This is a genomic window from Bradyrhizobium sp., from assembly GCF_049519115.1.
Classification (GTDB): Bacteria; Pseudomonadota; Alphaproteobacteria; order Rhizobiales; family Xanthobacteraceae; genus Bradyrhizobium.
Genome location: NZ_JBEKRB010000018.1, coordinates 56,477 through 99,972, shown reverse-complemented (window position 1 = coordinate 99,972; position 43,496 = coordinate 56,477). Strand labels below are relative to the sequence as shown.

Genomic DNA, 43,496 nt, shown 5'->3' with positions numbered 1-43,496 from the left:
ATTTACGGCGCGTCCGGCTATTCAAATCCGGAGCGATGGGTTCCCGAGGAGGCTTACCGCTATTGAGCTGATAAAGCCGCTTCTCAAGTTGTCGTTTTTCCGAGAGAATTCGCGAGGAAAGTATCTTGCTAATCTGCTCGCGGAGCGCCCAAAGATCGTCGATGGGCAAGCTCTGCATGTCTGTCTTCTTCATGAAGTGCCCGACTAAGAAGTCATGATTCGCGATCTTGACCGTAACATGTCTTTTTATGGTTAACGCCAATTGTGAACATAATCAAAACTACAATCTAAAATTGATATTGATTCCGTTACACCTATTAGGTTGAACGATTCAATCCACAATCATTTGACCAAGGGGTGCTTTCCTCGGCGCAGCTTGTAACGGCTTCCCACGAACGGTAACTAATGCTCACTTTTCCGCGCAACTGTCGTACGGTTACAGCATGCAAATTCAACGGTTTGCGATCCGCGATCTCCTGTTGATAAGTCCGGTCAAGCACAGTGATGCAAGGGGTTTCTTTTCGGAGGTCTACCGTAGTGACGCGCTACTGGCGGCGGGGGTGAATGAACAATTTGTCCAGGACAACCACGTTTATTCGCAAAAGAGTGGCGTACTTCGCGGACTCCATTTTCAGGCGCCCCCGCATGCGCAAGGCAAGTTGGTGCGCTGCGTTAGGGGAGCCATTCTGGACGTAGCGGTGGATATTCGTGCGGGCTCACCTACCTTCGGCCATCACCTGGCGGCCGAACTATCTGCAGAGAATTGGCAGCAACTTTGGGTACCCCCAGGCTTCGCTCATGGCTACCTCACCTTAGAAGCAGACTGCGAGGTGGTGTACAAGGTCACGCAATATTGGAATCCAAGCGCTGAACGTGCCATTGCATGGAACGACCCTGCCCTAGCGATTGATTGGGGTACTTCTCTCCCGGAACTCACGATAGCGAACAAGGATCGAGATAATCCGCTCCTTGCCGACCTGGAGCCGGTTTTCCGTTACCAGCATGGGAATGTCTGATCATGCGGATTATGGTCACGGGGGGAGCAGGTTTTATAGGATCAGCCGTTTGCCGCCATTTCATTTTGGATTTGGGCCATCAGGTGGTTGTCGTTGACAAGCTAACCTACGCGGGAAATCTAGCTTCGCTAAAAACTATCGCTTCGAGCGAAAATTACGCCTTCGAGCGGACAGACATCTGCGACATCGAAGCGATAAGGGGGATTTTTTTAAAATACAAGCCAGATGCTGTTGTCCATCTTGCTGCAGAAAGTCACGTCGATCGATCGATTTTTGCGCCAAACGTTTTTGTACAAACCAATGTGGTTGGCACGTATGTCCTCCTCGAAGCCGCACGGGAGTATCTAGCCACAAGCAAGCGGCAAAATGACGGCGACTTCCGATTTATCCACGTGTCAACCGACGAGGTGTACGGATCCCTTGGCGATACCGGATTGTTTAGCGAAACGACACCCTATGATCCGAGCTCTCCCTATTCGGCGACAAAGGCCGCATCCGATCATATTGCGAGGGCTTGGTGTCGAACCTATGGTCTCCCGGTCATCGTCACGAATTGCTCAAACAACTACGGCCCCTATCAATTCCCAGAAAAACTCATTCCACTGACAGTTCTAAATGCTTTGCATGGCCAGCCTTTGCCGGTCTACGGCGATGGATCTAATGTTCGCGATTGGCTCTTTGTGGACGACCATGCTCGGGCTTTAGGGGCGATACTCGGACATGGCACCGTTGGTGCGAGTTATAACATTGGCGGACGAAACGAACTGCGAAACATCGATGTCGTTGGCATGATCTGCGAACATCTCGATCGATTGCGCCCGGCTCGAGCACCCCATAGACGACTTATCACGCATGTTACCGATAGGCCGGGTCACGATCAGCGATATGCGATTGACGCATCAAGATTAGAAACCGAGCTGGGTTGGCGAGCCCTGGAGACGATGGCAACAGGCATTCAAAAAACCATTCAATGGTACATCGATCGCACCGATTGGTGGACGCCACTCCGAACGGGAAATGCTATATCATCTGAACCCATTCGCTAGCTTCGGATAACATCGTGCGCTTGTTTGTTGTTGGCCGCGACGGCCAGGTTGCTAGCTCGCTTCGCGAGCTCGCGACCAGCGAGCCAAATTTCGTTATCGATTGCCGCGGTCGCCCTGATGTGGATCTTTTGCGCCCAGATTCGATAGAACGGGCCCTGTCCGCCTTTTCGCCAGATCTTGTTATAAATCCCGCGGCCTATACTGCGGTAGACCGCGCGGAATCGGAAGCTGAGCTTGCATTTGCGACCAACAGCGACGGAGCTGGCAACGTGGCCGCTGCAGCGGCTCAGATAGGTGTTCCCGTCATTCATTTGTCGACGGACTATGTCTTCGATGGGAAGAAAAACGCGCCCTACATCGAAACCGATCCAGTTGGCCCTCTCGGGGTCTACGGAGAGTCAAAGCTGGCGGGTGAGCGGGCTGTAGCCACGGCCAACGAGCGCCATATTATTCTACGCACGTCCTGGGTGTATGCTCCGTTCGGAAATAACTTTGTTCGAACGATGCTAAGGCTGTCGAGGGAACGCGACAAACTGAGCGTAGTTGATGATCAAGTAGGCTGCCCAACTTCTGCCCCCGACCTCGCATTCGCCATTCTTGAAATCGCCCGCAAGGCGCTCTCAAACGGCTGGAATGAGAAAATGGCTGGCACTACTCATATTTGCGGTCCCGACGAAGTTTCTTGGTGTGCCTTTGCGCGCAAGATCATGGACGTTTCACGATTGAAATGTGGTCACTCGGTCGAGGTTGAAGCGATTCGCTCAGCCGATCACCCCACACGCGCGGCTCGCCCGGCAAACTCGCGATTGTGTTGTGATCGATTAGCTACTACTTTTGATATTCGTATGCCACCTTTGAAGTCATCGCTTGAGAGATGCGTGGACTCCATTTTGAATCAAAACCAAAGCCAGTGATTGGAGCTCGGATTGAAAGGGATCGTTTTGGCAGGTGGAAGCGGCACACGTCTGCAGCCAATGACGAGGGCAATCTCCAAGCAGCTTTTGCCCGTTTACGACAAGCCCATGGTCTTTTATTCGCTCAGCACATTGATGCTGGCGGGTGTCCGCGACATTCTCGTCATCTCGACACCTCACGACCTTCCGCTATTCCAGACCTTGTTGGGGAGTGGCGAACAATGGGGAATATCGCTGTCTTATGCCGCTCAAGCGCGGCCGGAGGGATTGGCACAAGCGTTCATCATCGGCGCAAAATTCGTTGATGGAAGTCCTTCGGCACTCATCTTGGGTGACAATATCTTCTACGGTCATGGGCTCCCTCGCCTTTTGGCGGATGCGGCTTCCCGTACCGTTGGTGCGACTGTCTTTGCTTATCGAGTTGCTGATCCGCAGCGATATGGTGTCGTTGGATTTGACGGCAGCGGCCGCGCCATTTCCATAGAAGAAAAACCCAAAATACCGAAGTCAAGCTTTGCCGTCACAGGACTCTATTTTTATGACCGACAGGTCGTGGACATTGCCGCAAACCTGCGCCCCTCCTCGCGTGGAGAGCTTGAGATTACGGACGTCAATAGGTTTTATCTCGAGCGCGGACAGTTGTCAGTCGAACTTATGGGAAGAGGGTTTGCTTGGCTGGACACGGGCACACCAGACAGTTTGCTAGCCGCGGCTAATTTCGTTGCAACGCTCGAAAAGCGGCAAGGATTTCGAATCGCTTGCCCTGAAGAGATTGCGTTCAATCAAGGATTCATCGATCGTAACCAACTCGAAAAACTGGGTACGACGCTGGGAACAAGTGATTACGCCGAATACGTAAGGTCGTTGGCACGCCAAGAACCACATGGAGGACCTTCGGCAACGGCCTCGTCGTCAACTGTTAGCTGAGGCAACTTGCTACAATGTTCTTGTCGACGCCAAGCGACTGAGTGATATTTTAAGCTCACGCGCTTGCAGGAAGAGTGGATGCCGATAACGTATTCCTAAGTCGTCTCTTCAAACTTTTCGTTACAGGCCGGCCGCTTTCAACCGTTCAAGTGAGCAGGCGGATCGGCCCTGTCGTCGACGAACCGCTGCTCAGCGTTCGCGCATGGCGTCATGCTTGTGTTCGCGCAGGGGTGCCAGTAAGAAGTCGATGATCCGCCGCTTGCCGGTTAGAATCTCGGCTTTGACCGACATGCCCGGCAGGAGTGTAGCTGATCGACCATCGACATTGAAGCTACCCGGCTCGATAGCAATATGGACTGTGTAGCGCAGGTGCTCGCTGCCCTCGACGTGATCGGTCTCATCCGCCAACCGTTCCGTTCCGTGAGCACCCGATTGATTGACCGGCGTCGCCTCGGCATCGCGGTCGATTGAAACCACCTCGCCGCCCAGCAAACCGTATCGCGTAAATGGAAAGGCATCGACCTTGAGCTCAACGTGCTGGCCGACCTCCACAAAGCCGATATCACGATTTTCGAGCACGGCCTCGACCTCAACCCGATCGTTGTCGGGCACAATCGAGAGCAACTGCTGAGCCGGCGTGACCACAGCGCCGACGCTCGCCACCTGCAGCTGCTGGACCGTGCCTGCGATCGGTGCCCGCAAAGTTTGTAGCTCAGCTCGGCGCGCCGCTTTGGCGAGAGCTTCCTCGGCCGCCCTCGCCCGTTCGCGCGCCTTCGAGAGGTCCCCCATCGCGTTGGTACGAATTTCGGCGGTGGTCGCCACGATCTTGTCATCGAGGCCGGCGATCGCAGCATCCAGCGAAGCGGTTTTCGCGCGCGTGATTTCGAGCTCGGAGCGGGTTTCGACCAAAAGCTGCTGGCTCTCAAGCCGGGCGATGACGGAGGCATTGCCAAGCTCGCTTGCTTTGGTGCGGATGTCCGCCCGTTCGGCCACCATTGGCAAGATCTGCTCAATCTTGATTGCCGTCTGCTTCAGCGCCTCGCGGTCGGCGACGTGTTGCGCGCGCTCCTGAGAAAGTCCCGCGAGCTGGCTCGCTCGCATGGCAATTTGGGAGGTGAGTTGCGCCTGAGCCCGCGCGCGGTCGAGCGTCGTTGCGGCGCCAATGGTTTCAAATGGCGCCTTATTGGAGCCATCGAGGAATCCAGTAAGCCGCATCTCGTCGAGTTTGGCGGCTACCAGGTCGTTCTGCGCACGATCGCGTTCGGCGAGTGCCGCGGTCTTGTCGAGCTCGATTAGGGGATCACCGGCATGGACCTGCTGGCCCGCTCTGACCAGCACCGCCGTAACGCTGGATGTTTCAAACGGCTGCACCACCTGGGTACGCATATGCGAAATCAGCTTACCGCTGGCGATTGCAACGATGTCGACCTTTCCGAATACGGTCCATCCCAGCCCGGCTAGGGTCAGCAGGCAAAGCACAATAGCACCTAAACGGCCGAGCGGATTCGGCGGCGTGTCGGTAATTTCAAGTGCCGCGGGGAGGAATTCGCGCTCACGCGGAGCGACACAATCAAAGGCCACAAAACGCAGCACAGCAGAACGGGCGCGCATCTTTTCTCCTAGCGTCCTACGGCCTGAATCCGGTGTAGCACGGCGTAGCGGCCGTTGCCTTCCACCAGTTGCTCGTGTGTGCCGTCTTCCACGATCATTCCGTTCTCGATGGTGAGAATTCGGTCGGCGCTGCGGACGGTCGAAAGCCGGTGTGCGATGATCAGCACAGTGCGGCCCTTGACAATGTCGCGCATGTTGCTCTGGATGATGCTTTCCGACTCGTAATCTAGTGCCGAGGTCGCCTCGTCAAAGATCAAGATGCGGGGATCGCCGATAAGGGCACGCGCAATTGCGATCCGCTGGCGCTGTCCGCCGGAAAGAGATACACCCCGCTCGCCGATCGAGGTATCGTAGCCTTGCGGCATCTTGCAGATGAAGTCGTGCGCTCCCGCAAGCTTCGCCGCCGAGATGACCTTCTCCATCGGGACTGCTAGATCGGCTAGCGCAATGTTCTCGCGCACTGACCGATTGAACAAGATATTTTCCTGCAGCACGACGCCAATCTGCCGACGCAACCAGGATGGCTCGAGCACGGTAGTATCAACGCCGTCGACCAGCACCCGTCCGCCCTCGGGTTGATATAGCCGCTGAGCGAGTTTTGCGATGGTGCTCTTGCCGGATCCGGAGGGGCCGACGATGCCGACAACTTGGCCAGCGGGAATCTTGAGGCTGACATCGCGCAACACGGGTTGGCTATTGATGCCATAGCGGAAAGTGACCCGCTCAAATTCAACAGCTCCTTCAAGACGCGACTGGCTTGCCTGGGCGCTCGTGCTGTGCGCCTCGACCGGTGTGTTAAGAATGTCGCCGAGCCGTTCGACAGACAGGCGAACCTGATGAAAATCCTGCCAAACCTGCACTAAGCGCAACACGGGACCTGAGACCTGGGAAGCGAGCATGTTGAAGGCGACAAGCTCGCCGACCGTCATCTTGTTGGCGATCACCAACCCTGCACCGATGAACAGCGTCAGCGCACCGACTCCCTTATTGAGGAGATTAGAAGCTTGGGTCGCCCAATTACCGACCTGTGAGACAGCGAAGGAAGCGCCGACATAGCCCGCCAGTTGCTCCTCCCAGCGTCGCTGCATTTGCGGTTCGACCGCCATCGCCTTGATTGTTTCGACGCCGGTGACACTCTCGACTAAAAAGGCTTGATTTTCCGCGCCACGCCGAAATTTCTCATCAAGCCGACGGCGGAATGCTGGTGTCGTACCGAGCGAAAGCATTGCGTAGACCGGAAGCGCCCCGCACACCACAAAAGCAAGCGTAGAGCTGTACACAAACATTACCCCGATGAAGACCGCGCCAAAGCCAAGATCGAGCACCAGCGTAATTGATGAGCTAGTGATGAATTGGCGAATGGTCTCGAGCTCGCGCACCCGCGCCACGCTGTCGCCGACCCGGCGGCTTTGGAAATAGGCCAGCGGCAAGCGCATCAGATGCCCGAACACCCGAGCACCGAGCTCGACATCGATTCGATTGCTAGTATGCGAGAACAGATAGGTGCGCAGACCCGACAGCGTCGCCTCGAATATGGCGATCAGCGCAAGTCCAGCGACCATCACTTCGAGCGTCGAGAGGCCGCGATGCACCAGCACCTTGTCTATCACCGTCTGAAAGATCATAGGTGTCGCAAGGCCAAACAACTGGATCACGAAGGATGCGATCAGCACTTCCGCGAGGATGCGGCGGTACTTGTACAACGCTCCACAAAACCAGCTCAGATCAAAGCGCCGAGCCGAGTCCGAGAGCTCCGCGCGCTTAGCTAAGAGGATGAGGCAGCCGTTCCATTCCCGATCGAATTCAGCCAAGCTCAACAATCGAGGTGAGGCGTCGTCCATACCCTGGACGAGAACTTGATCGTCGTCGGTGACCTTTCCAACGACTACAAAGCCGCCCGAGTGCAGCACCGCCAGCGCCGGCAGCGGCGTCTTGCCGAGCCGATGTATCGATGATTTGAGGGCTTTGGCCTTGACTGGAAATCGGGTCGCCGCGCGCAACACGTCGTCGATGTCGAGCTGGCTCGACTTGCCTGCATCATGCTGTATCTTGGCGGGATCGGCGACAATGCCGAGGAGATGCAAGGCGAGCGCCAGCGACCAGGCACCGTGATCCGTACACGCGCGCATAAAAACCCCGCCCTACAGCGTCCCCAAAAGCGACAAACAAGTCGTTAGGCAGCTAAAGCGCATTGGGTTATAACGCCGTTAAGCGGCATGCTTAAAGATTTGTTCCCGCCGGACAACGGCTGCTCCCAATCGCGGGGCAACCGTCTCCGACTTCCCGTTAGCTCAATGGTGAGGCCAACGTTTGCGGATTGGAGCTTTGCGGCTGCGAGGACGACGACGTCGTGCTGCTGCTCGTCAGCGAGGCGATGGCCTGTAGAAAGCTCGAAGCCTTCGTCGCGACGGTTACACCAAATGCCTCGGAGGTTGACACGCTCCCGGCGTTGGTCGCGGTAACCTCCAAAGTCAGTGAAGTCGCCGCGGTTGGCGCGGTGCCGGTGAAGGTATCGGTCGTGGCGTTGAACTTCAGCCAGGCCGGCAGGGCTGTGCCGTTTGACTGGCTCGCCGAATAGGTCAACGGTTCACCTTGTGGGTCGGCGAAGGTGTTCGCGGCCACCGCAAAGTTGACAGTTTGCCCAACCGTCCATGTCTGTGCGGCGGTCTGAGCCGTCACAACCGGGGCTGACGGCGCTGGCGTAGCAACCGCAAAAGTCTCTGAGGTCGACAGGCCGTAGGTGTCGGTCGCGCTGACCTTGATGGAAAGACCGGCCGTGCCAACGGGAACGGTCCCGGTGAACGTTTCAGTTGATGCATTGAAGCTCAGCCAGGACGGTAGTGCTCCACCATTCGACAGCGTTGCCGAATAAGTCAATTTGCTGCCCTGCGGATCTGTGAAGGTGTTCGCAGCCAGGGCAAAATTGACGACCTGCCCCAGCTTCCAGGTTTGAGCTGCCGTCTGCGCCGAAACCACCGGAGCCGACAGCGCCGGTGCCTTGCCTTGACCCGCATTGTCGGTGGTGATGACGTCGCCGTCAGCCAGTAGCGCTGAGAGGCTGACCTCGAAGGTTGTGTCCCAAGTTTGGCCTGCCGCTGTCCCCCAGGGATTGCGGATCTCAAGCATTCCGGTGGAGCTGTCGTAGCCATAGATCGACATGGCATGATCTGCAACAAGCGTCGTCTTACCGCCAGAGCTCGCATTCGTGTAAGACGACAAAATAAGGTCATCACCCTGGGCGAAGTCCGACTCAAGAATGGACAGCACGCTCGAAGTTGTGTTTCCGGTAGAATAGCCCGTGACCCCGAAAGAGGAATTGTAGACCACTTTCATCCAGGAGCCGCCACTGGCGTCGAAATCGGTGATCGCCGAAGCGCCGGTGATCTCCTCGAGTGCCATTTCCGGCGCGCCGCCGTTGCCGATGGTCGAAAAGGAGTTACCATCGTTGAGGTAGTTGCCGGTCACTACACCACCGGCTTGGAGCTGCGCGTAGGCCTTTTCGGCTAGGCTTGCCCAGATATCGCTTCCGGAGTTGAAAATCGTGCCGCCGTTCGCCAGGGAAGCATTAACGGTGACGTATTCGGCGGTGCCATCAACATAAAAGCGAACGCCGTAGGTGTTGTTACCGTTCGCGGCGAACATCGACGAAATGATCCCGGAGTCCTGGTTGGCCACCTCGGCAAGACTCGATAGCAAATAGCAATCACCGAGATCTCCCTGGTTGATGTCGCTCATGCTTGGGCCGGTCGACGCGAACAGCGGCTTGGTCGATGTTGAATACGAGACAGAGAAATTGCTGCCGTCCACTAGAACCTTCGACGACGGAAGATCGGTCCCCAAAAACCACTTGCCGACCAGCTCGCCGAGTTGGGTAGCAGTGGCACCGGCCGCAAGATTGCCAAGCGTCACGGAGCTCGCGCCGCCTCCAGTCCAACTCGCGTTGGCCGCGTTGCCGTTCACCAGCGCCTGCGTCATATCGGTCAAGTAGGTCGAAGTCGACATCCCGTTATTGAGATTGGCAGCAATGGTCTTGAGGTCGCTAAACTCGGCGGCGGTCAGTTTGCTAGCGGTCGATGTGAGTGTCGCATCGAGATCGGTGAACAGCTTGTCGAGACCGGCATAAGTAACAGTGCCATTGACGTCGGCGGCAGCCATGTCGGTGGTAATTGAAGCCGTCTGCAACGTGCTCATCCAGGAGGGAGCCGAAGAGGAACCGGTGGTTTTCACGGTAACTGTTGAGGTCGCAGGCACCGTAGCGGAGCTCGAGACCGTGCTAGACGATCCGGCGGCCGCCTAGACAATCCCATTGGGGGGAGCCACATGGGGGGGCGCGGCGGGCATCGACGAGGATGGCGCCGAAGCCATGACCGGTGCGGCTGCCGGGGCAAAGGACGCCTGCTGGCCCATCGCATTAATAAACGAGCCGTCTCCTCCAATCGAGCTATCGTCGAAAGATCCAGCATTAGTCTGATGGGAAGTATCATTATGCGACTTAATCGACATTTGGATGCACTCGCGCTCAACGGGTGAAGTTTGATGGATTGGCGGACGTCCGAGGGCAACCTACTCGCAATCTCTTTCCACCCGCCTAGATCGTTCGATCGAATTTTAAGAATCGAGATAAATTGCTGATGCCACGCAACATTCGACCGGCCAGTACGGACGCGGTAAGGTGGATCATCGGCACCGTTTGGGGTATTCGCCGATTGTTAACCCCATCAGCCAGATAGATTCAGACATGATCGAAAGAAACCGCCGAGCCTGAACTCACACCCTTTGAACGGGTGAGATTCGGAACGACATGAAAGATGCACGATGCGCTTTGCTGCCGGTCTCGAACAAATTGCGGACCGAGAAAAACCCTACGTGGCGCTATTTCTCATTGGATCTGCGTGGTTCGAAAGATTAGATTCTCAAACTTCTGGCAGGTGGGAGGGTCTCGATGCGCAAGATCGCTGGGATTGTAGCGATGTTTGGAACGGCGTTTGTCCCGATCGGCCAAGGGAGCGTTGTCATCAAAGGCAAGACCCTGGACGAAGCACTCGCTAGAGTGCCTTGCAGGTTTATTTCCAAGGACGGAACGGATCTCAAAGTTTCGAACGTCCCAATTGTCATTGACGAGAGCGCTGAGCCGAATTCACTCATTCTCACAAACGAAAGCGAGATCGGTCCGATCAAAAAGAGATGCTTTTCGAAACGTTAGCGTCCCTTGCGAGCCTCATCAGCTTGGCATGACGTACTCCGGGTAGAGCAAAGCCGCCCGGACGCGCGCCTCCAATAGCGCCGTATCGGGCGGGCGGCTTTGCGGTGGTCACCGGCAGTTCTCCGGTAGGATCGGGTTGTGACACGCCAACGCAACCGAGGAACCACCGATGACCGACGATATGATGAACCTGCGCACGCTCGGTGGAGAAGACCCCTGATGCCGATCTGTTGCGCGAGATGATCGGCTTTGCGGCCCGGCGTCTGATGGAGCTGGAAGTTGAAGGCCAGACCGGGGCGGCCTACGGCGAGAAGAACCCCAAGCGTCTGGCCCAGCGCAACGGCTACCGCGACCGGATCTGGGAGACCCGCGCCGGCACGGTCGAACTTCGCATCCCCAAGCTGCGCAAGGGTTCTTACTTCCCGGGCTTTTTGGAGCCGCGCCGCCTGGCCGAGAAGGCGCTCACCGCCGTGGTGCAAGAGGCCTACGTGCAGGGCGTCTCGACCCGTTCGGTAGACGATCTGGTGCAGGCCATGGGCTGACCGGCATCTCCAAGAGCCAGGTGAGCCGGCTGTGTGGCGAGATCGACGACAAGGTGAAGACCTTCCTCGCCCGTCCGATCGAGGGCGACTGGCCGTATCTGTGGATCGACGCCACCTACGTGAAGGTGCGCCAGAATGGCCGCATCGTATCTGTCGCAGTGATTGTCGCAGTCGGCGTCAACAGTGACGGCCGACGCGAGGTTCTCGGCATGGATATTGGACCGTCCGAAGCTGAGACGTTCTGCACCGTGTTCCTGCGCAAGCTCGCCCGTCGTGGCCTGCGCGGCGTCAAGCTGGTCGTCTCCGACGCCCATGAGGGCATCAAAGCCGCCGTCGGCAAAGTGCTCAACGCCACCTGGCAGCGCTGCCGCGTGCACTTCATGCGCAATGCATTGGCGTATGCCGGCAAGAGCGGCCGGCGCGTCGTCTCCGCCTTCATTGCCACAGCGTTTGCCCAAGGACGATGCTGAGGCCGCGAGAGCACAGTGGCGGAAGGTCGCCGACCAGCTTCGCCCCAAGCTGCCCAAGCTCGCGGCCTTCGTGGATGAGGCTGAAACCGATGTGCTCGCCTATATGACGTTCCCGCTCCAGCATCGAACCAAGCTGCACTCGACCAACCCGATCGAGCGCCTCAACGGCGAGATCAAGCGGCGGACCGAGGTGGTCGGCATCTTCCCAATGAGGACGCCATCGTTCGCCTCATCGGCGCAATCCTGCTCGAACAGAACGATGAATGGGCTGTCCAGCGTGCCCGCTACATGACGCTGGAAACCATCGCGCCATTGAGCGATGATCCAACCGTCAGCCTCCCGGCGATCGCCAGCTGACCGGCCCGGCCCTTGCCGGCGAACGCGGTGCCCCGCCGCCAGCTACACCAAGGGACACGATCACCCGGGTGGAATTGCTTCAGCTTGCTGATGCAGCATTCGACGAGGTGACGCTGCGCATACAGATGTTCGTCGAGCGGGCATTTCAATGATCGCGAGGGGTTGTTCGGAATGACGGCTTCGGCGCCCTGCTCAGCAGCAGCATTGCGAATGTGGTCGGCATCGTAAGCGGTGGCGGCCATGACGAACTCAGCGGGCGCGTCTTCCAAAAGTGTGGCAGCTTGTGGGGCGTCACCCTTCTGACCGGCCGTGAGGACGAAACGGACAGGGCATCCCAGTCCGCGCACGGCCAAGTGGATCTTGGTGCACAGGCCGCCTCGCGAGCGTCCGATAGCCTGATCTTGAGCCCCCTTTTGCGCCGCTGGCGTGCTGGTGGGCGCGGACAATTGTGGAGTCGATGATCAGGTACTCGAAATCGGGGTCATTCGACATGGCCTCAAAGACCCGCTGCCAAACGCCTTTCTCGCTCCAGCGGCCGAACCGCCGAAAGACACTGTACCACTCGCCGAAGACTTCCGGCAGGTCACGCCAGGGCGCCCCGGTGCGGACAAATCCGGTTATCGAGCCCCGTCGAACCGCGCTGATCCGGCCGACCGATGATCAGGCCTGCGATTCGCGCCCATTGTTCATCACTCAGAACAAGCCGATCCATGACACCCAAGACTGTTCCCAAAAAGCAGCCTTGAATCGTGCTTCTGTTGATTTGAGAATCCCAAGAGTCCACGACCACGCCCTCTTCGCGGACGACTACCGTCGCATCTGGTAAAGGGGGGCAGCGCGGGACCGATGCAGCGTTGAGCTCTCACACGACGATGATGGCGGTTAGCGCGGTTACCGCAACGACCAAAGCCAGCATTGAAACGACGAATATTAAGTCTTTCATCTCATGGAGCCACGTTCTGTTAGCAGTTTCTACTTAGACCAATTTCGATCCTTGGATGTCACTTCGCATATTGTCGCGGTTGCGACTAAGCAAAGTTGGGAAATAGCGCCGGGCAGAGAAACCATAAATGATTCAGAGGTCCGTGGCCCTTTCTTTCCGCATGTTGTTCGTAATTGTCAGCCACGGACCGAATTAAGGATTAATCTTTAGCACGAAGCGCGGGCGCAAGACCCCAATCTCTGCCACAGACCGTTCTGTCAGCTCCGACGCATACCGTCAGCAGGCTCCTGCTCTCCGCAGTGGTTTCCCTTTAAGCTCGTTCGCGGCGCCGGCTAGAGCGGTTGCGTGGCGCGAGCCGAGTCATTAACCAGTATCGATGCACACGCTTTCCGGTGACCTAGACAGCGCCCCACCGCTCCCTAAACCAAACGGCACCATGCTGTGGGTCAACCGCAGCCGAGCGTCCATCACAGACTGCGCAAACGACAGAGAAGCCGGATTACGCCCACTGGCGGTTCTTGGCGCCATTGCCTTCGCCAATCCGAAACTCTTCCATTTTGTGGCCCGACTTCATCGCCGCCACAAGCCAACGCGGCAACTTGCGGCGACCCGACCACGTCTCGGACGTCTGGGGGTTGCGATATTTTCGGGAGAACACGGGGGTATTCGCGGCGGTGCTTCTCGGCGATGATCGGTGCCCCATCCGACCGGAGAACCGCGCCCATGCCCCGGTTAAGAACAGCAAGACGCTTCTCTGGCTCATTCTTTTCGGCCTTAATTCGCGCAGACAAGATCGCACTGAGCTTCTCATGTAGCGACCAGAGGTCGTCCAATGACATGGCTTCCAGTTCGAGTTTCTTCAGCGACATTCTGGGATCCACTTCCTACCCGGGCGGCTGTCATATTGCCGCGCTAGAAGTTAGGGGGCAGCAAAATGTTTCCAACAAAAAATGCATTTTTAACACGCCCGCCAGCAAATCAGCCTGCAACTTCGCGGAGTCGATAATCAAGCGCAAAACCCTAAGATTGGGCCACCAATCAACGATTCCTTTGGCTTGTGAGGTATCCGGTGCGCGATCGGAACACAATCCGCCCGCTCGTCGGGTATCGCCGCTTTACTCTTGCCTGGATAATGGCAACAAGAACAACTTTTTGTATATTTCTCAATATGTTGTTCCAATTCGACCTGCGCCACCACGGGCGCGTCACGAAGCGCGACGGGAACAACGAAGGGACCTCACGTCCTCGTGAAATTCACTACCTCAATGAAAATCCCGCGCGCCCCCGCAGTGAGCGAACTTACTGCTGTTGGTTTCCCATTGATTTATCGAGGTTTTTTAAATATCGGTCGCCTTATCAAAAAATTCTGAAAATAGCTCGAATAAAATAATGTATAAGATAACGATCACACGATTTTTAATTGAGCTTGCGATTTTGATCATTTGCCCGAGCGCGCATCATTGGAGCCGCCCGACGCCAATATCTCAACGCCGACGGGCACACGATGCGCAAACTAGATTTCGACGCGATGGATCTCGACGAGCTTTGGCTTCTGCATGAACGGCTCACGCAAATCCTCTCCGAAAAAATCAGCGCGGAAAAACTTGAACTGGAAAAGCGCCTTGCTCAGCTCAGCAGAGCTGAGCCTTTCGGCGAGGCCGACAAGACCAGCCGCCCTCCACGGCGCAAATATCCGAAGGTTCTGCCAAAATACTGCAATCCGTTTGCACCGGAGGAGACCTGGTCCGGACGTGGCAAACAGCCTCGTTGGCTCGTCGCGGCCCTTCAATCCGGACGTGGCCTTGAGGAGTTCCGCATCCCGAAACCAGCAGAGCCGCAGAGCGATGAAACCGATCACGGACCGTCGTAACAAGCGCGCCCTTGCGTCCTATGTTGAAAACCTAGTTCAAAACCTTCGGCCTGGGCCGCAGCGCGGGCCTATCGCCGAGGTCCTTGGCAAGACTGTCGCGGATGCCTGACATCTCAACCAACAGAATGTCGCAGAGCTCAATTTGCGATGCGAGCACATTCTGTGTGCTGGCCATGCCCGTCAGGACATGGCGCTGGGCTTGAGTTTGCCTAATGATGCTGAGGGAATCTCGTAAAGCACAGTCAAACGGCGCCCCGATAACGTTTATCTTTGTCATGGCAGCCCCACTACTCAACAGGAAGGCGGTCTAAGAGCAAAACAAGCAATTGCCGTACCATTCAATATGTGCGGCGCCCTCCAAAAAGGTTCAAGCAAGCTTGCAGGCGAACGGCCCCCAATACCCGTAAACTAGGCCTCGCTTCCAGAGGACGGTACGACGCAATCGAATCCCTTCGCGACGGGCGTGAGAGCTTGGGTGGGATGGACTCGACAATCACCCGGCATTAATACGTTGGCGCGGTTTTATATTTTTTAAATACGGGAACGTGTACCCTTCGGCTTGATTTGGATCTGTTTATATGAACGAAATCGTCGAGCGCGTGATGCAATCGGCTAGGAATGCACCGATATCCAAAATCTCCCGAACAGAATTGCGCAGCAAGGTCGGCAACTATGTTGAATTGCTTTCGTCCGCAGGCAAGCGGGATCCTGAAGAATTAACTGATCTCGGCATCGCCTATCTTCGTGGCATCATCGAGGGACCGGACCCGCGTTACACCGGCTGCTAAAGTTTCCGCTGCGGCATGTCCATGGGCGCCGTCGCGGCCGAAGGCATGAGTCAAGTCGCTCGACGTGAAATCGGCGCGAATTCAGCCTAGCTGGGCCCCGAGCAACCGAGAGGCACCCCCAAGCTTTCTGCACGGAAGGTTTTGATTCGAAAGAGAGCGTCAACTTAACTTATCGTATCGAAGATCGATGACATTCGATTGCCCGGTTGGGGCGTCATTACAGCCGGGCCCATGCTGGTAACTAGTTTTTGCGATCGGTACCAACTTCGGATCTGGTCTTACGTCATGATAATCCAGCCTTTCAGTTTGGGGCGGTCCTGTTCGATGGCCCCGCTTTGGGCAGACATGCCGCAATTCCGATTGCTGAAGCGGTCTTTAGTACCCGATGTCATTAAGAGCTATTTATGATATTTAATTATTATTTAAAAAACAACCTTGAAGCCGCCGGATTTTTAATCGATCACCGACGACACAGTTTCGCTGGAGCGCGAACCCGCAGGCGATGATGTCATACGGAAACTCCGACTACCAACCCATTCACGCTGGCCTGGCAACAATCTTGCCGAGCAATCGTCGCTGGTCTCCGCTGCGCGCACGTCATCAGCGCGACAGCCCCCGCAGTCTTGTCCGCTCTGCCATTTCAGCCGCTCGGTCGCGCTCCAGATCAGAGTGCGTCTGATGATCTCTCGCCTCCCGATCTCGAATCGATGGTCTGGAAGCGTCCAGCCCTTCCACAATCCGATACGGCAAAAAGGCAAGCCGCTCCTCATCGTCCGTGACGCCCCCTTAGAACGCCAAAGATAGCTGGTTCCGGAAAGCTCGCTGCCAACGCCACAAGGTTATTGTTATCCGGCGGGCCTTACCGCAGCACGTCAGTTGCTGTCGTTACCCGTCTGGCAAAGGTTCCAGTGACTAGCTTCGCCGTTTCTGAAATATCTGCAAAATCGGGTGTAGTGATTTCTTCCGAAAACGTCCGCATAATATATTACGCCCCAAATGACATACGTTTTGTTCCCTGCCCGAAACTCTTCAAGTTCTGCTTCCTTGAACGTTTTGTTGACCGCATCTGATGCGGCAATGCCCCCGCCAAGGGGGCTCATCGGTTCATTGTCACCGCCATAGGAAGTTGGATATGTACGCGGTGGCTTAACGTCCGACCCTGAAGACGAAATGATCACAGCATCGGTCAGGGTTCTGAGACCCAAAGCGGGAGTCTGTCCGACATTTTTATAATTGAGGCTTGATGCCATGTTTTTTTCGAACGCGTTTTGCGTCGAGATCCCGAGGACGCTAACGTAGGCGCGAAGTTGGCTTCGAGAGGTTTCCGCGGCCAGATCAATCGTTTTTTCTGTCGCTTCGGCCCGCCTGTTCGCAGCAAGTATTGCATAGCGGGAGACCTCAATGCTGTCGCTAACAGACTTGGCTTGTCGAAGAGCAAAATCGCGCATTTCGTAGATCGACCAGGCAATCCAGGCGATAGAGAAAATTGAAACTAAAGTGGCGGCCATCAACCATTTAGCAAATCGCTCCAATCGAATGGTGGATCCCAAAAGTGGGTCCGCCTTGGGCGAGAAAGATTCGATTTCCGGCTGCTCCTCCTCTTCTTCCTCTACGTGTCCTTCCTCGAAAGATGAATGAGAAGCTACAACCTCCAGAAAAGACGGACGGGAACCTACGAGAAAAGCCGGTGGGTTGGCTGCCGGTTTCGGACCATTGTTGTCGGCTGTGGTCATTGAAACAGTGTCTCAATCTGCGTCCTCGATGATATTCTACAATACCCTACGATGTTTAACGAGTATTTGGATACCATTTCAAGCCCTTTCGCGATTGGGCTCAGCCGTCAGCAACCATCCCATTGAGCGCACTGAAGCTTGTGCACCAATCGTCGGGATCATTGGGGTCGGCCGACAAGGTAAGCCCACGCCGAAATCGTAATAGCGGCGGGTCCGGTTTGCTCATCTATTGCAAGTGACTACAATCGGCCTGACCACCACCTGCGGGAAGCGCGTTGCTAATGCGCAGGGACTAAGACACCGGTCACGATCGCAAGCTATGCATGACCTTCTGGCGCTGCGATGGTTTTCGATGGATTTCCGGGGCTAATCCCTAGGGCCATGCGAATGCGGATTCCCGCGCGATTACTTCGACACCTTGGAGTCGGCATCGCCTACTGTTCCCCCATTCTTGACGCACTTACTAAAGTAAGTCTGTGCATCCTTGCCGGATCCCTTTGCGCTCCCTGCGGCGGGATTGCCGATCAAGCGGGGAGGAAACGCCTCGGCAGTCAGCGCTTGGCACTTTTTAGCGAGTTCGACCGTGATGGCCGAGGTGCCACTAATTAGCGGTACAGACGCCAGAAGGAGCAGCGTTCCAGTTGTGAGCGTCCGGCTTATCATGGTGAAGCGCCTTGACTGAGGGGCACAATTTTGCCGCTCCTGCGACGGTTGTATGCCGTCGAGTTTTGACACTTTTATCTGGCGATCAGAAAATGCTCGAGTCTTTTGCCAGCCTTAAGCTGCGCCTGCACCCAGTGGGGTCGTTTTCCGCGGCCAGACCATTTTTCGGCGGGATTTTTTGGGTTCTGATATTTCGGGTGCACTTTGGGATAGGCACGACGGGGCCGATCGGGGCTAATCGTGTTATCGGAGTTTTGAAGCCTACGTAGACGCTCTTCGAGCTTTGCCTTCTCCTGGCCTATCTTGCGAGCCAGGGTTGATGTCACCTGTTCGTGCAAACTCCATAGCTCATCGATGTTCATGGAGTCGAAATCTTTGTTTTTCATTAAAGCGCCTCTCGTTGTCCTCAGGCTACCGTACACTCTGCGACGGGACACTCACATGAGTCGGAGTTAGAACCAGGGGTTTGATTCGAAACAACGAAAAATGTCATAATCAGGCCCCCCCGAAAATTCTAGTTGACTCCCGATGACCGCAAAAGTGGAGTGGGAAGCCGGCGGAGGCCCCTTGAAGCGCGTCGGACCATTGGCGCAAGTGGCTAGCGCGGTCGTTTTTCGCCCGCCGAAATAAACTTGAAAGCGAGTTGCATAAATCGCTTCACTTCAACTCTCGACAGCCTCTCTCGAACCCTCTTAAGCAGTTCAGATCGTTGATCCAATAGCTGGATTTGGACAGCAGCGCCGGCGAACACCCACAAGTTGACGTTAATCGTTATTCACCCTCAAATTATTAAATCAGTGCACCCCAACAAAATAGGGTCTTTGTTGTGACTGTGTGCGCTGGATCGCGTGATTGTTATCGATTTATAGAATTGTCTTCCCAATAATATTTTTCGAAAACGGGCGGTTTCAAGCTAACATCTGCGAGGGTCCTTCCAAACCAAAATGCACGAACGAGTTCCCACAAGCGGGCGGGCGTCGGCCGAACGGAGAATGGCTTTGAGCGCGAAAAAGGTTGCAACGTTGCTCATCCTATCCGCCCTCGCTTCAGCCGTTGCAACTTTGGCTTCGGCCGAAGACGGAGGTCTCAGGAGCGGCGGTTTCCACGGACGAAACCTTCACAAGCGAGGCTCGATCAGAAACGGATTAGTCGTGGGTGGGATCATCGTGGACGGCTATGGATACGGCGGCGAAGCCAATGGACCTGCCGGCACGAATGGACCTAGCAACGGCGCCGGTAACGCCAATGAATATGGTGACTGGTACGGAATCTCTTCCAATCACCGTGAATGCCCTCTTTTCCGGCAGCGTGTGCTGACTCCCGATGGGTGGCAAGTTCAGATGGTTCCGGTCTGTTAGAGGATGCGGACTTTAGCCTGAACTAAGGAATGGACGCTTGATGATGTAAATTATCACGTCAATTCGAACCGCTTTCGGAGCTCAGCCACGAGAAGCGGTAGTACTTTTCTGTAAACGGACGCCCTCGCCGAGGTCGTAGCTCCTGGCGCGAAGGTCATCATCGCATTCCAGTGCGCTCCAAACCCGTACACCGTCAGATCGACACCGGTCTCGGGGAAACCTTCAATCTGGCGAAGCCCCCTGACAACATGCTCGGAAATCTCTTCCGCGTTCTTCGACAGTTTTGGTCCCGCGTTTTCGGTAAGGGCATAGGCGGCTGCGAAGAGGCCGATCTCGGCAACCGAAAGAACGTCTTCTTCGGTAGAAACCGGTTCACTTTGACTGGCGATCCTTTCATCGGGTGGCGTCGTTGCCTTGCGCGGAGCGGGGGCATCGTCGGTTTCAAGCTGGTCGACCGAAGGTCTCGCCGCAACAGAACGATTTTCGATTTGCTGGGCTTCAGCCTGTGTCTCGATGCGTAGCAGTTTCTCGATTTCATCCGCGATTTCAGCAGCGGTGGCATCTGTCATGGCAGTGGCAGTGGGGAGTTGGTCAATACCTTCCTTGCGCGACATTCCGAGGTGGAATGTTACGTGCCTTGGTCTTTTCTGAGGGACGCAGATTTCAGCCAAACTAGCTGCCCAATCTTCCACAATACGTCGGACTTGGCCGACTTGGACAGGCACCGGCTTATCCTCTTTTTTATTGGCGTTGACCCCTTCCCTCCTGACAAAGCCTAGCAGTGACTTTTCATCTTCGTCGTTCACTTTTCTCAGGATCCTAAAACAACAATTTTAGCACCGACCAGAGGTAAAAGATAGCCAAACAGCCCCCAACCTGCCTGGATTGGGCTAGCTAGCTTTTTCCGAGAACATGGTGAAACGGTGCGCCGTAGCCGAGCCGGGCTAAGAAGCAAATCGCGCGGTATTGGCGTGACCTCTGCAAAAGAACGGAGAGAACGCACCGGGCAAAACGAGACGTTTAAGGCCATGCGAGAACATTCAGCTGGAGCGCCATGCCGATATCCGAATATCTGAAAACCCTTCGTGCGAAGATCGGCCGCGATCTCGTAATGCTTCCGGCGGCTTGTGTCGCGGTCATTGATGATCAAGGGCGGCTGCTTTTGGGGAAGGAAGCGGAGACTGGCCTTTGGGTGCTTCCGGGCGGCGCGCTCGATCCGAACGAACGTCCGGCTGATGCGGCTATCCGGGAATGTTTCGAAGAAACCGGGCTGCTCATTGAAATCACGGGATTGATCGGTGTCTTCGGCGGCCCAGAATTTCTAGTTCGATATCCGAACGGGGATGAATGCTATTACATTTCGACGGCATTCCGAGGCACCGTCATCAAAGAATCGGGCGTATCAAGCGACGGTGAGCTAACTGAAATTGGCTATTACAGCCAGGCAGAGTTTGAAAGGCTGGCAACATCGCCGCAAACCAAACTCATCGCGCGGACGACCTTCGCCAACTCCAACAACCCCTTCTTTCAACCTCCGATGTATTCAGCCATAAACCTAGAAAATATACTGCACCAGACGAAGAAAGATCTCGGCTAGGCCAGCCTGCGATCAGGTTACGTTCGTTACTGCTTGCGCCGTCGCAGATCAGGTTTGAACTGTCGATCTCAAGCCCCATACCATCCAAGGCGGCATCCCAGCCTCCGTCGATCATCTCCGGCGAGCGGTATTTTGCGGGTCACTACTCATAGAACCACGACGAATTAACAATATTTTCAGGTGACGATTTTCCCCACGTTAAAACGGATAGAGCAGGTGCCATGGCTTGTCCGATTAGCCGACAGCACTGATATCAAGCTTAACGAGTAGGTTTCATTGAGACGACATCTGGCTGCGGTATTAGAATTGCCAGATCTATTTTCGAGGAGATCGCGCGACCACGTTGGGCGGGCATTCTCAGGCCAGTGACAATAGCCGCTGACCGTTTTGCTCAACATCTAACCGATTGCGAGCCCAGTTTTTCTGCCGAAAGCAACGACAAACAGCAGTTCGATGGGACAGCTTTGGTTTACCTTCTTTTGGAGCCAGACGAATATTTCAAACCGTGCCCAACAATGACGGATTGCAGCAACAAACTAAGCATTTTTGACTGCGAGAGATTTTGTTATGAACAATAATGTCAATTTTCAAATGGTCTGCGACACCTGCGGCTGCCTCGGAATCAAGATTGAAAATCCCGAACAGGCCTCTCGAGAAACCCTCGTTTATTGTGGTGATTGCGGCAACTCACGAGGAACGGTCGGCGCATTAAGAGACCTGTCCGTTCGATCAGAGGCCCCCGCGATTCCACACACGAGGCGAGAAATCAAGATGAAATCTTGCAGCCAGCTTGTCGCCCTTCATCAAGAGTTGCAAAGCCTTCGTCGAAAAGTCGCGATGGCCGAGTCTAGTCGAAAGTCATAGGTCTGGAAGCGGAGGCGAGCACATCTTCGGGAATCATTTCGATGAAAGCCGCGCGATTGCTAACACATCAACGCAAAATCGATCGCTATCAGAGGCTTCTCAACGAACTGCGCTTCATCGAACAACAATTGTCTGAGGAGCGGTCTAAGTTGGCGATGCTACAGTTCATGAACCAGTTGCATTCAGCGTCGAACATTTGGCTCCCCGACGGGCCGCAATAGCACGGTCAATAAATTCGCCGCTGGGATCGAGCGCGAAGTCGAGCGCAGCTGGATCACCTTGCACGAGAGCGGCACCAACCTGAAATTCGCCCAAGCCGGTTTATACCTTTTCGCTTGATGTCGATTACAGGATGTCGCCGCCTGCGGGTTTCTCTGATCTTCCGTAGAGTCCCCTGATCAGAACCAGCACGTCACGTAGCGCTGCCTGATAGCCCGAGTGCCAATACTCTTGCTCGGGCGCTTTCGAATCGGGATTGTCGTGGTCGCTGATCACATAGGGCGCCTCTACCGCAATCCAATCGCGGATACCATCCAGACGGTCTTGAATTGCCAAGAGGACCGCGGGGTCGATCTCTTCCATGGGAACTCGCTAGCGGCCAACTCCGCCAATAGGACCACGATTTTGGTTAAAAAAAACAAAATAGCGGGCCCCAATATCTGTCTTATCCTCAATCGTCTCGGAAATACGGACGCCGGTAGAGCATTTTGCGCGGCGGGTAAGCACCGCGGCCAACTTAATGGAGCCGCTGGAGCCAGTAATCGATCGATGCTTTCGCCTCCGCGACTGCTCGATGTTCGTCTACATGGCGGCCGCTCACGTTGAGCTTTGGGATCGTCGACTCCCATCCGCCTTCTTCAAGCCGCCGCACTTCGTATTTTTTTATATTCCGTCGTCATGCAAAAACTCAAAACCAAAATTATCGATAATTGAATCAGTCCACTTAAACCACCTGACGGCGAGCAAACAGTAACGTCAGTATGGTCAGAGCCAAGAAGAGAAATCCGAGGTTACCTCCAGCGCACTCTCAATGCTGATTGTTGAGATCCAAATGGCTCACGGCTCCATTTGGAGTCAAAAGCGGCGTCGCCGCAAAGCCCAAGCACGGCTGACTAACCGCCGAATTTCGTTCTCTCGCGATCTTGTTGTGTTGTAGCAGCGCTGCAAAATGCAAGCGCTCCAATTCGCCCGGCAACCTTAACTGCTAAGCCTGACGTAAATTTCAGTAACTCGGTGAGATGGTCGCTGGCATCAGGTTTGCTGTTTGAATAGATGCATCAACATGCGTTCCAAAACGGACCAACGCGAGGCTCATCGATGACGAATTCGTACCGATCCGAGACGCTCCGGAGTATCGCAACGAACCAGCTGCGAATTGCAACACTTATTAACACTCTGACGCGGTCGGCGAGCATTCTTGCGGCTGATATTGAACATGAAGAAGCACAGACCAGGGTCCGTGATCTGCGAGACCCCGGGTACCCCGAATTGGCGCGAAACCTGCGGACGCGCAGGGATAACCTGCTGGCGACGGTCACTTCACTCGAGGCGATAAGGAGACCCGATAATGCTACCGCCGACTAAACTCTCAAGCAAACATGCGAAGCTCGCTTGGCGACTGTGGCGGCGCGAAGTCAACATCGTTGCTCGTTCGAATTATTCGCAAGTTTCCCGGGCCGCCTTGTGAGCCCCCAAAAGGTAGCCTCGAGCACTCCTCTTCGCTTTGAGATTGGATTCAATCGAATCACCACGAAGCGCCACTGTCCCTTTATGCGTTGCGTGGAAAATGAATTTATGTCCTTCGGATATGACGAACGACAATCGCTCGAGCTCACCGGGCAGCATACACGCTCACCGGCGTTGCCCGCTGGCAAGAAACAAAAAGACCGCCCTCGCGGGGCGGTCTTTCGTTAGCTCTCATCGTCGACAGATCAGGGTCTAGGTTTAGCCCCGCCGATTTGGTTACCAGACGCGATCCTAGCCGAAAGTGAATTCGTTTACGGAAAGAACTTTCGCAAACTCTGACTTGCCGAGCACAGGCGCTGCTTCGGTTGCACGAGAGCAGGACCTACGTGCCAAAACCGTCTGCATAGGCCGCCTCGGTGGCGCGATGCGTATCGCGTTACAGGTCAATCTTGCCTTGTGGATCATGGTAGGCTGCGCGATCGTCGACATTGCGCAGATAGCTGTTCTAGGTCAACAACCATGTCGTTGCTTTGACCGTTAGCCAACCAAGCGCTGACCACCAGCCAAACGTCGCGACCGCGGTTGTGGCCAAGAAGCAAGCGCAGAAAAGCCGCTCCGATGAACTGGAACTTCCAAGCACAGAGCTTGCAAGGCTCTCTTCGGTCAGGTGGCTCTCCACTCCCTGCCAGGCGCTAGCCGTATCCAGTACCGAACCATGTCCGCCAGATTGCAACTTGACCAACATAAGTTGATCCTCACACAGTCGCCGTTCTAAAAAGCGCAATTCGGCAGAGCTAAGATTTGAACTAAGGAGCTTTTGAAAGCGATCAATATTTCGTTGGAGTGCCCGTAAACGCGCTGTTTTTTCGTCCATCAGAATTACTCCTACAAAATGAACTTCGAAAATTCAGCCCGCTTGGCGATTTTTTGTTAGGATGAGGCCATCCTCTGACTTCTTACAACCAAAAATTGAAGTCCGATCAGGTTCCATCTAGCAAGTCTTTCCACTGAAATTCAGCAAATTTTGTGCCAGTGGCTCTAGGCGGAGCGGCACTTTCTCAACCCAACGTTGACGCCTTCGCTCCGTTTGCAAAATAGTGACTGATGAAATCAACGCGCCTCCGCGAAATGACCTTGTCATGACTGATCGTCGTTGGTCCTCGTCAAAAAATGCTAGCCCCCTTCGTGTTTCAGGAATGTGTCGCGGATCGGGAAAATGGTTTCAAGCGTTTCCATTCTGTCAACGTCGAGCTTCGCCTTTAGCCCGAAGCGCAGCAGGTGTGCAGTAGTAATGCATTCCGGTTTTGCAGCTCAGAAATTCCCGACTCTTCCCGGATCACGGCTTCCATGATCAAAAATCGCGCGAGTCTAAGTTCTAAGTCAGGCTCCGGTAGATGGCCTGTTGACGGTTGTTGAACGATGGCGCCAGCTACCGGACGGGCTGATAGAGCTTTACGATGAGACGAATGCAAACCGACGACTAAGCGTGGAGCTAATGACGGGTGGCCAGCGCCTCTGCACTTGCGAAAGCGGCCATAAGGGAAGATAGAGCTTTAAGCCTTTCTTCGGCCTGACTGACCTCTTTTCGGAGACGGATCAATTCTGCGTACTTGTCGAACAGACCTTCCGCAGCTTCGTTGTTCAGAATCTTGGTTTCCGTTCGGCGCAGACGTTCGTTGGCAGATGTTGTCTTACTCTTACGCATCATCCACCATTTGAGTCTCCTAAAAGTCTATTTTTCACCACGCGAACGCCGAAGAAGATTGATCGCGTCAGCCAATTCTTGGTATCAAGCAGCTTCACCAGCTGAGCGATGGCTTCGTCGGCATCACTCATTCCGGCCTCAATGTCTTCGGGCAATGATCAACCCGACCTGATGTAGCTCTAGGACTAGCTCCTGATCGTTCATCGCTTTCACGCACGTTGAATTTCGGTCGGGGCCGCTAAGGCATGGGATAAGCTCAGCGGCCCCTACGCGTGATTTGAAAATTGGCCGGTGACGCGGGGGAGTCAGTCGGTCAATATCGACGCGATAGATGACGATAACGGGCAACCACGCCGGCGCAATCAAACTCGCGCCTTAACCTAAAATGTCAGGGTTACTAGTGGCTGCTTTATTGTCGCCTACAAGCAGCAGTGACTCGTTGATTCAGAGTACGGCCCTCACCGGAAACTGGCGGGTTAGCGGAACCCTTCACTCCGACAGTTCCCTTAACTAACCAAGTGAAAAGGTCCGGGTAGCTGTTGACCAAACGTGCCGTCCCTTCGGCGACGGTCTGGGTCCAGCGCGGTCTTAAGGCCGTCCGCAGCTCAAGCTTCTCTATTACGATCTTGTCAGGCTCCGAGAGCGACGACGCATCGATGCTGCTTATCGGGTCAATCAAGACCGTCCCGCGTTAGATCGGGAATCCATTTACGGTTCCAGGCGCCTTATGTGGCGGCGGCCTGATTGTCGCACCCAGGATGGAACCGACCCGAGCCAGTCGGCATTGCTCCGGCAGAAACGAACCGGAGAAATCCCATGAAATTGATTATCCCTACGGCTTGCGTGGCCGCCATGTCGCTGGCTTCGTGCCGACGCAAAAGGGGGCATTAAGGGACCTATTGTTGGTGGCGTTGCCGGCATGGCGGGCCACGGTAAGCTCGGACCCGCCGCTAGTTGCGCGGTCGGTCATCATGAAGCCAATAAGAGGGACCCTAACAACGCGACCGCTCAAGCGCCGGACAAGAAGTAAGTCTCCCCACGTCCGCATCGAAAAGCCTCGCCCGCGGCGACAGGCGAGGCGTGGTTGGGACAGCTGTGTTAGGGGCCGAACGCGAAAAGCATCATAGCGTGATTCTAGAACCGCCAGCGAGCTTCTAATTCGCGTCTAATTCGCGTCGCCGCGAAGCTCGACAGACTGACACGCCGTTCATCGTCCCAGATCTTCAGCGTATGGCCGTCCGCGATGTCGCCCTTCGCCAAGAACTCCTTGAGGGCTACTGATGTGGCCGTCTTGATCGACGGGAAATGCCCGATAGATCGCCATAGCGACCGCCTAACCGAAGCTGACCAAAAACGCGGCGAGCATGCCGATCACCCCATAGCCAAGGTCAGCGTTTCGCATGCTTGGATAGTTGTCGGCCGATTCCTGCCCGACGACGCAGCAAACAGCGTGCCGACAGGTGCGCATTGCCCGCATGACAGCATAGCGCGCAAAGGATGGCAGGACTCCCGCCTCAAAACGTTTGGCTCTAGGGAGGAGCCGATATGGATCGCGATACGAAGCAGGAGATTACTGTTCTGGCCCTGGGGACGCTTGCTGCCCTGCCCGTCGTCACAGGCATTGGCCTTGTCATAGCGGCCTGTCCTTTGGCTTGGCAGCGAGGCTTGGGCTCATGACGGTCGTTGTGAAAATTATAACGGTTTGGTTTGGCCTGAACTTATTTATCCCGGCCTTCATCTATTACCAGCGTACGCCGAGCTTTCGGCATCGGGTGTTTCGGACGACCTTCGGCCTCTTCGCCTTTCCAAGCGAGCGTCGCTTAGCACACGCGCTGGTCTATGCAGCTCATCAGCATCGTTGATTGAGAGCGCGCATCACGTCATGAGGACAGTGACTAATGTCGCTGACATCCTCTCCGAGGTCACCTCGGTTGTCGCAGGCTCCGAGGCGCGCGCCAAGGGACACGCCGTCAAAATCCAGTAGGGCGTGCGCTAGGATACGTTCTTTGCTAGAACCTCTTCCGCGGGCCACGAATTTGGGCCCGGCTGACTTATTTTTTTGAGGTTAGTTTATGAGTACCCCAAGGACACGCTCGCTGGAACAGCTTCGAAACCTTATGTCCGAGCTTACGGTTCTGCGAGCGCAGGTGGAGGAAGCCGAACGCAATCGGTCACAGTCGATGGTCCAGTTCAATCGGCTGTTGAAGTTGCGCAAGCTCGAAGCCGCTCGCATCAGGCCCAACTGTACGCCACTTGCATCGCGCACAATATCATGCCCCAAAGGCCAAGATTAACTTCGATCGCCACCAGCATTGATTGTGCTCCCCGACGAGCGACGAAATCACCCGACTCGCGTCGCGGTAACAGCTGACTGTTACAATATGCGCAAAGTATGGTTCGCAATTGCGAGATCTCCTCGGCTTTCCGACATCAAGCAAATCAAAACCGAGGGACGACGCTCGCACGGCTGTCGCTAACGCGACACGGCACACACAGTACGTTTTTTTCGTTTGTCCGACTCGGGTTGAACGTGGCATTTTGCTTGGGGAGTAGGCCAGCGCGAGGAATTGCGATGATCCACAAGAATGCTTTTGGAATTGCCGTTGCAAGACGGCTGTAGCTGTGCCCGGGATCGTTCTCCTGCGGCAGGGAGGCGCTTCGTGTCCAAATCAAGCCGGCCTGAATCACGCGAGCGGCGCAACCCAAATTGCCGTGCCAAATCCTGCACTGTCCCGCATTCGCTTACTGGTCTCCAAATCCAACGAGCCAAGAACGGCAGTCACCGATTTAGAGTGAACATTTTTCTCGGCGCGCGCGACATATCCACCGACTGGGGATTTCAGTGCTCCAGTGACTAGCCAGCACCGATAAGCGATCATACTGCGCTTCGGCGGCGTTGCGTATGCGTGAACCTGAGACCGTGTCGAGATCAGACTTAAGGGACCTGAAAGTGAGCGGCTGGTCATTCCGATATCTCGATGTCCGCCAGATGGTGAGTCAATCTCGGCAGTTCGAAACGAAAGAACTCGCGCTCAAGGAAGCATGCTCCTATGACCGCGCGGGAAATGCCGTGTTATCGCTCGAAGGACCTGGTGATAAGCTTACAGCCGCAGATATCTCCGCATGGTGTGCGAAAAACGTTTCCTAAAGTTCTGAAATCCCGATCCGCGCCTTACCGACCGAATTGAGCTTGTCGAACGCATACGCATCCCGTTCGAAGCGCTCTTGCAAAAAAGCTAAAATTGAAATCTCGGCACAGTAGGTCCGTTCACGCTGGATCGAAGTCTGGCACGGGCTACCGGTCGATGGAGAAGGAGCGATTGTAAAACTCCTGCGCCCGTCGCAACCGGTTGGCCCACTCGCGTCGGGCTCGCAGAGCCATGTGTTTACGGTTTAGAAGCTGGGATCCGGAGGTTTCTCGAGCTTGTGCCCGGATCGAAGCGCCGCGACAAGAAGTAACGACCGCCCGCGCGCCGCCAAATCTGGTCAGTTGCAAAACTGCTCACATGTTTTGATGGGGGGCCAGCTCATCAGTCCGCAATCAACGTCACACAACCGGCTGCCTGTAGTCCGGAAACCGGCTCAAGACCGCGGCCCTCAAAAACTTGAAGTGGGAGATCGAGTCGGCGAGCGACCTCAGACGCTTCTGGCCATTTGAAATTTCTTCGCTGAACAGGTTTTGGTGGTGGCGATCGAGCGGTTCGCGATCCAGGTACTCGTCACTGGCATTTCCAACCGTTACCGCGGCGCGCGCCAGAACTTCCTCGACCCGCTCGCTCAAGCCCTTTTGCTCGCGCTCGGCTGCATGCAATGCGGCTTCGATCGCGTTCATAACGCCTTCGACGCGCTGGTTGTCGGTTTCCTCATCCCGTTGAGGAGAGCGGACCTTGAATCCGTCACGTCCCAGATGATCCCGGGCAAAATTGCGCGCGCGCGTTCGTAAAAATAGCTGGAACATAATCCTGTTAGAACCCCGAGACGGTCCCGAGAAGCGGGTGAAATCACTCGAAGATGGCTGAAGAATACTTACCGGCCCGAACTCACCTGGCCTGGCGCACCGTCGATATGACGTTTCAGCCCGCGTTCTTCTGGCTCGGTATTTAATTGGTGCACGATACCATGATTCACATCTTGAGCAAGCACCCCCCTCACGCGGCTTGCTCTTAAGACCGCCGCAGGTTGCAAGGCTATGCCGATTTGGCTTGCTCCAGATCTGCAAGCGGCGCCTCCCAGGCATCATAGCTATAGACCCAGTCTGGATCGGTGGGGCCCTTGAGCCACGTATTCGTGCGCGAACTGAGCTGCACGCGTGACGTCCGTTCCTTTCGCGTTGCTTCGAAGCGCCGGAACGCGTGAGCCGCGCCGTCGCGGTCAACTCCTTTGAGGCAACGCGACAGTACGGCCGCATCCTCGATCGCCATTGCGGCCCCCTGCGCCATATATGGCGTCATCGGATGGCAGGCGTCCCCAAGCAACGTCACGTTGCCGTCGCACCAGCGCGACAATGGATCGCGGTCAACCAGCGCCCATTTGTGCACAGCAGGGCAAGCTTCGAGGACGTGACGCACCTGGGGGTGAAAGCCGGCAAAAGCCTGCCGAAGTTCGCCGACGTCTCCCATTGCCGACCACGATTCAACCGCGAAGCCGGCGTCGGGCTGGCTGGTCACAAAATAGATCTCGCTGCGGTCCGGCTTCACATAATAAATGACGATATGGCGGTCGGGCCCCCACCATTTGGTGCAGTCATCGATTTCGTAGCCGTTCAATAGCGCTGCAGGAAAAACGGTGCGGTAGGCGATGCGGCCGGTGAAATTTGGCTTTTGCTGGCCAAACAATTCGTCTTTTACAAAGGAATGTACACCATCTGCTGCGACAACCGCATCAACGATCGTGTTCTCGCCATTGGCGAACCGCAGACTGACACGTTGATCTGCGAGTTGCTCGAAGCCAGTGAGTTTGTGCCCGAGGCGTATCAATTCAGGGGGCACCGCACTCGCCAGCGCTGCGTGCAAGTCGCCGCGATGACCGAGAAGATACGGCGCTCCGTATTTTTCTTCAGCAACGGGGCCGAAAATCATGTCAAACCGAATATCACCCGTATCATATTCCTTGTTGTTCCATGAACGCGGATAAAACGCCTCGCGTCGCAGCATCGGCTCGAGACCCCACCCGCGCAGGACCTTCATCGCGTTACAACCGATCTGGATGCCGGCACCCAGGCGTGTAAATTTCGTCGCCTGCTCATAGACCGTAACGTTGAGCCCGGCGCGAGAGAGTCCCGCGGCAGCCGCAAGACCGCCCATCCCTGCTCCAATGACTGCTACCGAGGTTTTTTCCATCGCTCCAGCCCACTGCTTCGATCGGATAATAGCTTACGGTTTTCATATGAGCGGTGCGGCACCGCAAACGATTAATTCTAACTCGCCGTGAATAATTCTCACGGTCACGCCCGTGGGATCATTGCCGTGAGTTTAGCTCACACTGCCTGACCTTAAGTCGTTTGCGCTCGCAGCCCCTGGCATTCAAATCTGCTGGTAACGACGCTCGGGTGTGGCAGGCTAACCAGCCGGCGAAAAAACGGTCGGATCAAGGGGGATATGGCGCAACATGCGGGCGATAGCGGACGGTGGAGGTAGCGAAAGACAAGCCGCGATCAAGCCCTGGTACGCAGAGCCCTATATCCGGGTCCTCATCGCGATCGGCCTTGGAGCATTGGTCGGCTATCTGTGGCCTGACATCGGCGCGAGCCTGAGGCCGTTAGGAGATGCCTTGATCAAGATGGTCAAGATGGCGATCGCGCCCATCATTTTTCTAACGGTCGTGCACGGCATAGCGAGCCTGGACGACATGGGCAAAATGGGCCGCATTGGCCTGAAAACGATCATTTATTTTGAGGCGGGCACCTCCATTGCCCTCCTTTTTGGGCTTCTTGTTGTCAACGTGGTGAGGCCAGGCGCCGGCATGCACGTATCGCCGGCTTCGCTCGATTCCAAGCTGGTCGAATCCTACGTCACACAGTCACATGATCAGTCGGTCGTTGGATTTCTGATGAACGTCATTCCACAGACGTTCGTTGGCGCATTTACAAACAGCGATACCCTGCAGGTGCTGTTCGTTGCCCTTCTGTTTGGCATCGGCCTGCAACGGTTTGGCGAACGAGGCAAGCCGGTCCTCCAACTCGTCGAGGCATTATCGAAGATATTCTTCATCGTCATCGGAATGCTCATGCAGATTGCGCCGATCGGCGCGTTCGGTGCGATGGCCTTTACGGTCGGAAAATATGGGGTCGGCACGATCCTGACCCTGGCCGGATTCATGCTGACGTTCTACGCCGCGTGCCTGCTCTTCGTGATTGTCGGGCTTGGCGTGGTATGCCGCCTCGCCGGCTTCAGCATCTTCAAGTTAATTCGATATCTGAAGGAGGAGTTGTTGCTCGTCTTCGGACTTTCGGGATCCGAGCCCGTGATGCCCCGCTTTATGGCAAAGATGACGGCGGCGGGATGCTCGGAGTCGACCGTTGGCCTTGTCATACCGACCGGTTACACCTTCAATCTGGACGGCACCTGCATCTACCTGACCATGGCGGCGGTGTTTCTGGCCCAGGCGACCGATACGCCGATGTCGATCCCGCAGCAGATCGTCCTGGTCGCCGCCTGCCTCATCGCCTCGAAGGGTGCGGCTGCGGTCACAGGCAGCGGATTTATCGTACTGGCCGCGACGATCGGGGCGGTCGGGCATGTGCCGGTCGCGAGCATCGCGCTGTTGCTCGGCATCGACCGCTTCATGTCCGAGGCGAGAGCACTGACCAATTTCATCGGAACGGCCGTGGCGACGGTCGTCGTAGCGAAGTGGGAGGGAGAGCTGGATCAAGAACGCTTTGCCCTGTCGCTCGACAATCCTGAGGCCCCCAAGCTATCTTCTTGAGGCTTGAAGGAGGCTTTGCCCGTATGAGAAAACTACCGCCGCTCAACGCGGTGAGGGCATTCGAGGCGGCTGCGCGACATGTCAGCTTCACCAAGGCCGCCGACGAACTCCGTGTCACGCATGGCGCCATCAGCCGGCAAGTTGCCTTGTTGGAAGGCTGGTTCGGCGTCAAGCTGTTTCGGCGGGCACCTTCCCAACTCACACTCACTCCGGCCGGGCATATCTATTACCGCGAAGTCACCGCCGTGCTCGACCGACTGGCGCTGGCGTCGATGAATCTGAAGCAGCAAAGCGCGACGTCAGTCCTGAGGATCAGCGCGCCGCCGACGTTCACCATGCGATGGTTGATCCGTCGTATCTCCTCGTTCCAGAGGCTCCGCCCGGATGTTGAACCGCGGTTAACGACTTCAATTGCTCCGCTCAACATCCAGGATACGAGCTTCGACGTCGCTATCCGGGGAAATGTGGGTGAGCCAGCGGCCGGTTGGCGGTCACAGCATTTCATGACGGAAATGATCGCGCCTGTTTGTCACGTCGACCTGCTATCCGGCTCGCCCTTGAAAAGGCCGGAAGACCTCAAACACTACACCCTGATTACCTATCTCACGGAGCCTTACCCCTGGAGCCAATGGTTTTCGCAGGCCGGCACTGAGATGGACGCGGCGCAGGAAACACGGCGGTTTGAGCAAATGTTCTTCGCGCTTCAGGCCACGCAGGAACGCATGGGCATCGGTTTGTTTCCGCTTTTTCTGGTGGTCGACGAGCTGATGAACGGAGAGCTTTGCTTGCCCTTCGGCGATCTTGGCCTGCGAAAACGAGAATATCGGTCATTCTGGCAGGCAGAGAATGAGAGCCGCTCGCCTATGGAAGATTTTTCGATGTGGCTTGTCGAGGCCGGGCATGAGACCGAGCAGTTCATGCAGGAATGGGCGACCTCGACAGGTCTACAGTTCTAGCCCGCTCGACCGCCGTGATCACTCGGCGGATCGCTTATCATCATTGATCCGCGGAAGGCAAATTCTGAATCGGGCGCCGCCACCCGGCGCGCTGTCGATTCCGATCGAGCCGTGGTGTTGCCGTTCGACGATGCTGAGCGCGATGGCGAGCCCGAGCCCCGTGCCTCCGGTCGAACGATTGCGCGACGACTCAGCACGATGAAACGCCCTGAAGACGGCCTCGCGCTGCGAGGGCGGCACCCCCTGCCCTTCATCATCGACGATAATCTCCGCCATACCTCCCTGACTGCGCACCGTCACATGCGCCACGCAGCCGTATCTTAGCGCGTTTCCGATGATGTTCGATAATGCGCGGGACAAAGCGGCACGATCGCCGGCGATGAAAAATGGTTCGACTTGCTCTCGATTGAGCGTAACCTGCCCACCTGTCATCCGCGCGACCTCCACCTCATCTGCGACAAGGGCATTCAGTTCGACGGCCTCTCTGGCTTTCGGGGGATTGGCATGAACCGCGACAAGCAGCGCATCCTCGACCAGCTTGTCCATCGCATCGAGATCACGCATCGCCTTCTCGATTTGGGTCGGATCGTCGAGAATATCCAGTCTGAGCTTCAGCCGTTGCACATAGGTCTTGATGTCGTGGGCGATAGCCCCGAGCATGACGTTGCGCTCGTCCAGCAGCATCGCCACCTGCTCTTCCATGCGAAGCGTGCGCTTGGCGAGACCCGAGATTTCGGGCGAACCCCGGATCGGGAACGGCTCGGGCGCACCGGTTACCGCAAACATCTCGACAGAATGCGCAATTCGTTCGATCGCACGCCCCTCCCGCAAGATTACCAGCAAGACGCCGCCGGTTAGAAGCAGGCCAAGGATGCCGAGCCAGAAACCCGTCGGCAGTCCGAAGAAGCGCGGCAGAAGATCGCCGCGCACCTCCGCGACAAGCCATTCCCCTCCTCCGAGACGCACAAAGACCCGGACCGGTTCGGTCGATAGCGCCCAGTTGACCGCGCGGTTGTCGCGGCCAAATCGCCGCGCGTGGATTAGCGCAACGACGCCATCGGGCGCCTCGGCGGCGAGCCGCTTTCGAACCGCGTCCTCTACCTCGCGCACATGGGCGTCTCTCGAAGTCTCGACGGGGGCTTGCGAGGTCACGCGATAGGAAAGACCGGTTCCCGAAATCGCGGTCAGGACGTCTTTCCTTTGGGGGTCGTCGAGACTTCGCCATAGCCGAACCACGGCCGCGATCTGGTCGGGCACAAGGCCGGCGGCACCGCCGATGCGCAGTCGGCGAATTTCGACAAAGGTCGAGGTCAACCCGAGGACTTCGAGAAGGAGGGCAATGGCCGCAATCCAGAAGAAGATCCGCCACAGCCGTATGCGGCGAACCTTCATGGCGCGTTTTCCACGGCTGCGGTGAGGACGTAACCGACATTACGCACGGTCTTGAATCCGTCCTCGGGAAACCCGCCCTCGACGAGCTTCTTTCGCAGCCGGCTCATCTGGACATCGATGTTGCGATCGAAAGTGTCGGAGCTGCGTCCACGCGTCCATTCGATCAGCTGATCGCGCGACAAAACGCGGCCTGGCCTGTCCACGAAGCAGCGCAGCAGTTCGAACTCGCCCGATGTGAGCGACAGTGGCGCATCTTGTCCGCCGAACACCGAGCGTCGGTCCAGATCGATGAGCAATCCGCCGACGCGAAGTTGGCTCGCCTTGGTTGAGCTGCCGCCACGCCGCAGGATCGCCTTCACCCGGGCGACAAGCTCCCGTCGTTCGAACGGTTTTGGCAAATAATCATCGGCCCCCAATTCCAGACCGATCGAGCGGTCGATGCTGAGGCCACGGGCTGAAATCATTAGAATCGGTATGTTGAGCGTCTCGCGCAACCGCTGGCAAAAGGAAAGCCCGTCCTCGCCCGGCATCATGATATCGAGGATGATTAGATCCACATCGCCCTGTACGCCAAGCGTCCGGCGCGCCGTCGGCGCATCCCTGGCTTCTCGCACGTGAAAACCCGCGCGCGTCAGCACGACCTGGAGCAGCGAACGGATTTCGTCATCATCGTCAACGACGAGGATTTGGGGCCTGCTTTGCGACATATCGGCAATTGTCCCCACGCGGCCCGCACGGCACAAGCGGCAAAACGACCTGCAATAAATTGCAATATTCGCCGGGCCGCCTGCAATGACCAAGCAAAAAAGCACTACCATCTTCATCGCCGTGAAGCTTGCCAAAGCGGCAACGCTTAAGTGAGAGGAGAACAGCGATGAAGACAACCATCCTTGCCGCCTCTGCGGCCTTGATACTCTCGACAGCCGCGGCATCGGCCGCCGAACCCGGCAGCTGGTCGACGCGTTGGACGGGACCACATGGCGGCGTCTACGAGGGCAGCGGAAAGTGCGCCGACGGGGCCTGTCAGAGCAGCGGGACGTTTACCGGACCGCATGGCGGGGTCTGGCACCACTCCGGTAACGCTCACCAGGTCGTGCCCGGACAATGGGCCGGCGAAGGGCAAGTCGTCGGCCCGGCCGGTGGAACGTGGCAGCATTCATGGACCTGGCATCGTGCCGGAATTTGAGCACGGACCTTAGCGATAAAATGCCCGCGATAAAAAACTGCCCTCGCACATCGATGATGCGAGGGCGGCTCATGTTCGCTTATCACGACAAATGAGCGACGAGACGTTTACAGCGGCTTGATCTCGACCTTGCGGAATTTGACCACGCCCTTGTCGTTCGCCACGCCGTTGGCGTCCTTGGCGCCGAGACCGTGCTGGAGAGCGACCTTTCCGTTCGCGAGCTTTGCGTCCTGCGCACCGTCGACAGTCTTCTGGCCGTTGAGCACAACCGTGAAGCTCGAGCCCTTCGCCGTGATCTCAAAGGTGTTCCACTTGCCGCCCGCATGCGGCATCGGATCGACCTTGGCGACGTTGACGATGGCGCCGGTGCCATAGCTCGGATCGGGCCGCGTATCCCAAATATTGACTTCGTAGCAGGTCTCCGCGCCAATCTTCTCAGCGTCGGTGCAGCGAATGAAAATGCCGCTGTTGGAATCCGCGTCGACCCAGAACTCGGCCCTGATCTCGTAATCCTTGTAGTCGGTCTTGGTGACGAGGAATCCGTTGCCTTTGTCGGCGACAATCATCCCGTCTTCGATACGCCAGTTGGCGTCGCCGACCTTGCTGAAGCCGTCAAGACTTTTGCCGTCGAACAGCGTGGACCAACCGGTTTCGCTTGAGGCCTGTGGCGGGTATGCCAAGGCGGCGAAGCCGATGGCAAGCATTGCAATGGCGGACTGGCGTTTCATGAAAATACTCCCCTTTGATGTTGTTCTTGGTACTGGCCAGACCAAGCGTCTGGATCGCGCGGACGATAGCAGGAGACAAATCTTCCGGGAAGCCAGCCAGAGGCTGCGCCTATCGTGTGACGCAGCCTCTCAGGTCAACACGGTGTGAACGATCAATGACCCTCCACCGGAGGCGTGCCGTGGGTATGGAAGGACTCGATCGTTTTCAACCCCCACGCCTGTCCTTTCTTGCGCTCTTCCTCGGTCCAGACAATCGGCTTCCAGTCCGGCGCCAAAATCAGCCGCGCCCCGGCGTTGGCAACCTCGACCCGGTTGCCGCCCGGTTCATAGACATAGAGGAAAAAAGTCTGCTGGATGGCGTGCTTGTGCGGGCCGGTCTCGATGTAGACCCCGTTCTCCAGGAAAATATCCGCGGCACGCAGGATGTCTTCGCGGCTGTCGAGCGCGTAGGTGAGATGGTGGAAACGGCCGCGCGTGCCGGAATGATCCCGTGAATAGGCAAAGTCGTAGCTCTTGTTCGTGACCGTCATCCACATCGCCGCTTCCGTGCCGTCGTTGAGCACGATCTGCTCGGTCAGCCGGCAGCCCAGATAGGTCTCGAAGAAGATCCGGTTGGCCTTGATATCGACCGCGAGGCAATTGAGGTGATCGAGCCGGCGAACGTTGACGCCGCGCGCCGGGAAACGCTGTGCCTGGTTCTTCAGGGCCGGCTTCAATTCGGCCGGCGGCTGGTACCACTCGGTCTCGTAATAGAGTTCGACGATGTGGCCATCCGGATCGCGGCAACGAAACGCCGGGCCATGGCCGAGATCGCCGTCGGTCCAGCCGATATCGAAGCCCGATCCCTTCAGCGCCGCGACCCGGCGCTGCAGCGCCTGCGGGCTCCGCGCCCGCAGCGCCATATGCTCCATGCCTGAGGTTTTGGAAGCCGTCAGCTTGAGCGAATAACGCTCGTAATCGTCCCAGCCGCGCAAGTAGACAGATTCACCCTGGCGGCCGCTGATGGTCATGCCCATCACATCGACGAAGAATTTCAGGCTCTCGTCCGGTTTCGGGGTCAGCAATTCGAGGTGGCCGAGGTGGGCCAGATCGAAGATCGGCTCGGGCTGCATCTCAGTGAACCTCTCCAATAAGCGGGCGCGTCACATTGTCGAACAACTCATCGACCGCAAACCGCCGCGCAATCAGGCCCTGCTCTGCCGTATATCCGGTGATGCATTCCAGCGAACGCCGCATCTCGGCGGCTCGAAAGCGCGATTTATCCGCGGTGACCGCTTCCGACAACATGCGGTGGACTTCGCGGACGACATCAGGATGGCGGTCGGACAATTCTTGGGCGACGACCACCATGTGATTGATCGGCTTGACGGCATGTTTGGCAAACCAGCGCGCCTCTTCCGCCTTCACGTCAGCAAACAACGGCTTGAGGTCGGGATGTTCGACCTTCTCGCCGAGGATCGCATCGAGTTCGCCGTCGAGAAGCATCTGGACGATCTGTTTCCCCGCAGGCGCCCGCCTCGTCGTATCGACGAATTCGAAGACATGGGCATCCTCGAAGGTGATCCAGTCGATCGCATTGAGATCGACGCCGTAATCATTGGCGAGAATGCCCCGCAGCCAGGCGCCGGTCGTGGTGGTAAAGGAACGGATGCCGACGCGCTTGCCAGCAAGATCGGCCGGCGTCAGGACACCGCGTTTGGCGTTGTAAAAAGCATAGCCGTGCTGAAACCGCGCCATCACGACATCCGGCAATAGCACCATCGGCTTGTTAAAGTTCTTCGCCATCAGATAGGTGACGATCGCCATCTCGGAGACGTCAAACGCGCCCTCGCGGACCATCGGCTTGAAGCCTTTGTTGGTCGGCGTGTAGTCAACGAAATCGAACCCGACCAGATCGGACCTGATCGAACCGTTTTTCAACGCCGCCGTGCATGCGTGGTCACCGAGCAACGTGCGCAGCCGCATCGCCATCTCACTCGGCCTCCGGCTCATCGACATAGACGAGCCCGGCCTTGGCCAGCGGCTCACGCATCTTGTACATGTCGAGCCCGAGTACGCCGGAGGCGAGCTGCCTGCGCTTGCCCTCCTCGTCCGCCTGGCGTTTCTCGCCCTTGATCGCGACCTCAGCAGCATCCTTTTTCCGGACCACCACCACGCCGTCATCGTCGGCCACGATCGCGTCGCCCGGATGGACATCCATCCCGGCGCAGACCACGGGAACGTTGACCGCGCCCAGCGTCGCCTTCACGGTGCCTTTGGCGGAGATTGCCTTCGACCACACCGGAAAGCCCATTTCTTTTAGCGATTTCACGTCGCGGCAACCGGCATCGATGATGAGGCCGACCACGCCGCGCGCCATCAGTGAAGTCGCGAGCAGATCGCCGAACATGCCGTCGGTATTGTCGGTGGTGCAGCCCACGACCAGCATGTCGCCGGGACGGCATTGCTCGACCGCGACATGAAGCATCCAGTTGTCGCCGGGCTGCGCCAGCACCGTGACTGCTGTACCGGCCGCTTCGCCGCCCGCCCACACGGGCCGCATATACGGCTTCATCAGCCCGAACCGGCCATAGGCCTCGTGCACGGTGGAGGTGCCGAGTGCGCCCAGCCGTTTGACGACGTCGGCGTCAGCGCGCGCGATATTTCGGACAACAACGGTCTTCATACCAATTCCTCCAACGCCATCGGGAATAGCCGCTGATAGGCCTCGCCATAAGTCATGGCCTTGCCGGAATTGCGGCCGCCCTGCATGCCCCGCTGCAACGCGACGCGCTCGTAATAGGCCCAGAGATGTTTTTGCGCGGCAAGAATTTCGAACGTCTTGCGCTTGATGTCCCAGACCTCGTCGATGTTGAGGATCACCTGCGGCTTGAAGTTGCACATCTCCGGCTGGTGCGGTTCAAACAGGAACACCGGCGGCGCGGCGTAACTATAGTCGGCCTGCGGCTTGTGACCCATGGCCTGGGCGACGATGCGCGCCTCCTGGGCATAGGCGGTCGCTGCCGGGTGGTCGACATTGTAGGGATCTTCCAGCGAGTGCGTCAGCACGAAACTCGGATTGAGTTCGCGGTAGATATCGATCAGCCGCTCCATATGCGCGTCCGTCAGCCGTAACGGATAATCGCCGGCATCAAAAAATTCGATTTCGGCGCCAAGCGAGGCTGCGGCGCGCTCGGCCTCGTCCTTGCGGGCCGCCTTGACCTTTTCAAGCGTCATGCCCGGCTGCTTCCAGGCAAATTGGGATTCCCCGCGTTCGCCGAACGCAAGACAAACGATCTTGACGCGGTAGCCTCTCTTGGCGTGAAGCGCGATAGCGCCGCCTGCCCGCCAGACAAAATCGCCGGGATGGGCTGATACCACCAAACCTGTTTTTGCCATTCTTGTTTCCTCCGGTGTGCCGACCAAGCCCGTTGGCGCAGCCTGTTGCCTGGCGTCGCGTTACTCAACCATTCGCCGCCAGCCGATGCTTCACGATCAAGGCCAGCGGTACCGCATAGAAAAGGTGAGACACGAAGCCGCCGATGATCACGTTGGGATCAAGGTAATTCGGGTGGTTCGACGAGACCAGCGCGATCGCGACATGCATCACGATCCAGACGATGGCGGCGAAGAACATCGCGACAAGCGTTGCCTCATAGCCCCGGTGCGCAAAGGTGGGCCACACCCACGCAAAGACCAAACCCCAGGCGAATACGAAAAAGAAATGGATGCCGGTGCCGACTACATAGGCCACCGCTCCGAGCGAATCCTGCACATCCTTGCCGAACACGAGCCCGGTCGCGTTGCGCGGGATACCTGCCAACGGCATCAGATGCTGCACACCGACCCAGACAATCGCTTCATAAATCCAGATGACGACACCACCGACCAAGCCTCCCAGAAGCCCCGCACGGATCGTCTCGCCAAATTCCACATGACTTGCAGTTACCGACGCGGTCGTCGACGTCGCCATAGCCATCCTCCCCGTTTTTGCATCGTATCGAAATCGTTGTGGTTAGCGGCGCCCGGCAGGCACCTTCAGGTTTTGGAGCGGCGGCGTAGACCGCCGCGGCGCTGGCGTTCGCTCGTCAAGGGCGGGTGCCTGCAGCGAGGCGACGGTTGCCCTGACCAGTTGCTCGATGGCATTGGCGGCGTCGGCGCCATCAGCCTCGCCCCGCGACAGCCGCGACACACGCTCAGGCGTCACCAGCGTGTAGTAAAGCGCGCCCAGCAAAAAATGGCTGCGCCAGACGATCTCGTTGCGCGGAATCTGCGGCAGGCTTTCAACAATCGCATCGATGAAAGCATGGCTCGTGTCGTCAAAGGTCTGCGCGATGATCTTGCCGGCCACCGCATTGCCTTCTGCCGACATCACCGCGCGCAATCGGGTAAAGCGCGCGCCCCCGCCGGCGAGATCGCTGCCCGAGGAGAAGGCAGGCAGCACATAGGCACGCACGATCGCCTCTAGCCGGTCGTTGAGATCGCGCACGCGCTGGGCCGCCGCCAACAATTCCGACCGCCTCAAGTTCATTGGCCCGCAGTGCCGGCGGTAGATTTCGAGAAGCAGGCCGTCCTTGGTCTTGAAGTGGTAGGTCACGCTGCCGGGATTGGCACCGGCCGCCTGCGCGATGTCGCGCACCGAAACCGCGTTGAACCCGTTGGTCGAAAACAAATCCTCGGCGGCGCACAGAATGGCTTCGCGCAGGTTTGCCTTGCGCGGCGTTGCATCATCGCTGTCGGCTGGACGGACCATTTTGATTTGTACAAATGTACAAATCATTCGGTCAAGTCAACGAATATCTGCCGACCAGCCGTCCGTTTCACGGATACCTCGCCTGCCCCCCTTGCGGCCGAGATCCTGTAAGTCGGTTGGCCAGTTCGCGATCTTCTCTGCGACACATGATGATCTGGTTAATCAAGTATGAATTCGGTGCCGGGGCACAGCTGATGGCCCCCCGTGGATTCCCTTTTTCGCCCAGGGAATATGCACCGAACGAAGCCGCAAGGGGCCAAAACGCCCGTTCACGGGGAACCGCCGCTCCTTTGACCGGCGCGGCTTAACAGTTTGTCCAGCGACAGACCTCATAGTAACGCCCAGAATGCGTAATTCGTGACAAATCGGGTTCAGCCATCGTGACATCGTTTGGACGCGTGATTTTAGTGCGCGGCTCGCTCGCGCGGGTCGGCCTGATGGCAACCGGCAACAAAATGGGCCTGTCCGAAGTGCGGGCGACCGTCGGCCGTTTTGTCAGCATCCGTTGCGGCACTTCCGTCATCGTTGCCATGATCACCGAAGTGTCGTGCGAAGACCTGCCGAGATCCGACAATTTCATCGCCAGCGCTTCGGTCGATTTGCTCGGCGAAATTCTCGGGACTTCGGACCGCCAGAAATTCCAGCGCGGCGTCACCAACTACCCGACCATCGGCGATGCGGTTGAACTGATCAACAGCCAGGAACTGCGCACGATCTACGCGCCGAGCGGGTCGGATCAAATCAATATCGGAACGCTGCAGCAGGATTCCTCGGTTATCGCCTATGTCGACATCGAGGAAATGCTGTCCAAGCATTTCGCGGTTCTCGGATCGACCGGCGTCGGCAAATCCACCGGCGTGTCGTTGCTCCTGAACGAGATTCTCAAATCCCGGCCGAACTTGCGGATCTTCCTGCTCGACGTTCACAACGAGTATGGCCGCTGCTTCGGCGACCGGGCGCTGGTGCTCAATCCCCGCAACCTGAAGCTTCCGTTCTGGCTGTTCAATTTCGAAGAGATCGTCGACGTGCTGTTCGCCGGCCGCCCCGGCGTGCCCGAAGAGCTCGACATTCTCGCCGAAGTGATTCCGGTCGCGAAGGCCCTTTATACCCAGTACCAGAACGCCGACCGGATGGGGCTGAAACGCAGCGATCCCAAGTCGGCCGGCTATACGCTCGATACGCCCGTCCCTTACCGGCTGGTCGATCTGATCTCGCTGATCGACGAACGCATGGGCAAACTCGAGAACCGCTCATCGCGCATCATCTATCACAAGCTGATCTCGCGCATCGAGACCGTCCGTAACGATCCGCGCTATGCCTTCATGTTCGACAACGCCAATGTCGGCGGCGACACCATGGCCGAAGTGATCAGCCATCTGTTCCGCCTGCCGGCCAACGGCCGGCCGATGACCGTGATGCAGCTCGCGGGCTTTCCCGCCGAAGTCATCGACTCGGTGGTGTCGGTGCTGTGCCGGATGGCGTTCGATTTCGGCCTCTGGAGCGACGGCGTGTCGCCGCTGTTGTTTGTCTGCGAAGAAGCGCATCGCTACGCCTCGGCCGACCGCAATGTCGGCTTTGGCCCGACCCGCAAGGCGGTGTCGCGGATCGCCAAGGAAGGCCGCAAATACGGCGTGTATCTCGGACTTGTCACGCAACGTCCCGCCGAACTCGATGCCACCATCATTTCCCAGTGCAACACGCTGTTCACGATGCGCCTGGCCAACGAACGCGACCAGGCGCTGTTGCGCTCGGCGGTCTCGGACGCCGCGGCAAACCTGTTGTCCTTCGTTCCCTCGCTCGGAACGCGCGAAGTGCTGGCGTTCGGCGAAGGCGTGGCGCTGCCGACCCGCTTGCGCTTCAAGGAAGTGCCGGTTCATCAGCTGCCACGGGGCGAGGCCACCATATCGACAGTGCCGTCGGCCACGTCCGGTCACGACATGCACTTTGTCGGTGCGGTGCTGGAGCGCTGGCGCGGCGCGACGTCGAACCGCGATGCCACTACTCCGAATGATCCGACGTTCAACGACCGCACCATCTCGCGGACGGTAGGGCCCGTCGAAGCGCCGATGCTGCAACCCTCGCTTGGCCTTGATCCCGACCGCTTCTCACTTCTGAAGAAGCCGCTGCGCTGAAAATCCGTCTCGGTGTCCAGGGCCGTTATCGGCTTTGCGCGGGCGCGACCGAAAGACTATGGTCGGCTCCTCCACTGAAGCGGAAGCCTCGCCATGACGCAGCCGACACCCTCACGATTCCCCGTTCCCGCCATCGAAACCCTGCCGGAGGAC

At 57.1% G+C, this 43,496-nt stretch carries 37 protein-coding genes and 3 pseudogenes (1 of these 40 cut by a window edge); 16 read left to right on the top strand and 24 right to left on the bottom strand.

Annotated features, from left to right (window positions below):
• Positions 1 to 193: pseudogene (locus ABSE61_RS16215) on the bottom strand (H-NS family nucleoid-associated regulatory protein); the annotation flags it as partial.
• A gap of 250 nt (positions 194 to 443) precedes the next feature.
• Here ABSE61_RS16215 and rfbC point away from each other — a divergent pair.
• The 4 genes from rfbC to rfbA are packed head-to-tail and all read left to right on the top strand — an operon-like array spanning position 444 to position 3,903.
• Positions 444 to 1,016, top strand: coding sequence for a dTDP-4-dehydrorhamnose 3,5-epimerase (gene rfbC / locus ABSE61_RS16210; RefSeq protein ID WP_423872139.1), 573 nt, complete (start codon positions 444 to 446; stop codon positions 1,014 to 1,016).
• 2 nt (positions 1,017 to 1,018) lie between these two features.
• On the top strand, positions 1,019 to 2,062 hold the full coding sequence (gene rfbB / locus ABSE61_RS16205; RefSeq protein ID WP_423872138.1) for a dTDP-glucose 4,6-dehydratase: 1,044 nt from the start codon (positions 1,019 to 1,021) through the stop codon (positions 2,060 to 2,062).
• A gap of 14 nt (positions 2,063 to 2,076) precedes the next feature.
• Positions 2,077 to 2,976: a dTDP-4-dehydrorhamnose reductase gene (gene rfbD / locus ABSE61_RS16200; RefSeq protein WP_423872137.1), complete on the top strand. Its 900-nt coding sequence runs from the start codon at positions 2,077 to 2,079 to the stop codon at positions 2,974 to 2,976.
• A gap of 12 nt (positions 2,977 to 2,988) precedes the next feature.
• The gene (gene rfbA, locus ABSE61_RS16195; protein WP_423872136.1) at positions 2,989 to 3,903 is read left to right on the top strand and encodes a glucose-1-phosphate thymidylyltransferase RfbA; all 915 of its coding nucleotides are present in this window, start codon (positions 2,989 to 2,991) and stop codon (positions 3,901 to 3,903) included.
• Positions 3,904 to 4,092: 189 nt separating this feature from the next.
• Here the strand turns inward: rfbA and ABSE61_RS16190 are convergent, their stop codons facing one another.
• The 3 genes from ABSE61_RS16190 to ABSE61_RS16180 all read right to left on the bottom strand — a co-directional run bounded on the left by ABSE61_RS16190 (position 4,093) and on the right by ABSE61_RS16180 (position 9,669).
• Positions 4,093 to 5,514 (bottom strand): HlyD family type I secretion periplasmic adaptor subunit, encoded by a 1,422-nt coding sequence (locus ABSE61_RS16190; protein WP_423872135.1) that lies wholly within the window; start codon positions 5,512 to 5,514, stop codon positions 4,093 to 4,095.
• A gap of 8 nt (positions 5,515 to 5,522) precedes the next feature.
• The gene (locus ABSE61_RS16185) at positions 5,523 to 7,643 is read right to left on the bottom strand and encodes a type I secretion system permease/ATPase (protein ID WP_423872134.1); all 2,121 of its coding nucleotides are present in this window, start codon (positions 7,641 to 7,643) and stop codon (positions 5,523 to 5,525) included.
• Positions 7,644 to 7,800: 157 nt separating this feature from the next.
• Positions 7,801 to 9,669 carry a putative Ig domain-containing protein gene (locus ABSE61_RS16180; RefSeq protein ID WP_423872133.1) on the bottom strand — a complete coding sequence of 623 codons (1,869 nt, stop codon included), beginning with the start codon at positions 9,667 to 9,669 and terminating at the stop codon, positions 7,801 to 7,803.
• On the opposite strand from ABSE61_RS16180, the gene ABSE61_RS16175 reads away from it, so the two are divergent.
• The 3 genes and pseudogenes from ABSE61_RS16175 to ABSE61_RS16165 all read left to right on the top strand — a co-directional run bounded on the left by ABSE61_RS16175 (position 9,668) and on the right by ABSE61_RS16165 (position 12,086).
• Positions 9,668 to 9,811 carry a hypothetical protein gene (locus tag ABSE61_RS16175; RefSeq protein ID WP_423872132.1) on the top strand — a complete coding sequence of 48 codons (144 nt, stop codon included), beginning with the start codon at positions 9,668 to 9,670 and terminating at the stop codon, positions 9,809 to 9,811. The genes ABSE61_RS16180 and ABSE61_RS16175 overlap by 2 nt on opposite strands.
• A 645-nt stretch (positions 9,812 to 10,456) precedes the next feature.
• The gene (locus ABSE61_RS16170; protein ID WP_423872131.1) at positions 10,457 to 10,717 is read left to right on the top strand and encodes a hypothetical protein; all 261 of its coding nucleotides are present in this window, start codon (positions 10,457 to 10,459) and stop codon (positions 10,715 to 10,717) included.
• A 169-nt stretch (positions 10,718 to 10,886) separates the two neighbouring features.
• Positions 10,887 to 12,086: pseudogene (locus ABSE61_RS16165) on the top strand (IS256 family transposase).
• A 71-nt stretch (positions 12,087 to 12,157) separates the two neighbouring features.
• Here the strand turns inward: ABSE61_RS16165 and ABSE61_RS16160 are convergent.
• A pseudogene (locus ABSE61_RS16160) lies at positions 12,158 to 12,807 on the bottom strand (IS5 family transposase); the annotation flags it as partial.
• Positions 12,808 to 13,496: 689 nt separating this feature from the next.
• Positions 13,497 to 13,898: a hypothetical protein gene (locus ABSE61_RS16155; RefSeq protein WP_423872130.1), complete on the bottom strand. Its 402-nt coding sequence runs from the start codon at positions 13,896 to 13,898 to the stop codon at positions 13,497 to 13,499.
• 635 nt (positions 13,899 to 14,533) lie between these two features.
• Between ABSE61_RS16155 and ABSE61_RS16150 the strand changes: the two genes are divergently transcribed.
• Both ABSE61_RS16150 and ABSE61_RS16145 read left to right on the top strand, forming a co-directional pair.
• Positions 14,534 to 14,899, top strand: coding sequence for an H-NS histone family protein (locus ABSE61_RS16150; protein ID WP_423872129.1), 366 nt, complete (start codon positions 14,534 to 14,536; stop codon positions 14,897 to 14,899).
• Positions 14,900 to 15,477: 578 nt separating this feature from the next.
• Positions 15,478 to 15,687, top strand: a complete 210-nt coding sequence (locus ABSE61_RS16145) for a hypothetical protein (RefSeq protein WP_423872128.1) — start codon at positions 15,478 to 15,480, stop codon at positions 15,685 to 15,687.
• 872 nt (positions 15,688 to 16,559) lie between these two features.
• Here ABSE61_RS16145 and ABSE61_RS16140 read toward each other — a convergent pair.
• The 3 genes from ABSE61_RS16140 to ABSE61_RS16130 all read right to left on the bottom strand — a co-directional run bounded on the left by ABSE61_RS16140 (position 16,560) and on the right by ABSE61_RS16130 (position 20,247).
• Complete coding sequence (locus ABSE61_RS16140) at positions 16,560 to 17,420, bottom strand: hypothetical protein (RefSeq protein WP_423872127.1); 861 nt, start codon at positions 17,418 to 17,420, stop codon at positions 16,560 to 16,562.
• 737 nt (positions 17,421 to 18,157) lie between these two features.
• Positions 18,158 to 18,469: an H-NS histone family protein gene (locus ABSE61_RS16135; protein WP_423872126.1), complete on the bottom strand. Its 312-nt coding sequence runs from the start codon at positions 18,467 to 18,469 to the stop codon at positions 18,158 to 18,160.
• Between the two features lie 1,025 nt (positions 18,470 to 19,494).
• A complete protein-coding gene (locus tag ABSE61_RS16130; protein WP_423872125.1) occupies positions 19,495 to 20,247 on the bottom strand; it encodes a hypothetical protein in 753 nt (250 codons plus the stop codon).
• A 248-nt stretch (positions 20,248 to 20,495) separates the two neighbouring features.
• Here ABSE61_RS16130 and ABSE61_RS16125 point away from each other — a divergent pair, with 248 nt between their 5' ends.
• The gene (locus ABSE61_RS16125; RefSeq protein WP_423872124.1) at positions 20,496 to 21,038 is read left to right on the top strand and encodes an NUDIX domain-containing protein; all 543 of its coding nucleotides are present in this window, start codon (positions 20,496 to 20,498) and stop codon (positions 21,036 to 21,038) included.
• 1,209 nt (positions 21,039 to 22,247) lie between these two features.
• On the opposite strand, the gene ABSE61_RS16120 is transcribed toward ABSE61_RS16125, so the two are convergent.
• The 4 genes from ABSE61_RS16120 to ABSE61_RS16105 form a co-directional block, all read right to left on the bottom strand.
• Positions 22,248 to 22,484 carry a hypothetical protein gene (locus ABSE61_RS16120; protein WP_423872123.1) on the bottom strand — a complete coding sequence of 79 codons (237 nt, stop codon included), beginning with the start codon at positions 22,482 to 22,484 and terminating at the stop codon, positions 22,248 to 22,250.
• Between the two features lie 1,609 nt (positions 22,485 to 24,093).
• Entirely contained in the window at positions 24,094 to 24,462 is a 369-nt protein-coding gene (locus tag ABSE61_RS16115; RefSeq protein WP_423872122.1) for a hypothetical protein, read from the bottom strand.
• Between the two features lie 618 nt (positions 24,463 to 25,080).
• On the bottom strand, positions 25,081 to 25,296 hold the full coding sequence (locus ABSE61_RS16110; RefSeq protein ID WP_423872121.1) for a hypothetical protein: 216 nt from the start codon (positions 25,294 to 25,296) through the stop codon (positions 25,081 to 25,083).
• Positions 25,293 to 25,424, bottom strand: coding sequence for a hypothetical protein (locus ABSE61_RS16105; protein ID WP_423872120.1), 132 nt, complete (start codon positions 25,422 to 25,424; stop codon positions 25,293 to 25,295). The genes ABSE61_RS16110 and ABSE61_RS16105 overlap by 4 nt, the downstream gene beginning before the upstream one ends.
• Before the next feature lie 1,542 nt (positions 25,425 to 26,966).
• On the opposite strand from ABSE61_RS16105, the gene ABSE61_RS16100 reads away from it, so the two are divergent.
• Positions 26,967 to 27,155, top strand: a complete 189-nt coding sequence (locus tag ABSE61_RS16100; RefSeq protein WP_423872119.1) for a hypothetical protein — start codon at positions 26,967 to 26,969, stop codon at positions 27,153 to 27,155.
• A 1,685-nt stretch (positions 27,156 to 28,840) separates the two neighbouring features.
• Here ABSE61_RS16100 and ABSE61_RS16095 read toward each other — a convergent pair.
• Together ABSE61_RS16095 and ABSE61_RS16090 are read right to left on the bottom strand one after the other, a co-directional pair.
• Positions 28,841 to 29,251 carry a hypothetical protein gene (locus ABSE61_RS16095; RefSeq protein WP_423872118.1) on the bottom strand — a complete coding sequence of 137 codons (411 nt, stop codon included), beginning with the start codon at positions 29,249 to 29,251 and terminating at the stop codon, positions 28,841 to 28,843.
• A gap of 229 nt (positions 29,252 to 29,480) precedes the next feature.
• On the bottom strand, positions 29,481 to 30,632 hold the full coding sequence (locus ABSE61_RS16090) for an FAD-dependent monooxygenase (RefSeq protein ID WP_423872117.1): 1,152 nt from the start codon (positions 30,630 to 30,632) through the stop codon (positions 29,481 to 29,483).
• Between the two features lie 268 nt (positions 30,633 to 30,900).
• Between ABSE61_RS16090 and ABSE61_RS16085 the strand changes: the two genes are divergently transcribed.
• Both ABSE61_RS16085 and ABSE61_RS16080 read left to right on the top strand, forming a co-directional pair.
• Positions 30,901 to 32,217, top strand: a complete 1,317-nt coding sequence (locus ABSE61_RS16085) for a dicarboxylate/amino acid:cation symporter (protein ID WP_423872116.1) — start codon at positions 30,901 to 30,903, stop codon at positions 32,215 to 32,217.
• Between the two features lie 23 nt (positions 32,218 to 32,240).
• Entirely contained in the window at positions 32,241 to 33,173 is a 933-nt protein-coding gene (locus tag ABSE61_RS16080) for a LysR substrate-binding domain-containing protein (RefSeq protein ID WP_423872115.1), read from the top strand.
• Between the two features lie 18 nt (positions 33,174 to 33,191).
• Here ABSE61_RS16080 and ABSE61_RS16075 read toward each other — a convergent pair whose 3' ends face one another.
• Complete coding sequence (locus tag ABSE61_RS16075) at positions 33,192 to 34,565, bottom strand: sensor histidine kinase (protein ID WP_423872114.1); 1,374 nt, start codon at positions 34,563 to 34,565, stop codon at positions 33,192 to 33,194.
• Positions 34,562 to 35,272: a response regulator gene (locus ABSE61_RS16070; RefSeq protein WP_423872113.1), complete on the bottom strand. Its 711-nt coding sequence runs from the start codon at positions 35,270 to 35,272 to the stop codon at positions 34,562 to 34,564. Before ABSE61_RS16070 ends, ABSE61_RS16075 begins: the two co-directional genes overlap by 4 nt.
• 167 nt (positions 35,273 to 35,439) lie before the next feature.
• On the opposite strand from ABSE61_RS16070, the gene ABSE61_RS16065 reads away from it, so the two are divergent.
• Entirely contained in the window at positions 35,440 to 35,751 is a 312-nt protein-coding gene (locus tag ABSE61_RS16065) for a hypothetical protein (RefSeq protein WP_423872112.1), read from the top strand.
• 107 nt (positions 35,752 to 35,858) lie between these two features.
• On the opposite strand, the gene ABSE61_RS16060 is transcribed toward ABSE61_RS16065, so the two are convergent.
• The 7 genes from ABSE61_RS16060 to ABSE61_RS16030 all read right to left on the bottom strand — a co-directional run bounded on the left by ABSE61_RS16060 (position 35,859) and on the right by ABSE61_RS16030 (position 41,211).
• Positions 35,859 to 36,479, bottom strand: a complete 621-nt coding sequence (locus tag ABSE61_RS16060) for a 3-keto-disaccharide hydrolase (protein WP_423872111.1) — start codon at positions 36,477 to 36,479, stop codon at positions 35,859 to 35,861.
• Between the two features lie 152 nt (positions 36,480 to 36,631).
• Positions 36,632 to 37,591, bottom strand: coding sequence for a catechol 2,3-dioxygenase (locus tag ABSE61_RS16055; RefSeq protein WP_423872110.1), 960 nt, complete (start codon positions 37,589 to 37,591; stop codon positions 36,632 to 36,634).
• Between the two features lies 1 nt (position 37,592).
• Positions 37,593 to 38,444 (bottom strand): substrate-binding domain-containing protein, encoded by an 852-nt coding sequence (locus ABSE61_RS16050; RefSeq protein ID WP_423872109.1) that lies wholly within the window; start codon positions 38,442 to 38,444, stop codon positions 37,593 to 37,595.
• A 7-nt stretch (positions 38,445 to 38,451) separates the two neighbouring features.
• On the bottom strand, positions 38,452 to 39,144 hold the full coding sequence (locus ABSE61_RS16045; protein ID WP_423872108.1) for a 4-carboxy-4-hydroxy-2-oxoadipate aldolase/oxaloacetate decarboxylase: 693 nt from the start codon (positions 39,142 to 39,144) through the stop codon (positions 38,452 to 38,454).
• Entirely contained in the window at positions 39,141 to 39,857 is a 717-nt protein-coding gene (locus ABSE61_RS16040) for a PIG-L deacetylase family protein (RefSeq protein ID WP_423872107.1), read from the bottom strand. The genes ABSE61_RS16045 and ABSE61_RS16040 overlap by 4 nt, the downstream gene beginning before the upstream one ends.
• A 64-nt stretch (positions 39,858 to 39,921) precedes the next feature.
• Complete coding sequence (locus ABSE61_RS16035; protein ID WP_423872106.1) at positions 39,922 to 40,431, bottom strand: hypothetical protein; 510 nt, start codon at positions 40,429 to 40,431, stop codon at positions 39,922 to 39,924.
• A gap of 42 nt (positions 40,432 to 40,473) precedes the next feature.
• Positions 40,474 to 41,211 (bottom strand): TetR/AcrR family transcriptional regulator, encoded by a 738-nt coding sequence (locus tag ABSE61_RS16030; RefSeq protein WP_423872105.1) that lies wholly within the window; start codon positions 41,209 to 41,211, stop codon positions 40,474 to 40,476.
• A gap of 380 nt (positions 41,212 to 41,591) precedes the next feature.
• Here ABSE61_RS16030 and ABSE61_RS16025 point away from each other — a divergent pair, with 380 nt between their 5' ends.
• Together ABSE61_RS16025 and ABSE61_RS16020 are read left to right on the top strand one after the other, a co-directional pair.
• Positions 41,592 to 43,343: an ATP-binding protein gene (locus ABSE61_RS16025; protein WP_423872104.1), complete on the top strand. Its 1,752-nt coding sequence runs from the start codon at positions 41,592 to 41,594 to the stop codon at positions 43,341 to 43,343.
• 93 nt (positions 43,344 to 43,436) lie between these two features.
• Positions 43,437 to 43,496: the 5' end (the start) of a peroxidase-related enzyme gene (locus ABSE61_RS16020; RefSeq protein ID WP_423872103.1), read on the top strand. The gene runs 534 nt beyond the window's last position; 60 of the gene's 594 nt are visible here — the first part of the coding sequence; it begins with the start codon at positions 43,437 to 43,439; its stop codon lies off the right edge, out of view.

What these genes read in the sequence shown, in the direction of transcription:
- ABSE61_RS16105 (WP_423872120.1), bottom strand. Translation starts at nt 25,424, where the DNA reads ATGAGTGATGCCGACGAAGCCATCGCTCAGCTGGTGAAGCTGCTTGAT.
- ABSE61_RS16190 (WP_423872135.1), bottom strand. Translation starts at nt 5,514, where the DNA reads ATGCGCGCCCGTTCTGCTGTGCTGCGTTTTGTGGCCTTTGATTGTGTC.
- ABSE61_RS16075 (WP_423872114.1), bottom strand. Translation starts at nt 34,565, where the DNA reads ATGAAGGTTCGCCGCATACGGCTGTGGCGGATCTTCTTCTGGATTGCG.
- ABSE61_RS16150 (WP_423872129.1), top strand. Translation starts at nt 14,534, where the DNA reads ATGCGCAAACTAGATTTCGACGCGATGGATCTCGACGAGCTTTGGCTT.
- ABSE61_RS16035 (WP_423872106.1), bottom strand. Translation starts at nt 40,431, where the DNA reads ATGGCGACGTCGACGACCGCGTCGGTAACTGCAAGTCATGTGGAATTT.
- ABSE61_RS16045 (WP_423872108.1), bottom strand. Translation starts at nt 39,144, where the DNA reads ATGAAGACCGTTGTTGTCCGAAATATCGCGCGCGCTGACGCCGACGTC.
- ABSE61_RS16030 (WP_423872105.1), bottom strand. Translation starts at nt 41,211, where the DNA reads ATGGTCCGTCCAGCCGACAGCGATGATGCAACGCCGCGCAAGGCAAAC.
- ABSE61_RS16120 (WP_423872123.1), bottom strand. Translation starts at nt 22,484, where the DNA reads ATGGAAGAGATCGACCCCGCGGTCCTCTTGGCAATTCAAGACCGTCTG.
- ABSE61_RS16050 (WP_423872109.1), bottom strand. Translation starts at nt 38,444, where the DNA reads ATGCGGCTGCGCACGTTGCTCGGTGACCACGCATGCACGGCGGCGTTG.
- ABSE61_RS16060 (WP_423872111.1), bottom strand. Translation starts at nt 36,479, where the DNA reads ATGAAACGCCAGTCCGCCATTGCAATGCTTGCCATCGGCTTCGCCGCC.
- ABSE61_RS16070 (WP_423872113.1), bottom strand. Translation starts at nt 35,272, where the DNA reads ATGTCGCAAAGCAGGCCCCAAATCCTCGTCGTTGACGATGATGACGAA.
- ABSE61_RS16155 (WP_423872130.1), bottom strand. Translation starts at nt 13,898, where the DNA reads ATGTCGCTGAAGAAACTCGAACTGGAAGCCATGTCATTGGACGACCTC.
- ABSE61_RS16100 (WP_423872119.1), top strand. Translation starts at nt 26,967, where the DNA reads ATGACGGTCGTTGTGAAAATTATAACGGTTTGGTTTGGCCTGAACTTA.
- ABSE61_RS16180 (WP_423872133.1), bottom strand. Translation starts at nt 9,669, where the DNA reads ATGGCTGCCGCCGACGTCAATGGCACTGTTACTTATGCCGGTCTCGAC.
- ABSE61_RS16140 (WP_423872127.1), bottom strand. Translation starts at nt 17,420, where the DNA reads ATGACCACAGCCGACAACAATGGTCCGAAACCGGCAGCCAACCCACCG.
- ABSE61_RS16185 (WP_423872134.1), bottom strand. Translation starts at nt 7,643, where the DNA reads ATGCGCGCGTGTACGGATCACGGTGCCTGGTCGCTGGCGCTCGCCTTG.
- ABSE61_RS16145 (WP_423872128.1), top strand. Translation starts at nt 15,478, where the DNA reads ATGAACGAAATCGTCGAGCGCGTGATGCAATCGGCTAGGAATGCACCG.
- rfbB (WP_423872138.1), top strand. Translation starts at nt 1,019, where the DNA reads ATGCGGATTATGGTCACGGGGGGAGCAGGTTTTATAGGATCAGCCGTT.
- ABSE61_RS16125 (WP_423872124.1), top strand. Translation starts at nt 20,496, where the DNA reads ATGCCGATATCCGAATATCTGAAAACCCTTCGTGCGAAGATCGGCCGC.
- ABSE61_RS16065 (WP_423872112.1), top strand. Translation starts at nt 35,440, where the DNA reads ATGAAGACAACCATCCTTGCCGCCTCTGCGGCCTTGATACTCTCGACA.
- ABSE61_RS16135 (WP_423872126.1), bottom strand. Translation starts at nt 18,469, where the DNA reads ATGAAAAACAAAGATTTCGACTCCATGAACATCGATGAGCTATGGAGT.
- ABSE61_RS16080 (WP_423872115.1), top strand. Translation starts at nt 32,241, where the DNA reads ATGAGAAAACTACCGCCGCTCAACGCGGTGAGGGCATTCGAGGCGGCT.
- ABSE61_RS16110 (WP_423872121.1), bottom strand. Translation starts at nt 25,296, where the DNA reads ATGATGCGTAAGAGTAAGACAACATCTGCCAACGAACGTCTGCGCCGA.
- ABSE61_RS16040 (WP_423872107.1), bottom strand. Translation starts at nt 39,857, where the DNA reads ATGGCAAAAACAGGTTTGGTGGTATCAGCCCATCCCGGCGATTTTGTC.
- ABSE61_RS16175 (WP_423872132.1), top strand. Translation starts at nt 9,668, where the DNA reads ATGTCGGTGGTAATTGAAGCCGTCTGCAACGTGCTCATCCAGGAGGGA.
- ABSE61_RS16170 (WP_423872131.1), top strand. Translation starts at nt 10,457, where the DNA reads ATGCGCAAGATCGCTGGGATTGTAGCGATGTTTGGAACGGCGTTTGTC.
- ABSE61_RS16115 (WP_423872122.1), bottom strand. Translation starts at nt 24,462, where the DNA reads ATGGACGAAAAAACAGCGCGTTTACGGGCACTCCAACGAAATATTGAT.
- ABSE61_RS16085 (WP_423872116.1), top strand. Translation starts at nt 30,901, where the DNA reads ATGCGGGCGATAGCGGACGGTGGAGGTAGCGAAAGACAAGCCGCGATC.
- ABSE61_RS16090 (WP_423872117.1), bottom strand. Translation starts at nt 30,632, where the DNA reads ATGGAAAAAACCTCGGTAGCAGTCATTGGAGCAGGGATGGGCGGTCTT.
- rfbC (WP_423872139.1), top strand. Translation starts at nt 444, where the DNA reads ATGCAAATTCAACGGTTTGCGATCCGCGATCTCCTGTTGATAAGTCCG.
- ABSE61_RS16095 (WP_423872118.1), bottom strand. Translation starts at nt 29,251, where the DNA reads ATGTTCCAGCTATTTTTACGAACGCGCGCGCGCAATTTTGCCCGGGAT.
- ABSE61_RS16055 (WP_423872110.1), bottom strand. Translation starts at nt 37,591, where the DNA reads ATGCAGCCCGAGCCGATCTTCGATCTGGCCCACCTCGGCCACCTCGAA.